Source organism: Kosakonia sp. AG348 (assembly GCF_003337365.1).
Lineage (GTDB): Bacteria > Pseudomonadota > Gammaproteobacteria > Enterobacterales > Enterobacteriaceae > Kosakonia.
The window spans coordinates 137484-195154 of sequence record NZ_QPJR01000009.1 but is presented as its reverse complement, the minus strand read 5'-3'; the positions used below and the strand labels follow the sequence as shown (position 1 = coordinate 195154).

Annotated in this window: 53 protein-coding genes (2 of these 53 cut by a window edge); 33 read left to right on the top strand and 20 right to left on the bottom strand. The window is 58.1% G+C overall.

Going from position 1 to position 57671, the window contains the following annotated elements; genetic code table 11:
• From DFO56_RS20070 to DFO56_RS20030, 9 genes are all read left to right on the top strand, one after another.
• Positions 1-1169: the 3' portion of a nitrate regulatory protein gene (locus tag DFO56_RS20070; protein WP_045511072.1), read on the top strand. Its footprint begins 88 nt before the window's first position; 1169 of the gene's 1257 nt are visible here — the last part of the coding sequence; its start codon lies beyond the left edge, outside the window; it ends in the stop codon at positions 1167-1169.
• 274 nt (positions 1170-1443) lie between these two features.
• On the top strand, positions 1444-2703 hold the full coding sequence (locus DFO56_RS20065; RefSeq protein WP_044489718.1) for a CmpA/NrtA family ABC transporter substrate-binding protein: 1260 nt from the start codon (positions 1444-1446) through the stop codon (positions 2701-2703).
• A 10-nt stretch (positions 2704-2713) separates the two neighbouring features.
• Complete coding sequence (ntrB, locus tag DFO56_RS20060; RefSeq protein WP_020454986.1) at positions 2714-3601, top strand: nitrate ABC transporter permease; 888 nt, start codon at positions 2714-2716, stop codon at positions 3599-3601.
• 9 nt (positions 3602-3610) lie between these two features.
• Positions 3611-4405: an ABC transporter ATP-binding protein gene (locus DFO56_RS20055; protein ID WP_045511069.1), complete on the top strand. Its 795-nt coding sequence runs from the start codon at positions 3611-3613 to the stop codon at positions 4403-4405.
• Positions 4406-4439: 34 nt separating this feature from the next.
• On the top strand, positions 4440-7352 hold the full coding sequence (gene nirB, locus DFO56_RS20050) for a nitrite reductase large subunit NirB (protein WP_045511066.1): 2913 nt from the start codon (positions 4440-4442) through the stop codon (positions 7350-7352).
• Between the two features lie 17 nt (positions 7353-7369).
• Positions 7370-11113 carry a bifunctional nitrate reductase/sulfite reductase flavoprotein subunit alpha gene (locus DFO56_RS20045; protein WP_045511064.1) on the top strand — a complete coding sequence of 1248 codons (3744 nt, stop codon included), beginning with the start codon at positions 7370-7372 and terminating at the stop codon, positions 11111-11113.
• A gap of 91 nt (positions 11114-11204) precedes the next feature.
• The gene (locus tag DFO56_RS20040) at positions 11205-11945 is read left to right on the top strand and encodes a response regulator (protein WP_020454982.1); all 741 of its coding nucleotides are present in this window, start codon (positions 11205-11207) and stop codon (positions 11943-11945) included.
• Positions 11942-13243, top strand: coding sequence for an ATP-binding protein (locus tag DFO56_RS20035; protein WP_045511061.1), 1302 nt, complete (start codon positions 11942-11944; stop codon positions 13241-13243). The genes DFO56_RS20040 and DFO56_RS20035 overlap by 4 nt, the downstream gene beginning before the upstream one ends.
• A gap of 129 nt (positions 13244-13372) precedes the next feature.
• Positions 13373-14560 (top strand): cytochrome c biogenesis protein DipZ, encoded by a 1188-nt coding sequence (locus tag DFO56_RS20030; protein ID WP_082071784.1) that lies wholly within the window; start codon positions 13373-13375, stop codon positions 14558-14560.
• Positions 14561-14602: 42 nt separating this feature from the next.
• Here DFO56_RS20030 and DFO56_RS20025 read toward each other — a convergent pair whose 3' ends face one another.
• The 4 genes from DFO56_RS20025 to DFO56_RS20010 form a co-directional block, all read right to left on the bottom strand.
• Positions 14603-15646, bottom strand: coding sequence for an alpha/beta fold hydrolase (locus DFO56_RS20025; protein WP_045511055.1), 1044 nt, complete (start codon positions 15644-15646; stop codon positions 14603-14605).
• A gap of 87 nt (positions 15647-15733) precedes the next feature.
• Positions 15734-16255, bottom strand: a complete 522-nt coding sequence (locus tag DFO56_RS20020; protein ID WP_020454978.1) for a surface-adhesin E family protein — start codon at positions 16253-16255, stop codon at positions 15734-15736.
• On the bottom strand, positions 16252-16860 hold the full coding sequence (locus DFO56_RS20015) for a hypothetical protein (RefSeq protein ID WP_045511052.1): 609 nt from the start codon (positions 16858-16860) through the stop codon (positions 16252-16254). The genes DFO56_RS20020 and DFO56_RS20015 overlap by 4 nt, the downstream gene beginning before the upstream one ends.
• A 30-nt stretch (positions 16861-16890) precedes the next feature.
• Positions 16891-17409: a hypothetical protein gene (locus tag DFO56_RS20010; protein WP_082071783.1), complete on the bottom strand. Its 519-nt coding sequence runs from the start codon at positions 17407-17409 to the stop codon at positions 16891-16893.
• Positions 17410-17533: 124 nt separating this feature from the next.
• Between DFO56_RS20010 and DFO56_RS20005 the strand changes: the two genes are divergently transcribed.
• A complete protein-coding gene (locus DFO56_RS20005) occupies positions 17534-17875 on the top strand; it encodes a nitrous oxide-stimulated promoter family protein (RefSeq protein ID WP_044489469.1) in 342 nt (113 codons plus the stop codon).
• Between the two features lie 143 nt (positions 17876-18018).
• Here the strand turns inward: DFO56_RS20005 and flhA are convergent, their stop codons facing one another.
• Genes flhA through hypA form a run of 6 tightly spaced genes read right to left on the bottom strand, consistent with a single transcriptional unit; the run spans position 18019 to position 23762 of the window.
• Positions 18019-20091, bottom strand: a complete 2073-nt coding sequence (gene flhA / locus DFO56_RS20000) for a formate hydrogenlyase transcriptional activator FlhA (protein WP_045511049.1) — start codon at positions 20089-20091, stop codon at positions 18019-18021.
• Positions 20092-20147: 56 nt separating this feature from the next.
• Positions 20148-21158, bottom strand: a complete 1011-nt coding sequence (hypE, locus tag DFO56_RS19995; protein ID WP_045511046.1) for a hydrogenase expression/formation protein HypE — start codon at positions 21156-21158, stop codon at positions 20148-20150.
• Positions 21155-22276, bottom strand: a complete 1122-nt coding sequence (gene hypD / locus DFO56_RS19990; RefSeq protein WP_045511039.1) for a hydrogenase formation protein HypD — start codon at positions 22274-22276, stop codon at positions 21155-21157. The genes hypE and hypD overlap by 4 nt, the downstream gene beginning before the upstream one ends.
• Positions 22276-22548, bottom strand: a complete 273-nt coding sequence (locus DFO56_RS19985; RefSeq protein WP_020454971.1) for a HypC/HybG/HupF family hydrogenase formation chaperone — start codon at positions 22546-22548, stop codon at positions 22276-22278. Before DFO56_RS19985 ends, hypD begins: the two co-directional genes overlap by 1 nt.
• Positions 22539-23411: a hydrogenase nickel incorporation protein HypB gene (hypB, locus tag DFO56_RS19980; RefSeq protein WP_045511036.1), complete on the bottom strand. Its 873-nt coding sequence runs from the start codon at positions 23409-23411 to the stop codon at positions 22539-22541. Before hypB ends, DFO56_RS19985 begins: the two co-directional genes overlap by 10 nt.
• 3 nt (positions 23412-23414) lie before the next feature.
• Positions 23415-23762: a hydrogenase maturation nickel metallochaperone HypA gene (hypA, locus tag DFO56_RS19975; protein ID WP_045511032.1), complete on the bottom strand. Its 348-nt coding sequence runs from the start codon at positions 23760-23762 to the stop codon at positions 23415-23417.
• A gap of 200 nt (positions 23763-23962) precedes the next feature.
• On the opposite strand from hypA, the gene hycA reads away from it, so the two are divergent.
• The 9 genes from hycA (at position 23963) to hycI (ending at position 31782) form a co-directional block, all read left to right on the top strand.
• A complete protein-coding gene (gene hycA / locus DFO56_RS19970) occupies positions 23963-24430 on the top strand; it encodes a formate hydrogenlyase regulator HycA (protein WP_020454968.1) in 468 nt (155 codons plus the stop codon).
• Between the two features lie 97 nt (positions 24431-24527).
• Positions 24528-25136, top strand: a complete 609-nt coding sequence (locus DFO56_RS19965; RefSeq protein ID WP_045511142.1) for a 4Fe-4S dicluster domain-containing protein — start codon at positions 24528-24530, stop codon at positions 25134-25136.
• Entirely contained in the window at positions 25133-26947 is a 1815-nt protein-coding gene (gene hycC / locus DFO56_RS19960; protein WP_045511029.1) for a formate hydrogenlyase subunit 3, read from the top strand. Before DFO56_RS19965 ends, hycC begins: the two co-directional genes overlap by 4 nt.
• A 2-nt stretch (positions 26948-26949) precedes the next feature.
• Positions 26950-27876 (top strand): respiratory chain complex I subunit 1 family protein, encoded by a 927-nt coding sequence (locus tag DFO56_RS19955; protein ID WP_045511026.1) that lies wholly within the window; start codon positions 26950-26952, stop codon positions 27874-27876.
• 12 nt (positions 27877-27888) lie between these two features.
• The gene (gene hycE / locus DFO56_RS19950) at positions 27889-29601 is read left to right on the top strand and encodes a formate hydrogenlyase subunit HycE (RefSeq protein ID WP_020454964.1); all 1713 of its coding nucleotides are present in this window, start codon (positions 27889-27891) and stop codon (positions 29599-29601) included.
• Between the two features lie 16 nt (positions 29602-29617).
• The gene (locus tag DFO56_RS19945) at positions 29618-30160 is read left to right on the top strand and encodes a formate hydrogenlyase complex iron-sulfur subunit (protein ID WP_045511023.1); all 543 of its coding nucleotides are present in this window, start codon (positions 29618-29620) and stop codon (positions 30158-30160) included.
• Positions 30160-30924 (top strand): NADH-quinone oxidoreductase subunit B family protein, encoded by a 765-nt coding sequence (locus tag DFO56_RS19940; RefSeq protein ID WP_045511020.1) that lies wholly within the window; start codon positions 30160-30162, stop codon positions 30922-30924. The genes DFO56_RS19945 and DFO56_RS19940 overlap by 1 nt, the downstream gene beginning before the upstream one ends.
• The gene (locus DFO56_RS19935) at positions 30924-31334 is read left to right on the top strand and encodes a formate hydrogenlyase maturation HycH family protein (RefSeq protein WP_020454961.1); all 411 of its coding nucleotides are present in this window, start codon (positions 30924-30926) and stop codon (positions 31332-31334) included. Before DFO56_RS19940 ends, DFO56_RS19935 begins: the two co-directional genes overlap by 1 nt.
• Positions 31327-31782 (top strand): hydrogenase maturation peptidase HycI, encoded by a 456-nt coding sequence (gene hycI, locus DFO56_RS19930; protein WP_045511017.1) that lies wholly within the window; start codon positions 31327-31329, stop codon positions 31780-31782. The genes DFO56_RS19935 and hycI overlap by 8 nt, the downstream gene beginning before the upstream one ends.
• Before the next feature lie 36 nt (positions 31783-31818).
• Here hycI and DFO56_RS19925 read toward each other — a convergent pair whose 3' ends face one another.
• Together DFO56_RS19925 and DFO56_RS19920 are read right to left on the bottom strand one after the other, a co-directional pair.
• Positions 31819-32775, bottom strand: a complete 957-nt coding sequence (locus DFO56_RS19925; RefSeq protein ID WP_020454959.1) for a sensor domain-containing diguanylate cyclase — start codon at positions 32773-32775, stop codon at positions 31819-31821.
• Between the two features lie 50 nt (positions 32776-32825).
• Positions 32826-33746 carry a LysR family transcriptional regulator gene (locus tag DFO56_RS19920; protein WP_045511014.1) on the bottom strand — a complete coding sequence of 307 codons (921 nt, stop codon included), beginning with the start codon at positions 33744-33746 and terminating at the stop codon, positions 32826-32828.
• A 97-nt stretch (positions 33747-33843) separates the two neighbouring features.
• Between DFO56_RS19920 and DFO56_RS19915 the strand changes: the two genes are divergently transcribed.
• Positions 33844-34707 (top strand): aldo/keto reductase family oxidoreductase, encoded by an 864-nt coding sequence (locus tag DFO56_RS19915; RefSeq protein WP_045511011.1) that lies wholly within the window; start codon positions 33844-33846, stop codon positions 34705-34707.
• A 16-nt stretch (positions 34708-34723) separates the two neighbouring features.
• On the opposite strand, the gene DFO56_RS19910 is transcribed toward DFO56_RS19915, so the two are convergent.
• On the bottom strand, positions 34724-35728 hold the full coding sequence (locus DFO56_RS19910; protein ID WP_045511009.1) for a LacI family DNA-binding transcriptional regulator: 1005 nt from the start codon (positions 35726-35728) through the stop codon (positions 34724-34726).
• Between the two features lie 39 nt (positions 35729-35767).
• Complete coding sequence (locus tag DFO56_RS19905; RefSeq protein ID WP_045511140.1) at positions 35768-37627, bottom strand: beta-glucoside-specific PTS transporter subunit IIABC; 1860 nt, start codon at positions 37625-37627, stop codon at positions 35768-35770.
• A 231-nt stretch (positions 37628-37858) separates the two neighbouring features.
• Between DFO56_RS19905 and DFO56_RS19900 the strand changes: the two genes are divergently transcribed.
• The 8 genes from DFO56_RS19900 to DFO56_RS19865 all read left to right on the top strand — a co-directional run bounded on the left by DFO56_RS19900 (position 37859) and on the right by DFO56_RS19865 (position 42424).
• Positions 37859-38173: an antibiotic biosynthesis monooxygenase gene (locus DFO56_RS19900; protein WP_045511006.1), complete on the top strand. Its 315-nt coding sequence runs from the start codon at positions 37859-37861 to the stop codon at positions 38171-38173.
• 1 nt (position 38174) lies between these two features.
• Positions 38175-38567 (top strand): amino acid-binding protein, encoded by a 393-nt coding sequence (locus DFO56_RS19895; RefSeq protein ID WP_045511003.1) that lies wholly within the window; start codon positions 38175-38177, stop codon positions 38565-38567.
• Positions 38564-39271 (top strand): helix-turn-helix transcriptional regulator, encoded by a 708-nt coding sequence (locus DFO56_RS19890; RefSeq protein WP_045511000.1) that lies wholly within the window; start codon positions 38564-38566, stop codon positions 39269-39271. The genes DFO56_RS19895 and DFO56_RS19890 overlap by 4 nt, the downstream gene beginning before the upstream one ends.
• A 106-nt stretch (positions 39272-39377) precedes the next feature.
• Positions 39378-39740 carry a type II toxin-antitoxin system RelE/ParE family toxin gene (locus DFO56_RS19885; RefSeq protein ID WP_045510997.1) on the top strand — a complete coding sequence of 121 codons (363 nt, stop codon included), beginning with the start codon at positions 39378-39380 and terminating at the stop codon, positions 39738-39740.
• Entirely contained in the window at positions 39728-40027 is a 300-nt protein-coding gene (locus DFO56_RS19880; protein ID WP_020454950.1) for a helix-turn-helix domain-containing protein, read from the top strand. The genes DFO56_RS19885 and DFO56_RS19880 overlap by 13 nt, the downstream gene beginning before the upstream one ends.
• Positions 40028-40160: 133 nt before the next feature.
• A complete protein-coding gene (locus DFO56_RS19875; RefSeq protein WP_052679813.1) occupies positions 40161-40403 on the top strand; it encodes a hypothetical protein in 243 nt (80 codons plus the stop codon).
• Between the two features lie 217 nt (positions 40404-40620).
• Positions 40621-41388, top strand: a complete 768-nt coding sequence (locus DFO56_RS19870; RefSeq protein ID WP_045510994.1) for an isocitrate lyase/phosphoenolpyruvate mutase family protein — start codon at positions 40621-40623, stop codon at positions 41386-41388.
• Positions 41372-42424 (top strand): bifunctional transcriptional activator/DNA repair enzyme AdaA, encoded by a 1053-nt coding sequence (locus DFO56_RS19865; RefSeq protein ID WP_045510991.1) that lies wholly within the window; start codon positions 41372-41374, stop codon positions 42422-42424. The genes DFO56_RS19870 and DFO56_RS19865 overlap by 17 nt, the downstream gene beginning before the upstream one ends.
• A 73-nt stretch (positions 42425-42497) precedes the next feature.
• On the opposite strand, the gene DFO56_RS19860 is transcribed toward DFO56_RS19865, so the two are convergent.
• From DFO56_RS19860 to ascF, 4 genes are all read right to left on the bottom strand, one after another.
• Complete coding sequence (locus DFO56_RS19860; RefSeq protein ID WP_045510988.1) at positions 42498-44324, bottom strand: glycoside hydrolase family 15 protein; 1827 nt, start codon at positions 44322-44324, stop codon at positions 42498-42500.
• Positions 44325-44389: 65 nt separating this feature from the next.
• Positions 44390-45283: an SDR family oxidoreductase gene (locus tag DFO56_RS19855; RefSeq protein WP_020454945.1), complete on the bottom strand. Its 894-nt coding sequence runs from the start codon at positions 45281-45283 to the stop codon at positions 44390-44392.
• A gap of 167 nt (positions 45284-45450) precedes the next feature.
• Positions 45451-46875 (bottom strand): 6-phospho-beta-glucosidase, encoded by a 1425-nt coding sequence (locus tag DFO56_RS19850; RefSeq protein WP_045510986.1) that lies wholly within the window; start codon positions 46873-46875, stop codon positions 45451-45453.
• A gap of 21 nt (positions 46876-46896) precedes the next feature.
• Positions 46897-48339 carry a PTS cellobiose/arbutin/salicin transporter subunit IIBC gene (ascF, locus tag DFO56_RS19845; protein WP_045510983.1) on the bottom strand — a complete coding sequence of 481 codons (1443 nt, stop codon included), beginning with the start codon at positions 48337-48339 and terminating at the stop codon, positions 46897-46899.
• Positions 48340-48604: 265 nt separating this feature from the next.
• On the opposite strand from ascF, the gene DFO56_RS19840 reads away from it, so the two are divergent.
• From DFO56_RS19840 to hypF, 4 genes are all read left to right on the top strand, one after another.
• Positions 48605-49618, top strand: a complete 1014-nt coding sequence (locus DFO56_RS19840) for a LacI family DNA-binding transcriptional regulator (protein ID WP_020454942.1) — start codon at positions 48605-48607, stop codon at positions 49616-49618.
• A 136-nt stretch (positions 49619-49754) separates the two neighbouring features.
• Entirely contained in the window at positions 49755-50300 is a 546-nt protein-coding gene (gene hydN / locus DFO56_RS19835; protein WP_020454941.1) for an electron transport protein HydN, read from the top strand.
• A gap of 36 nt (positions 50301-50336) precedes the next feature.
• On the top strand, positions 50337-52487 hold the full coding sequence (fdhF, locus tag DFO56_RS19830; protein ID WP_045510980.1) for a formate dehydrogenase subunit alpha: 2151 nt from the start codon (positions 50337-50339) through the stop codon (positions 52485-52487).
• Complete coding sequence (hypF, locus tag DFO56_RS19825; RefSeq protein WP_045510977.1) at positions 52471-54729, top strand: carbamoyltransferase HypF; 2259 nt, start codon at positions 52471-52473, stop codon at positions 54727-54729. The genes fdhF and hypF overlap by 17 nt, the downstream gene beginning before the upstream one ends.
• On the opposite strand, the gene norW is transcribed toward hypF, so the two are convergent.
• Positions 54710-55843, bottom strand: a complete 1134-nt coding sequence (gene norW, locus DFO56_RS19820; RefSeq protein ID WP_045510974.1) for an NADH:flavorubredoxin reductase NorW — start codon at positions 55841-55843, stop codon at positions 54710-54712. The genes hypF and norW overlap by 20 nt on opposite strands.
• Entirely contained in the window at positions 55840-57291 is a 1452-nt protein-coding gene (gene norV, locus DFO56_RS19815; protein WP_045510971.1) for an anaerobic nitric oxide reductase flavorubredoxin, read from the bottom strand. The genes norW and norV overlap by 4 nt, the downstream gene beginning before the upstream one ends.
• Positions 57292-57473: 182 nt before the next feature.
• Here norV and norR point away from each other — a divergent pair, with 182 nt between their 5' ends.
• Positions 57474-57671, top strand: the start of a protein-coding gene (norR, locus tag DFO56_RS19810; protein ID WP_045510968.1) for a nitric oxide reductase transcriptional regulator NorR. Its footprint extends 1317 nt past the window's final position; 198 of the gene's 1515 nt are visible here — the first part of the coding sequence; it begins with the start codon at positions 57474-57476; its stop codon lies beyond the right edge, outside the window.

The following is a 57671-nucleotide window of genomic DNA, read 5'->3' as shown; positions in this document are numbered from 1 at the left end:
GCGAGCTGGTGGGCAAGATCAGCCAGCTTGTACACATGCTGCAACGCGAGCGCGGAACCTCCAATATGTTCCTCTGCGCAAGCAAGGGGCAATTTGCTGATGAGTTGATCCTGCGCGAACAAGAGGTGGCGCAGGCACAAGCACCGCTGATGGCGCAACTCGACACGCTGGAGCAGCAGATTGCCGCGCTGCCGCTGGCCAGCCGTCTGTTCAGCCACGTCGCCAGCGTCGTGTACGCCCTGAGTTTGCTACCTGCGTTACGCCAGCAAATCCGCCAGCGCACGCTGCGTTTACCGCAGGCGATGAGCTTCTTTAACGACATCATTCGCCATCTGTTGTCGCTGGTGTTTGAGCTGTCTGACACCGCCGCCGAACCGGCCATCTCCAGGCATTTGATCGCCATGTTCAGCTTTATGCAGGGCAAAGAGTACGCAGGCCAGGAGCGGGCGACCGGTGCGGCGGCCTTTGCCGCTGGTACATTCAGCGAAGAGACGCAGCAGAAATTGCTCAGCCTGATTGAACGCCAGGAGCGCTGTTTCGCCACCTTCACCGATTTCGCCGACGATGAACACCGCCTGCGCTGGCAGCAGATGGCGACCGACAGCCAGTTTGAACGGCTGCGGCGCATTGCCTGCACCGGGCGTGAGCTTTACGACGCCGACAGTTGCCTGCGCTGGTTTTCCCTTGCCACCCAGCGCATTGATGAGATGAAAACCCTGGAAGATGCGCTGGCGCAAACGCTGATGGCGCACTGCCGCGCACGCATTGCCGCCACCGAGCAGGCCAATAATGAGCAACTCGCCGATATCGAAAGCCTGATGCCCGCATACGAGAACGAAGAGAGCAGTTACTCAGTCTTTAGCGACGCCCACGGCTGGCTGGAGAGCGGCGGCGTTCGCCCGCAGCTTGGCCGTTCACTGCTGGTGCTGGTGCAGCAGCAGTCTCGGCGCTTGCAGGCGCTGGACACAGAACTGGCGGCGCTGCGCGAAACGCTCAACGAGCGCAAGCAGATTGAGCGCGCGAAAAGCATGTTGATGCAGCACCGGCAAATCAGCGAAGAAGAGGCTTACAAAACCCTGCGGCGTATGGCGATGAACCAGAACAAAAAGCTGATAGAAATCGCCAGCGCCATGCTGGCGGTGGCCGATGTTTTTCAGGCTAACCCTTAAGGAGTAGCTGCACATTGCCAGTGCGAAAAGTGCCCTTCCGCAGTGCGCCGCGCTGGGTTGTTAGCGGCAATGTGCCGCGAAACCCGCCGCTTTCAATTCTGGCACAGCCTTTGCTTTAACCTTCCCGGACAGAAAAAATCACAACGCGCACCCGGCCAACGGCGGTCGGTTTAGCGTTAAGCGGACAACGGCGTCCATAAGCGTGCAGCTTTGCACAGGCTTATGGACGCCGTTTTTTTTTGCATCCCACAACGGTGAGCAGCGCGAGGGTGGCATGAGTGATAACAACACGAAAGGTATGACGGTTTCCCGCCGTCAGTTTTTACTGGGCAGTGCGGCGCTCGGCGGCAGTCTGCTGGTGCCGGGCGTCATCAACCGCGCCTGGGCCGCCGGTTCTGACGCACCGGAGCTTAAAGAGATCCGCGTGGGCTTTATTCCGCTCACCGACTGCGCCTCGGTGGTAATGGCGGCGGTGAAAGGCTTCGACAAAAAATATGGCATCACCATTTTGCCGAGCAAAGAAGCCAACTGGGCGTCGGTGCGCGACAAACTTCTTTCTGGTGAATTGAACGCCTCGCACATTCTCTACGGCCAGCTTTACGGTCTGCAAATGGGGCTTTCCGCGCCGCAAACCAATATGGCGGCGCTGATGACCCTCAACCAGAACGGGCAGGGGATCACGCTCGCTAACGCGCTGCACGAGGCGGGTGTCACCGATTTGCCCGCGCTGGCGAAGCATCTCGCCGCCAGTCCCGCAGGCACGTACACCTTTGCGCAAACCTTTCCGACCGGCACCCACGCCATGTGGCTCAACTACTGGCTGGCGAGCGCGGGTATTAACCCGCTCAACGACATCCGCAGCGTGGTGGTGCCACCGCCGCAAATGGTGATGAACATGAAAATTGGCAACATGGTCGGCTACTGCGTTGGCGAACCCTGGAACCAGCGCGCGATCAGCGATGGTATCGGTTTTACCGCCGCGACCAGCCAGGATATCTGGCCGGAACACCCGGAAAAAGTGCTCGGTACGCGCGCCGATTGGGTCGAAAAGAACCCCAACAGCGCCCGCGCGCTGACCGCCGCGATCCTGGAAGCCTCACGCTGGATTGACGCCTCGGACGATAACCGCCGCGAAACGGCGAAGGTGATTGCCGGGCGCGCTTATCTCAACACGAAAGAAGAGACCATCGTTGGCCGCATGCTCGGCCAGTACGACAACGGCATTGGCAAAAGCTGGAAAGATCAGCACGCGATGCGCTTCTTCCACGATGGCTCGGTCAACTACCCGTGGCTCTCTGATGGCATGTGGTTCCTTACCCAGCACAAGCGCTGGGGACTGCTCGACAGCGACCCGGACTATCTCGCCATCGCCCGCCAGGTGAACCGCATTGATATCTACAAACAGGCCGCCGCCAGCGTGGGCAATGTTTCGCTGCCGGACAGCGATATGCGCAGCAGCGTGTTGATGGATGGCGTTCGCTGGGACGGCAGTAACCCTGCCGCCTACGCCAACGGCTTTAGCGTAAAAAAATGAGAGGTCGCTGATGAAAAACCAGGCGCAAGTTATCCCGATCCCGCTGGACGAAGCGGCGAAAATTCCCCAGCAGGCAGAGATCGTTACGCTGCCCGCCAAAGTGCGTGTACGTCGCCGCCCGTCATTGTTTCGCCCGCTGATGCAGCGCGTGGTGCCTGCGCTGCTCGGCATCGGCCTGCTGCTCTGCCTGTGGCAGGTGGCGGCGCTGAACAGCAAAAACTTCCCCACGCCGTGGCAAACGTGGCTGGCGGCGCTGGAGATTTTCGCCGATCCGTTTTATGTCGCCGGGCCGAACGATCAGGGCATTGGCTGGAACGTGCTGGCCTCATTAGAGCGCGTGGCGACCGGTTTTGGCCTTGCCGCACTGGTCGGTATTCCCACCGGTTTTTTGATTGGCCGCTTTCGTTTTGTCGCCAGCATGCTCAACCCGCTCATCTCCCTGCTGCGCCCGGTCAGTCCACTGGCCTGGCTGCCAATAGGTTTGCTGCTGTTCCAGCGTGCGGAACCGGCCTCAAGCTGGACGATTTTCATCTGCTCCATCTGGCCGATGATCCTCAACACCGCCGAAGGCGTGCGGCAGATCCCGCAGGATTACCTGAATGTCGCGCGGGTTCTGAAACTTTCCGAGTTCGCCATCATGCGCAAAATCCTGCTGCCCGCCGCGCTGCCGGGCATCCTCACCGGCATGCGGTTATCGATTGGCATCGCCTGGCTGGTGATTGTGGCGGCAGAAATGCTGACCGGCGGTATCGGCATCGGTTTCTGGATCTGGAACGAGTGGAACAACCTGAATGTGGAACACATCATCATCGCCATTGTGGTGATTGGCGTGGTCGGCCTGCTGCTCGAACAGGCGCTGATGTGGATTGCTAACCGTTTTAACTACACCAACCGCTAGGGGGCTCTGATGCGTACCAATCCGATTATCCAGGTTCAGCAGGTGAGCCAGCGTTTTAACACCAGCAGCGGCGAGTTTCTGGCGCTTGATAACGTTAGCTTTGACATTCACCCCGGCGAAACCCTCAGCCTGATTGGTCACTCCGGCTGCGGCAAATCCACACTGCTGAATTTGATTGCCGGGCTGGCGCTGCCCACCAGCGGCGGTCTGCTGTGCAACAACCGCGAAATCGACGGCCCTGGGCCGGAGCGCGGCGTGGTGTTTCAGAACCATTCGCTGCTGCCGTGGCTGACGGCGTACGACAACGTCGGGCTGGCGGTGCGCCAGGTGTTTCGCGGCGAAATGAGCAAAGTGGAGATGCATGAATGGATCATGCACAACCTGGATCTGGTGCATATGTCCCACGCGTGGAATAAGCGCCCGCACGAGATCTCCGGCGGCATGAAGCAGCGTGTCGGCATTGCCCGCGCGCTGGCGATGAAACCGAGCGTACTGCTGATGGATGAACCCTTTGGCGCGCTCGACGCCTTAACCCGCGCTCATTTACAGGATGCGGTGATGGAGATCCAACAGCGCCTGCACACCACCATTGTGCTGATCACCCACGACGTGGATGAAGCGGTGCTGCTCTCTGACCGCGTGTTGATGATGACCAACGGCCCGGCGGCGAGCATTGGCGAAATCATGGCGGTAGAGCTGGAGCGCCCGCGCTCGCGCGTTTCGCTGGCCGACGACGCGCAGTATCAGCGCTATCGCCAGCAAGTGCTGCATTTCCTGTATGAGAAACAGCCCAAAGCGGCCTGACCTCTCTTTCTCTTGCGCATTAAGGATCCAGGTTATGAAAAAGCCCGTTTTAGCGGTGATCGGCCACGGCATGGTGAGCCACTACTTTCTGCAACAGCTCGTGGAGCGCGAACTGCACCTGCATTACGACATCGTGGTGTTTGGCGAAGAGCGGCTGCCTGCTTATGACCGCGTACATCTTTCGGAATATTTTGCCGGGCGCAGCGCGCAGTCGTTGTCGCTGGTAAGCGAGGGGTTCTTTGCCGATAACGGCATCACGCTGCACTGCGCGAGCAAAATTGTCGCTATCGACAGCCAGCAACGCTGTGTGCGCGATGCGCAGGGTGTGGAAACCCATTACGACACGCTGGTGCTCGCCACCGGTTCGTATGCTTTTGTACCGCCGATCAGCGGCAATACGCGCCCTGGCTGCCTGGTATACCGCACGCTCGACGATCTGGACGCCATCGCCGCGCAGGCGAAGAACGCGAAACGCGGCGTGGTGATTGGCGGCGGTTTGCTGGGGCTTGAGGCCGCCAACGCCCTGCGTCAGTTAGGGCTGGAAACCCACGTTGTTGAATTTGCGCCACGCCTGATGGCGGTACAGCTCGACGAGGGCGGCGCCATGATGCTGCAACGCAAAATCGAAGCGCTTGGCGTGCAGGTTCACACCCGCAAAGAGACGCGGGAAATCATCGACGGCGAGCAGGCGCGCCACCGCCTCTGCTTTGCCGACGGCAGTTTTCTGGAAACCGATCTGCTGCTGTTCTCGGCGGGCATCCGCCCGCGCGATGAGCTGGCGGAAAGCGCTGGGCTGCAAAAAGGGCCGCGCGGCGGCATTGTTATCAACGATCACTGTCAGACTTCCGATGAAGCCATTTACGCTATTGGCGAGTGCGCGTTGTGGAACGGGCAGATTTTTGGTCTTGTCGCACCGGGCTACCAGATGGCGCGCAGCGTGGCGGACAAGCTCGCGGCACGCGACACACCGTTTACCGGCGCGGATATGAGCACCAAACTGAAATTGCTGGGCGTCGAGGTGGCCTCTATTGGCGACGCGCACGGCAAAACCGCCGGCAGCCAGAGTTACCAGTGGACCGATGGCCCGCGCGAAATCTACAAGAAAATTGTTGTCTCCGCCGATGGCAAACGGCTACTCGGCGCGGTGCTGATTGGCGATAGCGCCGATTACAGCTTGCTGCTGCAAATGATGCTTAACGACATGCCGCTGCCCGCGCAGCCGCAAACGCTGATCCTGCCTGCGCTTTCCGGCGACGCGCCAAAAGGGCTGGGCGTGGCGGCGCTCGCCGCCAGCGCGCAAATCTGCTCCTGCCATAACGTCAGCAAAGGCGATATCGCCGCCGCCGTGGCGGGCGGTTGCAGCGAACTGGGAGCACTGAAAAGCTGCACCAAAGCGGGCACTGGCTGCGGCGGCTGCGTGCCGCTGCTGAAACAGGTGATGGAGCACGAGCTGCAACAGCTTGGCGTGGAGGTGAAAAAAGATATCTGCGAGCACTTTGCCTGGTCGCGTCAGGAGCTGTATCACCTGATCCGCCTGCACGATATCCGCACTTTCGACGCGCTGATTGCGCAGTTCGGCCAGGGGCACGGCTGCGAAGTGTGCAAACCGCTGGTCGGCTCCATGCTCGCTTCGTGCTGGAACGACTACCTGCTTAAACCGCAGCACCTGCCATTGCAGGATACCAACGACCGTTTTTTTGCCAACATTCAAAAAGATGGCACCTACTCGGTGGTGCCGCGCATCCCGGCGGGCGAAATCACTCCACAGGGGCTTATCGCCATCGGCGAAGTGGCGCAGCGCTACAATCTCTACACCAAAATCACCGGCGGGCAGCGGGTGGATCTCTTTGGCGCACGGCTTGAGCAGTTGCCCGCGATTTGGGAGGAACTTATCGCCGCCGGGTTTGAAACCGGCCACGCTTACGGCAAATCCCTGCGCACGGTGAAATCCTGCGTCGGTTCCACCTGGTGCCGCTACGGCGTGCAGGATTCCACCGGCATGGCGATCGCGCTGGAGAACCGTTACAAGGGGCTGCGCTCGCCGCACAAAATCAAAATGGCGGTCTCCGGCTGTACCCGTGAATGCGCGGAAGCGCAGGGCAAAGACATTGGCGTGATTGCCACCGACAAAGGCTGGAACCTGTATGTTTGCGGCAACGGCGGTATGAAGCCGCGCCACGCCGATCTGTTTGCCAGCGATCTCGACAGCGAAGCGCTGATCCGCACCATCGACCGGGTGTTGATGTTCTACATCCGCACCGCCGACCGGCTACAGCGCACCAGCACCTGGCTGGACAACATGGAAGGCGGTCTGGACTACCTCAAACAGGTGGTACTGGAAGACAGTCTCAATATTGGCGCTGAACTGGAGCGAGAAATGCAGCAGGTGGTCGACAGCTACCAGTGCGAGTGGAAAACCACCCTCGATAACCCGCAAAACCGTCTGCTGTTCCGGGGCTTCCTCAATAGCGATCAACCGGATGAAGCGGTGGTGATGGTGCCGGAGCGCGGGCAGATCCGCCCGGCAACGGCACAGGAAAAACTGCCAATGCAGAACCAGCCGCACACGGGGGATGGCGAGTGGCAGCAGATTGCCGCGCTGGCTGATATTCCGGCGAACGCCGGCATGGCCGCGCGTCTTGGCCAGCAGCAGATTGCCCTGTTTCACCTGCCTGATTGCGAGGAGCAAGTATTCGCGCTCGAAAACCATGAACCTGGCAGCCAGGCGAATGTGCTGGCGCGCGGGCTGGTGGGCGACGCAAGCGGTGAGCCGATGGTTATCTCCCCGCTGTATAAAAAGCGTTTTCGCCTGCGCGACGGGCAGAGCCTGGACGATGCCGGGCTGCGTCTGCGCGTCTGGCCGGTGAAAATCCTGCACGGGCAAATCTGGGTGCAGCACGCGCCCGCCGCGCAGAACACCTTGGCGGCAGTTGCCGAAGCGTCTTAAACAGATCCGGGGGCGAAATGGAGCAGATCAAAAGCGTATGCCCCTACTGCGGGGTGGGCTGCGGGCTGGTGATGCAGATGGAAAACCAGCGCATCATCAGTGTGGTGGGCGATAAATCCCACCCGACCAACCAGGGGCGGTTGTGCACCAAAGGTAAAAGCTGTGCCGGGGCGATAACGGCGACTGGCCGGCTGGATAGCGCGTATCTCCGCACATCGCGTCAGCATGAGCCGGTGCGTACGGCAATCGATGACGCCATCCGTGAAACCGCCCGGCGGCTGCGTGGCATTATCGATAAGCACGGCCCGGATGCGCTGGCGCTGTATGTTTCCGGCCAGATGTCTTTAGAAGCGCAATACCTGGCGAACAAGCTGGCGAAAGGGTTTATTGGCACCAACAACATCGAGTCCAACTCACGTTTGTGCATGGCCAGCGCCGCCAGCGGTTATAAGCTCTCGCTCGGCGCGGATGGGCCACCTGGCTCTTATGACGATTTCGAGCGCGCCGATCTGTTCCTGGTGATTGGCGCTAACATGGCCGACTGCCACCCAATCCTGTTTCTGCGCATGATGGAGCGCGTCAATACCGGGGCGAAACTGATTGTCGTTGATCCTCGCCGCACTGCCACGGCAGAGAAAGCCTCGCTCTTTTTGCAGATCAAACCCGGCACCGATCTCGCGTTGCTGAACGGTTTGCTGGCACTGTTGGTGCAAAACGGCCAACTGGATAACGATTTTATCGCCCGGCACACCGAAGGCTGGCAGGCGATGCCGGATTTTCTGCTGGACTATACGCCGCAGCAGGTGGCCGAGCGCACCGGGTTGCGTGAAGCCGACATTCGCCAGGCGGCGCAGTGGATTGGCGAGGCGGGGGAATGGATGAGCTGCTGGACGATGGGGCTAAACCAGAGCACGCACGGCACCTGGAGCACCAACGCGCTGTGTAATTTACACCTGGCGACCGGCGCGATTTGCCGCCCCGGCAGCGGGCCGTTTTCGCTTACCGGCCAGCCGAACGCGATGGGCGGGCGGGAAATGGGTTATATGGGCGGCGGGTTGCCGGGTCAGCGATCGGTGCTGGTGGATGAAGATCGCGCGTTCGTCGAACAGCTATGGCAACGTCCTGCCGGCACGCTGCGTGGCGAGGTGGGCGGCGGTACGGTCGCGCTGTTTGACGCGATGAGCGCAGGCGAGATCAAAGCCTGCTGGATAATTTGCACCAACCCGGTCGCCACTGTGCCAAACCGCGAAAAAGTGATCGCCGGGCTGGAACGCGCCGAGCTGGTGATTGCGCAGGATGCGTTTCTGGATACCGAAACCAACCGCTACGCCGATATCCTGTTGCCGGGTGCATTGTGGGCGGAGGCCGAAGGAGTGATGGTCAACTCCGAACGCACCATGACGCTGATGCAGCAGGCGGTATCTCCGCCGGGCGATGCGCTTGCCGACTGGCAAATTATCGCCAGTGTGGCGTGTGAAATGGGTTACGCGGAGGGCTTTCGCTACGCCAGCGCCGCCGCGGTGTTTGATGAAATCCGCGCCGCTCACAACCCGGCAACCGGCTACGACATTCGCGGCGCGAGCTATGCGCGGCTGCGCCAGACGCCGTTGCAATGGCCGTGCGCGCCGGAGGATGATGAACCCCGTCATCCCATTCGCTATTTGCAGGCTAACGGGCGCGTGCGTTTTGCTACCGCCAGCGGCAAGGGGCAATTTTTTGCCCGCCCGGATCTCGCGCCTGCCGAAATGCCGGATGACGACTACCCGCTGGTGCTCAACACCGGGCGCGTGCAGCACCAGTGGCACACGCTGACCAAGACCGGCAAAATCCCGCTGCTTAATACGCTCAACCCCGGACCGTTTATCGAAATCTCCCCCACAGACGCACAACGGCTGGCGATAAACGAGGGGGACTGGGTGGATATCCGCTCGCGGCGCGGTATGGCACGGCTGCCTGCGGTGGTGACTGACCGTGTGCGACCCGGCAACAGCTTTGCGCCCTTTCACTGGAACGATCTGTTTGGCGACAAGCTGGCGATCAACGCCCTGACCAGCGATGCGCTGGATCCCGTTTCGCTGCAACCCGAGCTGAAACACTGCGCCATCGCGCTGGTGCGCAGCCAACAGCAACCCGCGCCCGCCGCTGCACCCGCAACGGATGAAGACAGCGGGTTAGTGCTGGTGCTGTGGGCCTCCACGACCGGCAATGCGCAGACGTTTGCCCGACGCTGTGCCGAACAGCTGCTGCATGCCGGGCTGGCGGTAAAACTGCGCGCCATGGATAGCGTCAGTGTGAACGATATGGCCGCCGTGCCGCGCGTGTTACTGCTCGCCAGCACCTTTGGCGATGGCGATCCGCCCGCTAATGGCGCGGCGTTATGGGCGGCGTTGAGCGCCGAAAACGCGCCTGTGCTGAGCGGGACGGCGTTTTCGGTGCTGGCGTTTGGCGATGCCAGTTACGCGCAGTTTTGCGGTTTTGGCCGCAAGCTCGATGCCCGGCTGGCCGCCCTTGGCGCACAGCGGCTGCTGGCGTGCCAGGCGTGCGATGCGGGCGATATTGACGCGGCGCAGCAGTGGCTGGCGGCGATCCACACTGACATTCTGCGGCTCGGCGCGCCGCCGCAAAGCACGGCGCAAACCACGGCAAAACCTGGGTTCAGCCGCCACGATCCCGTCAGCGTGCCACTGGTCACGAATCAACTGCTGAGCGCGCCGGGGGCTGAAAAAGAGATCCGCCAGTTCGCGTTTGATCTGCAGGGTAGCGGCTTGCACTACGAAGCGGGCGACGCGCTCGGTGTCTGGCCGCGCAACTGCCCGCAGCGGGTCACCGATATCCTCGATCTGCTGGCGCTGGATGGGCAAAGCAGGGTGCAGGTTAGCGGCGTGGGCGAGATGACGCTGCAGGCGGCGCTCTGTGACTGTTTTGACATCACGCGCATCACCCCGGAGGTGCTGCGCCTGGTGGCTGACCATGCGCAAAACGAAACGCTGCATAGCCTGCTCTCCAGTGAAAACAGTACCGAACTTACGCAGTGGCTGTGGGGGCGGCAGATTATCGACCTGTTGCAGTGTTTCCCGGTACATCTGGCGGCTGAACAGTGGCTTTCGGCGCTGCGTCGCTTGCAGCCACGACTCTATTCCATCTCCTCCAGCCCGAAAGTTTCCCCGCAGCGCGTTGAACTGACGGTCTCCACCGTGCGTTATGGCGACAGCAAGCAACGCGGCGGCGTCTGTTCGACCTTTCTGGCGGATCGCGCAGAACGCGTGGCGATCTTTATTCAGCGTTCGCCGCATTTTCGCCTGCCAGCCGATCCAAACACGGCGGTGATCATGGTCGGCGCAGGCACCGGCATTGCGCCGTTTCGCGGTTTTCTGCAGGAGCGCCAGGCCACAGGGGCGAGAGGCGATAACTGGCTGTTTTTTGGCGAGCAGCATGCGGCCACGGATTTTTATTACCGTGAGGAGCTGGAGGCCTGGCAGCGCGACGGCGTGTTGTCGCGCTTCACCACCGCGTTTTCCCGCGATCAGGCGCAGAAAATCTACGTTCAGCACCGCATGCTGGAGCAGGGCGAAGCGCTGTGGCGCTGGTTAGCCGCCGGGGCGCACTTTTATGTTTGCGGCGATGCAAGCCAGATGGCGAAAGATGTCGAAAACACTTTAAAGCAGGTGGCACAAACCTTTGGCGGCATGAGCGCTGACGCGGCGGACGCCTGGCTGGCGACCCTGACGCGGGAAAATCGCTATCAGCGCGATGTCTATTAAGCGTTGTACAGTGTGATACAAAGCCAACGCCCGGGGCGCGCGTAACCAGGATACACTCATTTTACCGTTACCCGCCGCCAGGGCTTTTTGGATGGAACATATTGACCATATTTTGGTTGTTGATGATGACCGGGAAATTCGCACGCTGCTTGCTGATTACCTGACCCGCTCCGGCCTGCGCGCAAGCGTTGCCGCGAATGGCAAACAGATGCGGCAGTTACTCGAAACCACGCCGGTGGATTTGATTGTGCTGGATATCATGATGCCAGGCACGGACGGGCTGACGCTGTGCCGCGAGTTGCGCAGCAGCGCGCATAAAAACGTGCCGGTGCTGATGCTGACCGCGCGCAGCGAAGAGACCGATCGCATTGTCGGTCTGGAGATGGGCGCGGATGACTACCTGGTAAAACCCTTTGTTGCCCGCGAACTGCTGGCGCGTATTAAAGCCATTTTGCGCCGCACGCGCATGTTGCCGCCGAACCTGCAAATCACCGAAGCGGGACGTTGCCTGGCGTTTGGCGACTGGCAGCTTGACACCTCGGCGCGTCATCTGGTGGATGCGCAGGGGACCGTGGTGGCGCTGAGCGGCGCGGAGTATCGCCTGATGCGCGTGTTTCTCGATCACCCGCAGCGCGTACTCAACCGTGACCAGCTTCTGAACCTTACGCAGGGGCGCGACGCGGAGCTTTTCGAACGTTCCATTGATCTGCTGGTAAGCCGCCTGCGCCAGCGCCTGAACGACGACGCGCGTGAACCGGCTTACATCAAAACCGTGCGCAGCGAGGGCTACGTTTTCTCAATGCCGGTGGTTATCACAGAGGCGCGGGAATGAGGCTGTGGCCGCGTTCGCTGCTGTCACGTTTAGTGGTGATTGTGCTGGTGGGATTGCTGCTGGCGAACGCGTTAACCCTTAGCCTGCTGCTGTATGAACGCATCACCACCGCGCGTTCGGTAATGCTGGGCAATCTTGAATACGATGTGGCGACCAGCGTGGCGATCCTCAACCGTTTACCCGCCAGCGAGCGCCCTGCATGGCTGGCGCGTATCGATCGCGGTAACTATCGCTACTTGCTGAGCGCAGGTGAAGGCGGGCGCTACCCCACCAACTGGCGTTCGAAAGATACCGCACGCTCGCTTGAACAGGCGCTGGGCAGCCAATATGCCCTGAAAATCAATGCCGTCCCAGGCCCGCAGGAACATTTGCAGGCGCATTTGCGCCTGCATGATGGCGCGCCGCTGACCATTGATATCACCCCGCGTCCAACGCCTATCGCCCGTTGGCTGCCTGCGGTGCTGGTCGCACAACTGCTGCTATTGCTTATCTGCTGCTGGCTGGCGGTACGCCTGGCTGTGAAGCCGCTGACCCGCTTTACCCGTGCGCTTGATGCGCTCACCCCATCGCCCGAACCCCCGCCGGTGATGATCGAAAACGGCCCAACGGAGGTGCAGCACGCGGTGCGCGCTTTTAACGCCATGCAGGCGCGTATTGCTCATCATCTGAGTTCGCGCGCGCAGATCCTCGCCGCGATTTCGCACGACCTGCAAACGCCGATCACCCGGATGCGGTTGCGCAGCGAAATGGCGGCCGACGAAGCGCTGCGCGACAAACTGCTGGCGGATCTGGATGAGATGTCCCGGCTGGTTCGTGAAGGGATCGCTTATGCCCGCACACAGGATGCGCCGCCGCTCGCACCGCAGCGTCTGGCGCTGCACCCGTTTATCGACAGCCTGGTGTGTGACTATGTCGACGTTGGCAAGCGGGTAACGCTGCTGCGCTGCCCGCCGGATCTCACGCTGCACATTGATGTGCAGGCGCTGCGGCGCATATTAACCAATCTGCTGGATAACGCGCTGAAATTCGCCGGCCAAGCAGACATCGATATTGTACTTACGCCAGATGCGCCGCTCGCGATCCATGTGCTTGATAACGGCCCCGGCATTCCTGAAGAGGCGCTGGCAGCGGTGCTGGAGCCTTTCTACCGGCTGGAAACCTCGCGTAATCGCGGCACCGGTGGCACCGGTCTGGGGCTGGCGATTGCCCGGCAACTGGTGTCGCAACTCGGTGGGCAATTGCACCTGAGCAACCGCCCGCAGGGCGGGCTGGATGCCTGCGTGCTATTGCCGCACTAAGTTTGTATCTCTGCGTATCTGCTCTCCGGCCTGCAACACCGGCTGACAAAACCCGCCATCACCGACACCGCCGCGATACACCGCGGCGGTGTAATGCGCCTGTTTCCTCAACGAATCAAGGAGCTTGTTATGGTGATCATTGCTTTTTTAGGCGGCTGCTTGGCGCTGCTCAGCCCCTGTACGCTGCCGGTTATTCCGCTACTGTTCGCAAGTTTTGGCCGCGATAAACGTCATCTTGCCGCACTGCTGGCGGGAATGGTGGCGATGTTTACGCTGGTGGCACTGCTGGCGGGCGCCACGCAGCAGTGGATAATCCAGGCCAATGCCTGGGGGCGCTGGCTGGCACTCGGTCTGCTGGCGGTGATGGCGCTGGCGCTGATTTCGCCGCGCATTGCCAGCACGGTGATGTACTTTGTTGTGCGCGCCGGTGAACGGCTCGATAACCGCAGCCGCCGTTCGGGCGGTGTTCTTTCGGCGCTGCTGGCGGGGTTATCCGTCGGGCTACTGTGGGCGCCGTGCGCCGGGCCGATCCTGGGCGCGGTTCTGAGCACCGCCATACTTAACGGCGCAAGCGGGCAGACGGCGCTGGTGCTGGCGGCTTACGGCAGCGGCGCGGCGGCGATGCTGGCGCTGCTCTGGCTGTGTGGCGATCGGCTTTTTTCCCGCCTGCGCGCCAGTCTGCCCTTCAGCGAGCGGCTGCGTCAGGGGGCGGGCGTCGCCATGCTGGGCGCGGTAGTGCTGATTGGCAGCGGGGCGACGTCTGCGTTGCAGGGGGCGGGTGCGTGGACAACGCGGCTGGAACAACAACTCCTGAGCTGGCGGACATCACCGCAACCTACCGTCACGCTGCAGCCGGTCAGCGAGCCGCTGGTGCGCAATAGCATGCCGTCACTGGAAGGGGCGGTGAGCTGGCTTAACTCCGCGCCGCTCACTGCGCAGGCGCTGAAGGGCAAAGTGGTGCTGGTGGATTTCTGGACGTTCGACTGTATTAACTGCCAGCACACGCTACCGTATGTCAACGCGTGGGCGGAAAAATACCGTGACCAGGGGCTGGTGGTGATTGGTGTTCACACCCCGGAATATCCGTTCGAGAAGAACATACAGTCGCTGCAAAACGTGGTACGCAAAGAGAATATCCGCTTCCCGGTGGCGGTAGACAATAACTACGCCATCTGGAATGCGTTTGGGAACCAGTACTGGCCTGCGCATTACTACTTTGATGCCAAAGGGCAACTGCGGCAGATGTACTTTGGGGAAGGGGAGTATCAACAGCAGGAGCAACTTATTCAGAAACTGCTGGCCGAAGCCCATTCATGAGGGAAAAGCGCCTTCGCTGATTCAGCCGAAGGCGCGTGCTGTTTAATGCCGTGCAATGTCGATAAGCGCCTGCGCAAAAAACGCGGGCGCTTCTTGCGGCAGGTTATGACCAATGCCGCCGGTGGCGGTACGGTGCTGGTAGCGGCCGCTGAATTTGGCGGCGTAGCTGGCAGGATCCGGATGCGGCGCGCCGTTTGCGTCACCCTCGAGCGTAATGGTCGGCACCGTAATTACCGGTGCCTTTGCCAGTTGCTGCTCCAGCGCGTCGAAACGGCGCTCGCCGCTGACAATTCCCAACCGCCAGCGATAGTTATGCAGCGTAATGGCGACATGATCGGCGTTGTGCAATGCCTGCGCCGAGCGGGCAAACTCCGCTTCGCTAAAGCGCCATTGCGGCGAGGCGGTTCGCCAGATAAGTTTCGCAAACTCATCGGTGTGCTCGCGATAGCCTGCTTCGCCGCGCTCGGTCGCAAAGTAAAATTGATACCACCAGGCGAGTTCCGCCGCGGGTGGCAGCGGTTTTTTATTCGCCTGCTGGCTGCCAATCAGATATCCGCTTACCGAGACCAGCCCTTTGCAGCGCTGCGGCCACAGCGCGGCAAGGATATTGGCGGTACGCGCGCCCCAGTCAAAACCGCCGATCACCGCCTGTTTAATGTCGAGCGCGTCAAGAAAGGCAATCGCATCGACGGCGAGCGCCGCCTGCTGGCCGTTGCGCGGTGTGTCGGCTGATAAAAATGTGGTGCTGCCATAGCCGCGCAGCCACGGCACCAGCACGCGAAACCCGGCACGGGTAAGGCGCGGGATCACATCGGCAAAGCTGTAGATGTCATACGGCCAGCCGTGCAGTAGCAGCATCGGTTCGCCGTTTTCCGGCCCGGTGTCGATATACCCGATATTCAGCACGCCTGCGTCAATCTGCTTAATGGGCGGTAGCGGCGTCAGGTTGCGCGGTGTGGTGGTGAGGGCGGCGGGCGGTGCGCTGGCCTGGGCGGGAAGGGCGCTGAGCCCCAGTTCCAGTGCGGCCAGGCTTGCGGCGGTGGCCTGCAACAGCAGGCGGCGTTGCGGATTTTCAATCGATGACATAAGTCACTCCTGCAAAAAAGTGGGCGATGGCGTCCTGCGCCATCCACCCGCTATTGCAAGGGATCACTGTATCCCGATTGTGTGCGGCTACGCGCCGTTCTGTATCAGCGTGTATAACAGCGGTGTTTGCGTATCGCGTGCAGGCTCTGCGGCCAGGCGATCTTCCGGGAGCTTACACAGCAAGCCTGCCGTCAGGCCGATCAAGGATGTTGGCGGGTAATCCTGCCACTGTCCTGGCGTGTTCATGCGGGCGATTTTGTCGCCAGTGGCAAAATGTTCTGAAAAGTAGATCTTATGCACATGGGTGAACTGGTGCGTATCACAGTTCACGACCAGGCTTTGGCGTTCGCTGCGGATCATCATCAGCGGATTCTTTTTCACCGGCATGCCTTTGGTGTAGTTATGAATCACGTCAATACGACGCAAATAGGGATTGCCGTCGTAAAGGGAAATGGTACGAAAATCCAGATAGCTGACGCCGCTACTGAGTGTCACGAACTTAACGACCCGCTTGGGCGGGGTTTCCTCTTGCGTAACGCTGGCACCCGGATGGCTGGTGCAGCCGGACATCAGCAGTAGTGCTGAGCCAAGAAACAGGGATTTTTTCATTTTTGCTCTCCTTGCAGATCCGGGCGCACCGCCAGTAACTCGTCCTTGCTGACCTTGCCCTGAATCGAGCAGCGCAAAAAGGTTTTGCCTTCACTCACTTCCAGCATTGCGAGTTTTTCCACGCTATCCGCGGCCGGAGCAATACCGCTGACGGCGGTTTTGTTGACCCGCCATGTGGTCTCACCGGCGCGTTTGATCAGCGGATTGGCGTAATACCCGTCCGTGACTTTCTGCCAGTGAATGTCAGGCAACGCAGCTATCACCGCAGACATGGGCTCTTCGATCACCCATCCCCAGAAGTAATAATCACCCAATTTGCCCAGTGACTCCTGCGACCTGTCAAAGCCAGAAATAGTGAGCTGATTGATGCGCAGAGGCTTGCTAAACCAGACGGTATCGGAGCCGTCTTTCGGCGCGGCAAACCAGGCGTGATGCTGCTTATCTGTCACCACTGGCGCGGTGTGCGCCAGTGTGGCTCGCTGTTTGTAGAGTTCACTGAAAAAGCTGCTGTCGCAACGCAGTAAACTTTCGGTCAGCGTTTGCGCCTTTGCGCTGCCGGTTATTGCCAGCGTGAGTAGCGCCAGCGGCATAATTAACTGTTTCATCGGTGTCCTTACGTTTTAATTTCGTGTTTTTTACGGCTTTATTTCTTCGTATTCCGCAGAGGCCGGGTTGTATTTCAGCCGGGCGACATAAATGACGCAGGTATCAGTGCCATAGTCATAATGCACTTCATACAACGCCCCTTTTTTCGGCGTGAAGTGAATATCTACGCTGCACCCTTTGTAAGCCTCATGGTGAATGGTTGTCGGCAAATCGGGCAGCAGCGTGGTTTCAAAAAAAGCGTCACTGTATTTTTTGTTCTTCAACTTTGGAAAACCCATATCCTGGGTTGGACCATAAGCCTTATTAATAAAGCGATCATGTTTTTGTACCCAGCCGCCAAATTTCTGCCCGCTGGTATCCGTTTGATAAATGGCGTAGGTCATCGTTGCGCCGATTAAGCGAATTTTCGCGACATCATCCGTCATTAATGGCGGGTAATAAAAAGGCTGTTCCGGGAAAAACGGGTTATTTTTACTGATACATCCCGCCAATAAAAATAACGAAACAATAACAATTAATTTACGCACCATTCCCCCGGCGATGATCATTTCCACGTTGATAAACGGGTATCGGCACCTGAGGTCTGACCTTTACATAAAAACGCGGCGGGCGTGGTTTTTTGCGATTCTATTAAGTTGTATTATTTATGCATCTTAATTATTGGTGACGTGTATGGCTGGCCCCCGGATCCTGCGAGAAAAACTGACTATCCGCAAAATGATTGCCCTTTATCAACGCGCCTGCCCGGATGCGGTAAGCAGCGCGGCGCACTACGCGGATTTGTACGCTTATGCGGAAAAGCGGCTGGATAAATGCGTGTTCGGCGAAGAGAAACCGGCCTGTAAGCAGTGCCCGGTGCACTGTTACCAGCCTGCGAAACGCGAAGAGATGAAACAGATTATGCGCTGGGCGGGGCCGCGTATGCTGTGGCGTCACCCGGTGCTGACGGTGCGCCATTTGCTTGATGATAAACGCCCGGTGCCGGAGCTGCCGGAGAAGTACCGGCGCAAATAGCGTGTAAAGGTAAAAAGCAGGATGCGTATTCGGTAAAGGTGGGGAACGAAGGTGGGTTACGCGTTTGCCGGATTAGCGGTTTTACGGCGCTGTTGACGCGCAAAGAAACGCCCGACGCGCGAAAACGCCCGTCGGGTCTGCGGCTATAACGCCTCTTTATCAATACCTAATCGTTTCATTCGGGAGAGCAGCGTCGTGCGTTTGAGTCCCAGACGCTGCGCCGCGCCTTTTGGCCCGGCCACCACGCCGTTGGTTTCCCGCAGTACGCGCACAATCAGCTGATACTCATCTTCCCCTTCGCGCGCCACTTCGGCGGGCGTTTCAGGCGCGACGGAGGGCACGGCGATTTCCGCCATCGACAGTTGCAGCACGTTGCCGCGCGTGAGCAGCACTGCACGCTCGATCACGTTCTCCAGTTCACGCACATTCCCCGGCCACTCCATCGCACTCAGCACGCGCAAGGTTTCCGCCGGGATGCTGTCGATGTTGCGCCCCATTTTGCGCGCGATTTTAAAGGTGAAGGCTTTTACCAGCAGCGGAATGTCTTCCGGGCGCTCGCGCAGCGGCGGCAGGTGGATCGGGAAAACATTCAGGCGGTAATAGAGATCGCTGCGAAATTCCCGGTCGGCGACCATCTGTTTAAGATCGCGGTTGGTGGCGGCGATCAGCCGCACATCGGTCTGGATCAGCTTGTTGCTGCCGAGGCGCTCAAACTCCTGCTCCTGCAACACGCGTAGCAGCTTGGGTTGTAGCTCAAGCGGCATATCGCCCACTTCGTCAAGAAACAGCGAGCTTTTATCCGCCAGCTCAAAACGCCCGATGCGTTGGGCGCTGGCGCCGGTAAACGCGCCGCGCTCGTGGCCAAACAGATCGCTTTCCAGCAGCCCGGCCGGCATGGCCGCGCAGTTCATCTTCACCATCCGGCGGCTGTTGCGATCGCTCAGGTTATGGATGGCGCGCGCGATAAGCTCTTTCCCGGTGCCGGTTTCGCCAAGGATCAGCACCGTGCTGTTGCTCTGCGCTACCATCTCAACCTGCTTGAGCACGCGGAACATGGCATCGCTACGCCCGATGATCTCGCCAAAATCGCTGTCGACATTATTGAGTTGTTCGGTCAAGGCGAGGTTTTCATCCACCAGCCGCTCTTTCAGACGGTGGATCTCCTGGTAGGCCAGCGCGTTATCCACGGCAATGGCGATACGCTCGGCAATCTGGCGCAGCAGCTTCAGGTTCGCCGGGGTAAACACCTCTTTCTGGCACTGCGCCAGTTTCAGCACGCCCAGCAGATTTTTGCCGGACATCAGCGGCAGCAGGCACAGGGTCTGAATTTTATTACCCCAGGTTTCAAACAGCATCCGCTCGTAAGGGGCGAGTTTGTCACGCTCATGCAGATTAATCAGCAGCATCTCTTTGCTGCTAAATACCCGCTCGGTCAGTGTTCCCTGTTCGTCGACTTCCTGCGTTTCATGGGCGGGGTCGGCTTCATCCAGATAATGCGTCGAGTAGATGGTCAGTTTGCCCTTGCGGCTGCCGCGCAGCACCAGGCTAATGGCGTCAATGCCGAAGTAGTAGTGGATCTCTTTTGCCACTTCACTGACCAGCTCATCCATATGCAGCCGGGAGAGCACCGCGTTGGTGATGGCCACCAGGATGCGGAAATCGTCGCGCTCCTGGCACAGAAGCTCGTAGTCCGGCGTGGGGTGCTCGCGGCTTTGCAACTGCTCGGCAACGACAGCAACGATCTGCGTCAGCGTATGCAGGCGCTCGGTCTCTTTGTCGCTCCATGGCCTGTCGCTGGTACGAAAAAATTCGCAGCCGCCAAAAATCTGCCCTTCGGCGGCGAGCGGCAGCAAGCTGTAATGCGCGAATGCCGGATAGATCCGGCTTTCGGCAACGGCGGGCCAGGTCTCGCTAAAGAGTTGCGCGGTGCAGCGCAGCGCCTGCGGGTGAGAGAGAATATGCCGCACCGGGCCGCCCGCCAGCAGCGCCTGGTCGTTATATCTGGCGCAGTTGTCGGGTGTTTGCACGGCGTAACGGCTGGCGAGATGGCTGTCGGCATGCCACAGCACAATCGCGGCGTTGTCGGCGAGACCCGCCTGGCGGGTTAACCGGGTTAACGTTTCACAAAGCGCGGCCATATCGGGCTGCTGTAATAACATCCGCGTTATATCAAACAATCCTTGTTGCCCGAGATCACTCATCGGTGTATACGACATTTTGCTTTTCCAGGAACACACGCAGAAGGTGTGAAAAAATTAATAAAAATAAAAGGTTAACAAATCCGTGGCAAGGGTTCGGCATGGGGCAAATCCAGCAGGCGCTTCACTCCATAAAGGCCTGTCAGACGTACACCTTTGCGTTCGACCACTTCACCAATTATTGCGGCGTCGCGCCCTAAAGGGTGAGCGCGTAATTGTGCCAGCGCCTGCTCTGCGGCTTCGCGCTGTACGGCAATCACCAGTTTGCCTTCGTTGGCAAAATTTAATGCATCCAGCCCCAGCAGTTCGCAAACCCCGCGCACCGCCGGTTTTACCGGTAAGTCTCGTTCCTTTAACTCAATGCCGTAACCGCAGGCGGCAGCAAACTCATGTACCACGGCGTTAACGCCGCCGCGCGTGGCGTCGCGCAGCGCTTTTACGCCGGGAAGCTCGCGCAGTTGGCTAATCAACGGCGTCAGCACCGCGCAATCGCTGGTCAGCTCGCCATCCAGCCCTAAGCCTTCGCGCAGATTAAGGATGGTTGCGCCGTGATCGCCCAGTGTGCCGCTTGCCAGCAGCACATCGCCGGGTTGCAGGGAGTTTGCCGCCCAGTGAACCGACGCCGGGATAGCGCCAATGCCGGCGGTATTGATAAATACCTTATCGGCTGCGCCGCGCTGCACCACTTTGGTATCGCCGGTAACAATGGCGATACCGGCGCTGCCGGCGGTGTCGGCCATGCTCTCTACAAGGGTTTTCAGCGTTGCTATTGGCAACCCCTCTTCAAGGATAAAACCGCAGGAGAGGAAGCGCGGTGTTGCGCCGCTAACGGCAATATCATTTGCCGTGCCGCATACCGCCAGCTTGCCGATATTGCCGCCGGGAAAGAACAGCGGATCGATAACGTAGCTGTCGGTGGAAAACGCCAGCCGATCGCCGCCTGCTGTAAGCTCTGCCAGATTGATACGCGCCTGATCTTCCTGCTCTGCAAGCCAGGGGTTATCGAACGCCTCCATAAAAAGCTGGCTGATAAGCTGTTGCATCGCCTGGCCGCCGCTGCCGTGCGCCATCTGCACTTCATTCATGCTTCACACTCCTGAGCACGATATTGATACCAGGCCGCGCAGGCACCTTCTGATGAAACCATTAGCGCGCCGAACGCGCTTTGCGGGTTACAGGTGTTACCGAACAGCGGGCACTGGTGCGGTTTACAGCGGCCGGTCAGCACGTCACCGCAGCGGGCGCGCGGATCGTCATACACTTGCTGTACCGCCGGGCGAAAATGCGCTTCGGCGTCAAAGCGCTGATATGCAGGCGTCAGATGCACGCCGGATTCGCCAATCATGCCCAGGCCGCGCCATTCACTGTTGCCGCGTACGGTAAACACCTCGGCGATGGCGGCCTGCGCCAGCCGGTTGCCTTCGTCCGGCACCACGCGGCGATACTGGTTTTCCACCTTACTGTGGGCGGCAATTTTTTGCTCAACCAGCATCACCACGCCCTGCAACAGATCGAGCGGTTCAAAACCGGCGACCACCAGCGGGCGCTGATAAGTATCGGCGATGAAAGTATAGGCGTCGGTGCCAATCACCATACTGACATGACCCGGCGCGAGAAACGCGTCGATGCCGTTGTCCGGCTGCTCCAGCAGGCTGCGCAACGTTGGAATCAGCGTGATGTGCTGGCAGAAAAACCAGAAGTTATCGAGGTTACGGGCTTTTGCCTGCTGCAACGTGATGGCGGTGGCAGGCATGGTGGTTTCAAACCCGAGGCCGAAAAACACCACCTTGCGCTGCGGATTTTTTTCCGCCAGCGCCAGCGCATCCATTGGTGAATAGACAATCCGCACATCCGCGCCGCGCGCTTTTGCCTGCAGCAGCGAGCCGTTTTTTCCCGGCACGCGAATGGCGTCGCCAAAGGTGCAGAAAATCACCTCCGGGTGTTGAGCGATCTCCACGCAGGTATCAATTCGCCCCATCGGCAACACGCAGACCGGGCAGCCGGGACCGTGAATAAACTCAATGTTTTCCGGCAGTAGCTGGTCGAGACCAAACTTGAAAATAGCGTGTGTGTGCCCGCCGCACACTTCCATAATGCGCAGCGGACGCGCGGCGGTGTAAGAGAGGTGCGCTGCCCGTTCACGCAGGTGATCAATCAGTTGCATCACCTGTTCCGGGGCGCGATATTCATCGACAAAACGCATTATTTCTCCTCGCCGTAAAGCAGCGCGCCGACATCGGGTTCGACATCGAACATGTTTTGCAGCGCCGCCAGCGTATCCAGCGCCTCTTCTTCGTTAATCACGCTCATCGCGAAGCCGACATGCACCAGTACCCACTGGCCGAGGCGTGACTGACCGTTTTCGTCGATGCTGCCGACCAGCGTTAAATCGACATCGCGCTGAATGCCGCTGACATCCACTTTGGCTTGCAGGCCATCAATGGCGCAAATTTGCCCCGGTACGCCTATACACATCGTTGCGTCTCCAGCCAGTCAAGCCAGGCGTCCATCCCGTCGCCTTTGGTGGCAGAAATCAGCATGATTTCAATGGTCGGGTTCACTTCACGGGCATAAGCGATGCACTGCTCGACGTTAAAATCGAGGTAGGGCAGCAAATCCACTTTATTGAGCAGCATCAGTGAGGCAGCGGCGAACATATGCGGGTATTTCAGCGGCTTGTCTTCGCCTTCTGTCACCGACAGCACCGCCACTTTATGACGCTCGCCAAGATCGAAACCCGCCGGGCACACCAGGTTGCCGACGTTTTCGATAAACAGAATGCCGCGATTTTCCAGCGCCAGTCGCGGTGCGGCGTCGGCAATCATCTGCGCATCAAGATGGCAGCCCTTGCCGGTGTTAACCTGAATCGCCGGCGTGCCGGTCGCGCGAATGCGTGCGGCATCGTTAACGGTTTGCTGATCGCCCTCAATCACCGCGCAAGGGACGCGCGCTTTCAGGCGTTTAAGGGTTTCGGTAAGGAGGGTGGTTTTGCCGGAGCCGGGGCTGGAGACCAGGTTGAGCACCAGGTGTTGCGAAGCGGCGAAACGGGCGCGGTTGCGGGCGGCGATTTGGTTGTTTTTCTCCAGCACGTCGATTTCCACCTCCACCATCCGGCGCTGGCTCATGCCTGGCGCGTGGGTACCGGCTTCACCGTGACCATAATGCAGGTCGCCGTTTTCCAGTTGCGTGGGACGAAAATCGTCGGTTTTGATACCGGTGATTTTCAGCGCCGGGCGAGCGGCTGGGGAGAACGGTGCACCGCGAAACGCCGAGTGCGGGTTATGTTCGTCACCCTCGATATAAAGGTTACCGTCCTGACAACCACATGTTGTACACATTGTTTACTCCTCAATTTCCAGTCGCTGAATTTGCATGCCGTCATCGGCGACAATTTGCAACTGGTCGCTGTGGCACTGCGGGCAGCGGCGCACTCGCTGGGTAAGTAACGTCACATACTGTTGGCAGGACTCGCACCAGCATTCCGCCTGTTGTTGTTCGATGTGCAGTGTACAGCCTTCCGCCAGGCTGCCGCGGCAAACCAGATCAAAACAAAACGTTAAAGCTTCCGTTTCTACACAAGAAAATGCGCCGACTTTCAGCCACACGCCGGTGACCCGACGCGCGCCGTTTGCTGACGCCTGTTGTTCGATAATTTCCAGCGCACGCTGGCAGAGGGTGATTTCGTGCATAACGCCTCCTGATGACTTTGCGCCCTTAATGCAATAAGAGTGCCATTCCGCCTTTTGACACGGTGACGATGTCGACAATGTCGAGATGACACGTCGAAAGGGTGAGCGTTTTGTTTTTATTTCTTTTTAAATCAATATATTAAATTTTGGCATGGATGATGCTTTACCGCCGTTGTTTTTCATTAACCGGATAAGCAGACATGACGATTTGGGAAATTAGCGAAAAGGCAGATTACATTGCCGGGCGGCATCACCGCCTGCAGGAAGAGTGGCGTAGCTACTGTAACGCGTTAGTTCAGGGCGTTACGCTCTCCAGAGCGCGGTTGCATCACGCTATCGGCTGTGCGCCGGAACAGCAACTCTGCTTTGTGCTGTTCGAACACTTCACGGTTTATATCACCCTGACCGGCGGCTTTAACGGTCACACCATTGAATATGCGATTGCCAATAAAGAGAGCGACGAGCGACGCGTGATTGCCAAAGCGCAGCTCTCCAGCGATGGCAAGGTCGATGGCGCGTTCAGCGTGCGCGATCGTGAAAAAGTGCTGGAGCATTATCTCGGCAAAATCGCCGCCGTTTACGACAACCTGTATGCCGCAATGGAAGCGGATACGCCGGTCAATCTCACCACGCTTGTCAGCCACGCGCACGCGCCTGCGCTGGCCTGAGTTTGGGTGTCGACATGTGTCGAAGTGACACATCGCGCGACACGTTTCGTCATAAATGACCGCCCGTAACCAGGGTGAATCACCTGAGGATTTGCTGGTGAACCGTTTTGTAATTGCCGATTCGGCGTTATGTATTGGATGCCATACCTGCGAGGCTGCCTGCGCCGAAACGCACCGTGCGCATGGCCTGCAGGCGATGCCGCGGCTGCGTGTGATGCGCAGCGAAAAAGAGTCCGCGCCGCAGCAGTGCCACCACTGTGAAGACGCGCCCTGTGCGAGCGTTTGTCCGGTGAACGCGATCAACCGCGTTGATGGCGCGGTGCAGTTAAATGAAAGCCTGTGCGTCAGCTGCAAGCTGTGCGCGATTGCGTGTCCTTTCGGCGCGATTGAGTTTTCCGGTAGCCGCCCGCTGGATATTCCCGCCAATGTTAACTCGCCTAAAGCGCCCGCTGCGCCGCCTGCGCCGGCGCGTGTCAGCACGTTGCTGGATTGGGTGCCCGGCGTGCGGGCAATTGCGGTGAAGTGCGATCTCTGCCATTTCGATGCCGAAGGCCCGGCCTGTGTGCGGATGTGCCCGACCAAAGCGCTGCATCTTGTCAATAACCGGGATATCGCCAGAGCCAGCCGTCGCAAACGCGAGCAAACCCTCAACACGGATTACGGCGATTTATCGCTGTATACGCAGCTAAACCGGAGCGCGAAATGACTATCCTCTCTTTGTTAAGCGCTGCTGTCGCAGTACTTACCTGCGCAGCCATGCTGGCCTATCTGTTTATGCCGTTCAAAGTGTTAAGCGGACTCTTTTCCGGGCTTGGCGGCGCTATCGGTTGTGCAATGGCGGCGGCCTGCGGCGTGATGGCATTAACAGACGCTGTCACCGTGAGCGGCACGCTGCCGTTGATTGAATATCACGTCCTGGTCACGCCGCTCAGCGCCGTATGGCTGATCACGCTCGGCGTTTGCGGCGGTTTTGTTAGCCTGTTTTCCATTGACTGGCATCGCCATGAAGCGGTGAAAGCCAACGGTCTGCTGATGAACTTACTGCTGGTCGCCGCGCTGTGCGCGGTGAGCGCGGCAAACTTCGGCGCGCTGGTGATCATGGCGGAAATTATGGCGCTGAGCGCGGTATTTCTGACCGGCTGCAGCAAATCCGGCAAGCTGTGGTTTGTCATGGGCCGCTGCGGTACGGTCCTGCTGGCGGTGGCCTGCTGGCTGCTGTGGCAGCGTTACCAGACGCTGGATTTTGCACTGCTCGGTACGCATGCGCTCGGCAGCGACATCTGGCTGCTCGGCGTGATCGGTTTTGGCCTGCTGGCCGGGATTATTCCGCTGCATGCCTGGGTGCCGCAGGCGCACGCCACTGCACCCGCACCGGCGGCGGCGCTGTTTTCCACGGTGGTGATGAAAATCGGCTTGTTCGGCATTTTGAGCCTTTCGCTGCTCGGCGGCCAACCGCCGCTGTGGTGGGGCGTTGCGCTGCTGGTATTTGGCATTATTACCGCCTTTATTGGCGGGCTGTATGCACTGATGGAACACAACATCCAGCGCCTGCTGGCGTACCACACGCTGGAGAACATCGGCATTATTCTGCTCGGCCTGGGCGCTGGCATCACCGGCCTTGCGCTGCAACAACCTGTGCTGCTGGCGCTGGGGCTGACTGGCGGCCTGTATCACCTTTTCAACCATAGCCTGTTTAAAAGCACACTGTTCCTCGGCGCGGGCACGCTGTGGTTTGGCACCGGTTATCGCGATATCGAAAAACTCGGCGGTATCGGTAAAAAGATGCCGGTTATCTCGCTGGCAATGCTGGTCGGGCTGATGGCGATGGCGGCGTTGCCGCCGCTCAACGGTTTTGCCGGTGAGTGGGTGATTTATCAATCCTTCTTTGGTTTAAGCGCCAGTGGTCATTTCCTGCTGCAACTGCTGGGGCCGCTGCTGGCGGTTGGTCTGGCGATTACCGGCGCGCTGGCGGTGATGTGCATGGCGAAAGTTTATGGCGTCACTTTTCTTGGCGCGCCGCGTAGCGCTCAGGCGGAAAACCCGCGCTCCATTCCCTGGTTAATGACTGGTGTGGTCGCCGCGCTGGCCATTTGCTGCGTTATCGGCGGTGTTGCCGCGCCGTGGCTGATGCCGCGCCTGTTTGCCGCTGTACCGTTGCCGCTGCAAACGGCAAACACCGTGGTGTCGCAGCCGATGATCGCGCTGTTGCTGATTGCCACGCCGCTACTGCCGTTACTGCTGATGATGCTGTTTAAAGGCGATCGCCCGCCCGCCCGCCGCCGCGGTAGCGCCTGGGTGTGCGGTTACGATCACGAAGGATCAATGGTGATTACCGCGCATGGTTTCGCCATGCCGGTGAAAGCGGCTTTTGCCCCGGTGCTGAAACTGCGGAAATGGCTGGAGCCCCGGCTTCCTGTTCCCGGCTGGCACGGTGATAGCGCGCCGGTGCTGTTTCGTCGGCTGGCGCTGATTGAGCTGGCGGTGCTGGTGGTAGTGGTGATTTCACGAGGAGCCTGATGATGAGTTTTCTGTTTGCTTTACTACAGGCGCTGGTGTTGTTTGCCGCAGCGCCGCTGCTTTCCGGCATCAGCCGCGTGGCGCGTGCGCGTTTGCACAACCGGCGCGGGCCGGGCGTGCTGCAGGAATACCGCGATCTGCTGAAACTGCTGGGGCGGCAAAGTATTGCTCCGGCGGCGTCTGGCTGGGTATTTCGCCTGACGCCGTTTGTGATGGTGGGCGTTATGCTGACCGTCGCGACCGCGTTACCGGTGGTGACGGTTGCCTCGCCGCTACCGGAACTTGGCGATCTGATCACCCTGATTTACCTGTTCGCTATTGCCCGCTTTTTCTTTGCCATCGCCGGGCTTGATACCGGCAGCCCGTTTACCGGCCTTGGTGCGAGCCGCGAAGCGATGCTCGGCGTGCTGGTCGAGCCGATTTTGCTGCTTGGTCTGTGGGTGGCGGCGCTGGTCGCCGGTTCCACGCACATCAGCCACATCACCAATACTGTGTATCACTGGCCGCTCTCTCGCAGCATTCCTCTGTTCCTGGCGCTCTGCGCCTGCGCGTTCGCCACCTTTATCGAAATGGGCAAACTGCCGTTTGATCTCGCGGAAGCGGAGCAGGAGTTGCAGGAAGGGCCGCTGTCTGAGTACAGCGGCAGCGGTTTCGCGGTGCTGAAGTGGGGCATCAGCCTGAAACAACTGGTGGTGCTGCAACTGTTTGTTGGCGTGTTTCTGCCCTGGGGGCAAATGACCACTTTTAGCGCCGCCGGTTTGCTGCTGGCGCTGGCGATCGCCGTGGTGAAACTGGTCGCTGGCGTGCTGATTATCGCCCTGTTTGAGAACAGCATGGCGCGTCTGCGTTTTGTTGCCACATCGCGCGTAACCTGGGCCGGTTTCGGCGTCGCCTTTTTAGCCTTCGTCTCCTTGCTGGCGACCTATTAAGAGAGTTTGAGCATGTCTGAAGAAAAAATCGGTCAACACTATCTTGCTGCCCTGCACGAGAAATTTCCCGGGGTGGTACTGGATGAAGCGTGGCAGACCAAAGACCAGATAACGGTCACCGTCAAAGTGAACTACCTGCCGGAAGTCGTGGAGTACCTTTACTATCAGCAGGGCGGCTGGCTTTCGGTGTTGTTTGGCAATGACGAACGCAAGCTGAACGGCCATTTCGCCGTCTATTACGTGCTGTCGATGGAGCAGGGCGTGAAGTGCTGGATCACGGTGCGTGTGGAAGTGGACGCACTGAAAGCGGAATACCCGTCGGTAACGCCGCGCGTGCCGGCAGCGGTGTGGGGCGAGCGCGAAGTGCGCGATATGTACGGCCTGATCCCGGTGGGTCTGCCGGATGAGCGCCGCCTGGTGCTGCCGGATGACTGGCCGGATGAACTCTACCCGCTGCGTAAAGACAGCATGGACTATCGCCAGCGTCCCGCGCCGACCACTGATGCGGAAACCTACGAGTTCATTAACGAGCTGGGCGATAAGAAAAACAATGTGGTGCCGATTGGCCCGCTGCATGTGACCTCGGACGAACCGGGCCATTTCCGCCTGTTTGTTGACGGCGAGAATATTGTCGATGCCGACTACCGCATGTTTTACGTCCATCGTGGCATGGAGAAGCTGGCGGAAACCCGCATGGGTTACAACGAAGTCACTTTTCTTTCCGATCGCGTCTGCGGTATCTGCGGCTTTGCCCACAGCACGGCCTATACCACTTCGGTTGAAAACGCGATGGGCATTGTCGTGCCGGAACGCGCGCAGATGATCCGCGCCATTTTGCTCGAAGTGGAACGCCTGCACTCGCACTTGCTCAACCTCGGGCTGGCCTGTCACTTTGTCGGCTTTGATTCCGGGTTTATGCAGTTTTTCCGCGTGCGCGAAGCCTCCATGAAAATGGCGGAAATCCTCACCGGGGCGCGTAAAACCTACGGTCTGAACCTGATTGGCGGTATCCGTCGCGACATGTTGAAAGAGGACATGATCCAGACTCGCCAGTTAGCGCAGCAGATGCGTCGTGATGTGACTGAACTGGTCGATGTGCTGATGAGTACGCCGAACATTGAGCAGCGCACCGTCGGCATTGGCCGCCTTGACCCGCAAATCGCCCGCGATTTCAGTAACGTCGGCCCGATGGTACGCGCCAGCGGACACGCCCGCGATACCCGCGCCGATCACCCGTTTGTCGGTTACGGCCTGCTGCCGATGACTGTGCACACCGAACAGGGCTGCGATGTAATTTCACGCCTGAAAGTACGCATCAATGAAGTGCTGACCGCGCTCAATATGATCGATTACGGTCTCGACAACCTGCCTGGCGGTCCGCTGATGGTGGAAGGCTTTACCTACATTCCGCACCGCTTCGCGCTCGGTTTCTCTGAAGCGCCGCGCGGGGATGACATCCACTGGAGCATGACCGGTGATAACCAGAAACTTTACCGCTGGCGCTGCCGTGCGGCGACATACGCTAACTGGCCGACGCTGCGCTATATGCTGCGCGGCAACACGGTTTCCGACGCCCCGCTGATCATTGGCAGCCTCGACCCCTGCTATTCATGCACCGACCGCATGACGGTGGTGGATGTGCGTAAGAAGAAAAGCAAGGTCGTGGCTTACAAAGAGCTGGAGCGTTACGGGGTTGAGCGTAAGAACTCGCCGTTGAAATCGTGAGGGGAGAACGGTAGCGATGTTTACCTTTATCAAAAAAGTGATCAAAACCGGCACGGCAACCAGCGATTACCCGCTGTCGCCAATGCCGGTCGACAAAAACTTTCGCGGCAAACCGCAGCACAACCCGCAGCAGTGCATTGGTTGTGCGGCGTGCGTCAATGCCTGCCCGTCGAATGCGCTGTCGGTGGAGACCGATCTGGCCACCGGTGAGCTGGCGTGGCAGTTCAACCTGGGGCGCTGCATTTTCTGCGCCCGTTGCGAAGAAGTGTGCCCGACGGCGGCTATCACGCTTTCGCAGGAGTATGAGCTGGCGGTGTGGAACAAAGCGGATTTCCTGCAACAGTCGCGCTTTGAACTGTGCCAGTGCCGCGAATGCGCCCGACCATTCGCGGTGCAGAAAGAGATCGACTACGCCATCGCGCTGCTGGCGCATAACGGCGATAGCCGGGCAGAGCTGCACCGTGAAAGTTTTGAAACCTGCCCGGAGTGTAAGCGCCAGAAGTGTCTGGTGCCGTCCGACCGGATTGAATTGACCCGCCATATGAGAGAGGCCAGCTAATGAGCCAGCTGTTAGGTCCGCGCGATGCGGACGGTATTCCGGTACCGATGACGGTGGAGGAGTCCATCGCCAGCATGAAAGCCTCGCTGCTGAATAAGATCAAACGATCCGCCTATGTCTACCGCGTGGATTGCGGCGGTTGCAACGGCTGCGAAATCGAGATTTTTGCCACGCTTTCACCGCTGTTTGACGCAGAACGCTTCGGCATCAAAGTGGTTCCGTCACCGCGCCATGCCGACATTCTGCTGTTCACCGGCGCGGTAACCCGCGCCATGCGCTCGCCTGCGCTACGGGCCTGGCAATCTGCGCCGGATCCCAAAATCTGTATCTCCTACGGCGCGTGCGGCAACAGCGGTGGTATCTTCCACGACCTGTACTGCGTGTGGGGCGGCACCGACAAGATTGTGCCGGTGGATGTTTATATTCCCGGCTGCCCGCCAACGCCCGCGGCCACATTGTATGGTTTCGCCATGGCGCTGGGCTTGCTGGAGCAGAAAATCCATGCTCGTCTGCCTGGTGAGAAGGACGACCAGCCGGCCGAGATTTTGCACCCGGCGATGGTGCAGCCCCTGCGCGTGAAAGTGGATCGCACCGCCCGTCGGCTGGCGGGTTACCGCTACGGCCGCCAGATTGCAGATGACTTTATGCGTTTGCGAAGCGTCGGCGAACATGAAGTGGTGAACTGGCTGGCGCAGGAAAACGATCCGCGCCTGACTGAGATAGTCAGCCATCTGAACCAGGTGGTGCAGGAGGCGAAAATCTGATGGGCGAATCGGTGGTCTTTAGCCAGTTGCGGCGTAAATTTATCGACGAGAACGACGCTACACCCGCACAGGCGCAGCAAGTGGTTTATTACAGCCTGGCTATCGGCCACCATTTGGGGGTGATCGACTGCCTGGAAACGGCGCTCTCCTGCCCGTGGGAGGATTACCTTGCGTGGATCGCCACGCTGGAGGCAGGCAGCGAAGCGCGGCGCAAAATGGAAGGCGTGCCGCGCTACGGCGAAATTGTTATCGACAGCACGCACGTGATGCTGCTGGCAAACGCCTTTGATCGGGCACAGACCCGGCAAAATGCGCAGCAGCTCGCCTGGAGTAAAGCGCTGCTGTCGATGCTGCATGATATCCATCAGGAAAGCGCCATCTATTTAATGGTGAGGAGATTACGTGACTGACGTATTGCTGTGTGTCGGCAACAGTATGATGGGCGACGATGGCGCAGGCCCGTTGCTGGCGCAAATGTGCGCCGAAAACCCGCAAGGTAACTGGCAGGTGATTGATGGTGGTAGCGCGCCGGAAAACGATGTGGTGGCGATTCGCGAACTGAAGCCCTCGCGGCTGCTAATTGTCGATGCGACCGATATGGGGCTCAACCCCGGCGATATCCGCGTGGTGGACCCGGATGACATTGCCGAAATGTTCCTGATGACCACCCACAATATGCCGCTCAACTATCTGATTGATCAGTTGAAAGAGGATATCGGCGAGGTGATTTTTCTTGGCATTCAGCCGGATATTGTCGGGTTTTACTACCCGATGACGCCGCCGGTAAAAGCGGCGGTGGAATTTATCTACCAGCGGCTGGCGGGCTGGGAGGGTAACGGCGGGTTCGACAATTTGTAAACGGTGCGCCGGTTGTCCGGCGCAGTTATTTAACGACTAACGGCGACGCTTTTCCGCGTACATCACTTTGTCGCAGTCTTCCAGCATATCGCGCAGCGTGGCGTATCGACTGCCGCCGTTTTCGATAATGCCGTGCGAATAGTTGATGTGGTAATTCTTACCGGACAGATGATCGATGGCGTCCATCCGCGATTGCAGATCGAACAAAAACGCATCCACGTCATTCACGGCGAGATTTCCCAGCAGTACCGCAAACTCCCCGCCGCCCAGACGCGCGGCGATATCCTGCTCTTTAATACATTTTGTCAGGTTGCTGGCGAAGATTTTTACCACCTCATCGCCCTCTTTGCTGCCCAGCAACTCATTGATGGCTTTCAGATTATCAATGCTGAAATAGAGCAGGCTGAAGGGTTTTTTATGCTCTTTTAGCCAGGCAAAGCGCTTCTCGCCGGTGCGGTAAAAACCACGACTGTTTGGCATCCCGGTCAGGCTGTCCGTCATCGCCATACTGAGGATCAAAAACTCATCTTCCACGATGGCGGCGAAGTCGAGCAGGGTGTTGATTTCCGCACTGGAGAACGGGCGCGGGTAAGTGTCGATAATACAAATCGTCCCGGCAATTGCCCCGTCCGGCAGGCGCACCGGGCAGCCAGCGTAAAAGCGCACCCAGGGCTCACCAATGACAAACGGGTTATCGGCAAAACGCGGATCGGCGAGGGTATCTTTCACAATGAAAGTCCCCTCTTCGAGGATGGCGTGTGCGCAAAAGGAGAGATTGCGCGGCGTTTCGTGAGTATCGACACCGCTGCGCGACAGCAACCACTGACGATCGCGATCGAGCAGGCTGATGACCGCGATCGGTACGTCAAAGGTGGTCTTCGCCGTACGGGTTAACCGGTCAAAGCGCTCATCATCCTTTTTATCAAGCAAATCCATCATATATAGCGACTTCAGCCGCTCGATTTCATTGACTGGCATGGCCGGAAAGATCATAGCTCATCCTCGCTCTGTTCTGTTTCCTAAAGTGTAGACAGTTCTTCTGATCATCGCGTTATATATCCGTAACTTGCCTGTGTGCGCACAAAATCGATAAACGCCTGTAAAGGCGCAGGAATTAGCCGCCGGGAGTTGTAATAGAGGTACGGGCCGTTAAACGACAACCACCAGGGTTCCAGCACCGGCGTCAGTTCGCCGCGTTCAATCGGTGAGTGCAACCACTCTTCAAACAGATAAATAATGCCGCTTCCGGCAATCGCGGCTTGCACGGCCAGATCCATTGCCGCGCCGACGCTAACCACTAAGGTGCCATTGACCTGTACGCGCAATGTTTCGCCATCGCGCTCGAACTCCCACTCCGGCATCACGCCGCTGGCATAGCGGCCGCGAATGCAGTTATGCGCAATCAGATCGCGTGGATGTTGCGGTATGCCATGTTGTTGCAGGTAATGGGGCGAGGCAGCGGCGACAAAACGCTGGCGGCGCGGGCCGATGGGCAGCGCGACCATATCCTGCTCCAGACATTCGTCATAGCGGATGCCCGCGTCACAGCTATCGCGAAAGACATCCTGCACGTTACTTTCGGCCACGATTTCCAGCTGAATGTCCGGATAGTGCGCCAGAAAGGCGGGTACGATGGCGGGCAACACCAGCCGGGCAGCGCTGACCGGCACGTTCAGGCGCAGCGTACCGCTGGGTGTTGATCGGTAACGGTTAATGGCATCGAGCGCCGCGTCCACTTCGCTCATCGCCGGTTGCAGTCGCTCCATCAGCGCTTTACCCGCATCGGTTAGCGCCACGGTGCGGGTGGTGCGGTTAAACAGGCGCACGCCGAGCTGCTGTTCAGCGCGGCGCACCGCATCACTCAGGCGGGAAGGGTTGGTGCCGGTCACGCGTGCGGCTTCGCGAAAGCCTCCGGCGTTAGCGACCGCCACAATGGCGTTCAGCAGGGCGAAGTCCAGCTTCATTGTTCGGTTAACCGTACAGTGTGTATTAATTTCAGCGGATTGTTGCACAGCAACGATACTCCTACAATCTGTTTACTTAATGCACAGGAGGTACTCCATGTCTCAACCTTCACTTACCTTTCGTCTGGGCGATCGCCAGGTTGGTCGCCTGGGTTATGGTGCCATGCAACTGGCGGGGCCCGGCGTGTTTGGGCCGCCCGCTGATGAAGCGAAAGCGTTGCAGGTGCTACGCGATGTGATTGCCGCAGGCGTGAACCATATCGACACCAGCGATTTTTACGGCCCGCATGTCACCAATAAATTGATTAAGCAGGCACTGCATCCGTACCCGGATGATCTGTGCATTGTCACCAAAGTCGGCGCGCGCCGTGATGATAAAGCCAACTGGCTGCCCGCATTCAGCGCTGAAGAGTTAACGCAAGCCGTTGAAGATAATCTGCGAAATCTCGGCCTTGAAGTGATGGAAGTGGTGAACCTGCGCGCCATGTTCGGCGTGCATGGGCCGGAAGAGGGGCCGCTTGAAGCGCCGCTGGAGGCATTGATTAAGCTGAAAGAGCGCGGGCTGATTCGCCATATTGGTCTGAGCAACGTGACGGCGAAACAGGTGGCAGATGCGCAGAAAATGACGCCGATTGTCTGCGTGCAGAACCTCTATAACGTGGCGAACCGCCATGACGACGCGCTGATTGATTCGTTGAATGCGCAGGGGATCGCCTATGTGCCGTTCTTCCCACTTGGCGGCTTTACGCCGTTGCAGTCAGGCGAGTTGAATGAAGTCGCGACTGCGCTGGGTGCCACGCCGATGCAGGTAGCGCTGGCCTGGCTGTTGCAGCGCTCGCCGAATATCCTGCTGATCCCTGGTACGTCGTCACCGCAGCATTTGCAGGAAAACCTCGCCAGCGCGCAACTCACTTTGCCGCCGGATGCGCTGGCGAAACTCGACGCTATTGCGCAGGCGTAATCAGAAACTGCCCGGTCTACCGGGCAGTTTTAGGCGCAATCACCGACTCACGGCACACCAGCTCGCCCCGATGAGCGCTAATGGCAGTCGCCTCTGGCATCAGAACCATTTCGATGGCGTTACGGATCATCTCCTCCATCGGAACATGGATGGTAGTCAGTGACGGGTTGTAATATTTGCCGATAACCGAATCATCAAACCCGGCCAGAGACACATCCTGTGGCAGCCGCAAACCCGCTTCATAACAGGCTTTCGCCACGCCAATCGCCATATCGTCGTTCCCGGCCAGCACGCAGGTAAACGGCACATTGCGCGCCAGCAGTTCACGCCCCGCCTCATAACCGCTGTCGGTACTCCAGCTACCGCGCACCAGCAGTTGCGGGTCGGGTTCGATCCCGGCGTTGCGCAGTGCTTTACGATAACCGGCTAAACGGCTCTCGCCGGTAGGGGAAGCGTCAGAACCGGCAACAAACGCAATGCGCGTATGCCCCTGTGCTAACAGGTATTCCATCATTGTTTCACAGCTTTGCTGGTGATCGACAAACACGCACTGGTTGCGGTGGCGGGTAAGCTCCCGGTTGATCACCACGATTGGCGTCGGGTTGCGTTCGATGATCTCATCGAGTTCGGCGACCGACAGGTATTTGGGGTAGATCATGATCGCTTCACAGCGCAGCGACAGCAGCAGGTCGATGGCGTCGCGCTCTTCCTGCGCGCTGTGTTTTCCGTCCGCCAGCACCAGTTGGCGGCCGTGCTGCTCGCTGTTGGTCGCCGCGTGGTAAATCATGCTGGAGAAAAACGGGCCGTTATACAGCCCGTTGGTGATGACCAGCCCGACAGAGTTGGTTTTATTGTTGGCAAGATTGCGCGCCAGCTGATTGGGACGATAACCCGTTTCGGCAATCGCCTGCATAATGCGGGCTTTCACTTCCTCACGGACAAAAACTTTGCCGTTTAGCGCGCGCGATACTGTCGCTTTGGAGACGCCGGCCAGCCTGGCGACATCCAGTATCGTTACCATCGTTAAACCTCACTGTTGTTATTATTGCGGCGGCCAGTTTCAGGCCAGCGACATCAGCGGAACTCCCGCACTGACAGCGCCCTGCGACTGATGGCGAGTGAGCGTAAACTCCTCGCTGTTGACCACCAGCACCGGCGTGGTCAGGTCGTAACCTGCCCGCTCAATGTGTTCTTTATCAAAGGCCAGCAGCGGTGTTCCGGCGCTAACCCGGTCGCCCTCTTTGACCAGCGGCGTAAAATATTGCCCCTGAAGATTGACGGTGTTAAGCCCAACATGAATCAGTAATTCCGCGCCATTATCACATATCAGGCCAATGGCGTGATGAGAGTCGATCAATGTTGCGACCTGTGCATCACAAGGGGCGACAACTTTACCTTCGTGCGGGATGATGGCGACGCCATCGCCCAGCACTTTTCCGGCAAAGGCTTCATCCGCGACGCTTTCCAGCGCAATAACTTCGCCTTTGATGGGGCTCAGCATTTGCAGGGAGCCGACAGTCAGCGCCGCGTTTTTCTCATCAGAAACCACAGCTTCGACCGGATCGTCAAACCCGACAAACTGCACCATCACAATGGTTAGCACAATCGCGGTGCCCGCGCCCACCAGTTCGCCAATAAACGACATTGGCGCATCCGGGCTGATCGCGTTGACCAGCGTGAACAGGCCCGGCAGTGCGGCATAAGCATAGTAGAGGCTGCCAAACAGGCTGGCGACGACTGCGCCAATCGCGCCACCAATACAGCCGCAGATAAACGGTTTTTTAAAGCGCAGCGTCACGCCATAAATCGCCGGTTCGGTAATACCAAAAATCGCCGTCACGCCTGCCGACAGCGAGGTTGCCTTCAGCTGCTTGTTGCGGCTTTTGATAAACACGCCGAATACCGCCGCCATCTGACCAATCACCGCAATGGTTTGATAAGCCTGGAAAGAGTCATAGCCCTGAGTATCGAAGTTGGCCATGATCACCGGCGTAATGCCCCAGTGGACGCCAAAAATCACAATCACCTGCCAGACACCGCCGATAATCGCTGCCGCCAGTGCCGGTGCGGCGTGGAACAGCGTGTTATACCCGTGCGCGACGCCAAGCGCAGCCCAACTGGTGATCGGGCCAATCACAATTAACGTCAGCGGCACAATGACTACGAAGCAAAGCAGCGGTGTAAACAACGGGCTCACCACTTCAGGCAGCCATTTTTCAACGCGGCGTTCAAACCACGACAGCGCCCAGACGAGGAACAATGGCGGCAGCACTGACGAGGTATAAACCGTTTCCGCCAGCGGGAAAAAGAGGAATTTCACTTCACTGCCGCTGGCGATTTTCCCGGCCATCGCTGTCCACTCAGGGTTGATTAACGCGCAGCAACAGAGCACGGCAATAAAAGGGTTACATTTAAAATGACGCGCGGCGGTAATGGCGATAAACACCGGCAGGAATGCGAAGGGTGTCCAGGACATAAAGTTCAGCACCGCAAACGTGCCGGAGGATTTGATCTGCGCATCGGCAAGCCCGAGCAGAATCAGTAAACCCTGCAAAATCCCGGCGGCGGCAAGAATATAGACAATCGGCGCGAACACCGCCGACATGGTGGCGATCACCGCATCCAGCCAGCGAGTTTTCGGCTGCGCTCCGTTGCCGTCTTTCTCTTTCACCATACCGCTCAACGCATTAAACACATCGGCGACGTGGGTGCCAATCACCACCTGAAATTGCCCGCCGCTTTCCACTACCGCAATCACGCCTGGCAGGCTCTGAATGTTGGCTTTCGCCGTGTCAGGCGTTTGATTCAATACCAGGCGCAGACGCGTAGCGCAGCGGGAGAAATTACTGATGTTCTCTTCACCGCCGACCTCGCGGAGGATATCACTTGCTAACTTGTTGTAATCCCTGATAACGGCCATTTTTATTTCCCTTTTATTATCGGAAACTGAGTTGGTGTAACTGGGTGAAACCGGTTTCATGCTAACCTGGTAAACCACGCCTGCAACCGGTTTCATGGAGATCTGCGAGCTAAATCACTTCTCGGTTTGTATTAGGGAAAGGAAATCGACAGCCATATTTCGTCAGGGGACGAAGCGTGGGCCCGGCATCTGCGCAACACTGGCGGCTCATTATTGATGAGGAGCCACGTTATGATCGCCGTACTTTTTGAAGCTGATATCGCCGCAGGTAAGCAGGCGCGTTACCTGCAATTAGCCGCTGAACTCAAGCCGATACTGGCAGACATCGACGGGTTTATCGCGATCGAACGTTTTCAGAGCCTGAGCCACGAGGGGAAGATGTTGTCACTGTCATGGTGGCGCGATGAAGCATCAGTGCACGCCTGGAAGAGCAATGTGCTACACCAGGCGGCTCAGCGCGAAGGGCGGGAAGCCATTTTTTCGTCCTACCGCATCCGTGTTGCCACGGTTTTTCGCGATTACGCATCAACCCCGGAGAAGCCATAATATGTACGATATTCACGTTATCCTGAATAATACGCCGGGCGAACTGGCACGGCTTGGCGAAACGCTCGGTAAACATGGTGTCGGGCTGGAAGGGGGCGGTGTGTTTACCGCAGGCGATCAATGCCATGCGCACTTCCTGGTGGTCGACGGCGAGCGCGCCCGGGAAGTGTTAACCGCTGTGGGTTTAACGGTACATGCCGTAACCCTGCCGGTTATCCGCAAACTGAAGCAGGAGCGTCCCGGCGAGTTAGGCGAAATTGCCCGCACGATCGCGCAATATAATATCAATATCCTTGTGCAATACAGCGATCATGACAACCGGTTGATCCTGCTCACCGATAACGATCCGCTGGCGCGCGAGGTAACACAACGATGGGACGTACAACCGCAATGACCGGCAATGAACTACGTAAAGCGCAGGAACAACCGCATCTGCTGGAGGAGATGCTCTCTGGCCTTGCCAGCGCGATGGCGGAGCCTTCCCGGGCGAAAATGCTCTGTGCGTTAATGGACGGGCGGGCGTGGACCGCGACCGAGTTGAGCGCGGTGGTGGATATTGCCGCGTCAACGGCCAGCGCGCATCTGGCAAAACTGCTCGCCAGCGGGCTGCTGGTCTGCGTGTCGCAGGGACGGCACCGCTACTACCGGCTGGCAGGCAGCGATGTCGCCGCGCTGCTGGAAACGATGATGAGCGTATCCATGCGCGGTGTGCAGGCACCTGTCACCCGCACGCCGCTGGCGCTGCGTCAGGCGCGTACTTGTTATGATCATCTTGCCGGTGAGATTGCCGTTGGCGTGTATGCGTTTATGCAGCGCGAAGGCTGGATCACTGACGATGGCAGCGCGGTGACGGATTCAGGCAAACGCAGCCTTGAGAAGATTGGCGTCACCCTCGATCCGCGCACCCGGCGCAAGCCCTGTTGCGCCTGTCTGGACTGGAGCGAGCGGCGTTTTCACCTCGGCGGCGATGCAGGCGCGGCGCTACTGATTGCTTTTGAACAGCAGGGCTGGCTGCGCAGAAGCCCCGGTTATCGTGAAGTCACGGTAACCGAAGAGGGAAAAACTGCGTTTTATCGGGTGTTTGGTGTGAAAGAGTGAAAAGAAAATTGTCGACACGCATTCAGGAATGGCTAAACTTTCCTTGATTGCATAGCTTTCAGGCTATAATTTCCGTTCATAGCAAGAAAGCTATGAGGGAACGGCAATGTGGCAAGTGATTACGACGGAGCGTTTTGATGTGTGGTTTAGCATCCAGCCAGAACTGTTGCAGGATGAGGTTTTAGCGGTTTTCAGGATCCTGAGTGAGTTTGGCCCGCAGCTTGGGCGCCCCTATGTTGATACTGTAAAAGGATCAACCTATAGCAATATGAAAGAGTTGAGGATCCAGTATGCAGGTTCTCCCGTTCGCGCCTTTTTTGCGTTCGATTCTACGCGGCGGGGTATTGTGTTGTGCGCCGGAGATAAAACGGGCGTTAACGAGAAACGATTTTATAAAGAGATGATAAAAATAGCCGACGCAGAGTTCAAAAATTATATGCGAAATAAGGAGTTAGCGTGGCAACCTTAGACGACCTTTTAGCGAAACGCAGCCCTGAAAGCCAGGCGCGAATTGAAGAGCGTGTTAATGAGCTGCGCCGCAACATTGTATTGAGCCAGCTACGTGAAGAATTGAATATTTCCCAGACCGAGCTTGCCGGAGTCATGGGCGTCAAACAGCCGACACTGGCGAAGATAGAGCAGCCTGGCAACGATCCCCGTCTCTCTACTCTCAAGCGCTATGTCTCTGCGTTAGGCGGTGAGTTAAGCATTGATATCACATTGCCGACGGGTAAACGCGTTGCATTTCATATCTGATATTGATGCCAAAATCCGTGAATACATTGCCGGATGGCGATTTGCGCCTTATCCGGCTCCTACAAGCAAACTGGATGATGTGAGGAAAATGCGCGTTCTTTCATGAGATTGGGTATGGATACCTTTTACAGCAATGATGGGCGCTGCCGTTTATTGTTTTGGTAAATATTATTTCCTCAGCCGAAAAATCAACAACGATCCGCTGTGGGTTGAAGCGCAGATCGTCATTGCCTTTCCCGGAACGCCGAACGATTTGGCCAAGGTCGATATTGTGATGGCCAATGCGTTCGCGACAAACGGCCAGAGCTACAGCAAAAAGAATCAAACGTGCCCACCCATACCCTGGATCTCGGTCGCGATCACTCCGGAAAATTGATTCCGGTGATCTATTACCGCAACAACCCGATCCACAGCAACATCGATGATTACCAACACTGCCTGAGGCAATGATCGTCGCGCCGTGCCCGGTAACGTGATTGCCAGCACTAAAACGGCCTCTGCCCGACATATAAAAAATGGTCGTCCGATTTTCGGTTGTGAGGAGTAGACGGCAAACGCCACACTGACTCCACTTAGCGCCCCAGGAGACGACCATGGATTTCACCGCTTTTCACCATCAAACCACACCATTACTGCTCGCCAATGTCTGGGATGCAGCCAGCGCGCAGGCGGCAGAGCAGGCCGGATATCAGGCGATGGGCACGTCCAGCGCCGCCATTGCCGCAATGCTCGGTTATGACGATGGCGAACAAATGCCGTTTGCCGAACTGCTGTTTATGGTGAAACGCATTCGCGCCGTCTGCGATCTGCCACTCAGCGTGGATATGGAAGCCGGTTATGGCCAAACCGCGCAAGCCATTGCCGATAACCTGCAACACTTAATAAAGCTCGGTGTGGTGGGCATTAATCTGGAAGATAGCCGCGTGGTCAATGGTGAACGGCAACTGGTTGACGCCACGCAATTCGCCCGGCAGTTACGGGAAATCCGCGCGCAATTGCCGTGTCCGTTGTTTTTGAATATCCGTACCGATACGTTCTTGCTGAACGTGGAAAATGCGCTGGCAGAGACGCTGTATCGCGGGCAATTATATGCTCAACACGGCGCGGACGGTCTGTTTGTGCCTGGCGTGATGCAAAACGCGGATATAGCCGCTATCGCCCAGCAGATCCCTTTGCCGCTCAATGTGATGTGCGTACCGGGGCTGGCAGGATTCACCGAACTGGCCACGCTTGGCGTGCGCCGTATTTCGATGGGCAATGCTGTTCATGCCGCGTTACAAACGCAGTTGAAAAACATCCTGTTGAGCGTGCAGACACAGCAATCGTTTGAGGGCGTTTTCCACTATGCAAATCACGGATAAAGTGCAGTGCGATACCTGGTATCAGGCGCTACTCGATCGCGCTTCTGAATACACCGGCCTCTTTTTTGTCGGCGTCAAAACCACCGGAGTTTTTTGTATTTCCGTCTGTCGCGCGCGTAAGCCGAAGCGGGAAAATGTGGTGTTTTTCCGCGAGATGAAATCAGCGCTCGATGCCGGTTTCCGCCCGTGCAAAGTGTGTCGACCAACGGAAAATGCCTGTTCGGCACCGGGCTTTATCGAGCAGGCGTTAGCGCTGGTTCGCGCCAATCCTAAAATGCGTATCAGCGACACGCTGCTGCGCGAACAAGGCATCAGCCCGGAGCGTGTGCGCCGCTGGTTTTTGCAGCAACATGGCATCACATTTCAGGCTTTTCAGCGCATGTCGCGGGTAAATGTCGCGCTTCAGGAGTTGAAAGGCGGGCGCAGCGCCACCGATGTTGCCTTTGACAGCGGTTATGAATCGCTCAGCGGCTTTGGTTATACCTGTAAAAAACTCACTGGTGCGGCACCGAGCCTCGGGCAGCAGGTGATCATGATCCACCGTTTCACCACACCGATTGGCCCGATGTTTGTCTGCGCCACGGAACAGGGCGTTTGCCTGCTGGAGTTTGTGGATAGACGCATGCTGGAGACCGAATTCAGCGACTTACAGCGCTTGTTGAAAGCGCGCATTATCGCCGGGGAAAACCGGCATACCCGGCAGGCGGAAAAAGAGATCGGCGAGTATTTCGCGGGCGACAGACAGCAGTTTTCGCTGACGCTGGATCTGCCCGGCAGCGCGTTTCAGCGCCGCGTCTGGCAAGGTTTGCAAACGGTGCCGTACGGCCAGACCACGCATTATCAGGCGCTGGCGGAATGCCTTGCACAACCCACCGCGGTACGTGCCGTCGCGGCGGCCAATGGTGCGAACCGGGTGGCGATTGTCATTCCTTGCCATCGCATCATTGGTAAAGACGGCACCATGACCGGCTACGGTGGCGGTATCGCGCGCAAAGCGTGGTTGATCGCGCATGAGAAAAACCATCTTATGCGGTAGCGCTGTTAACCCCTTTGGCAGAAATTCCTCCGGTTGCGGGCTGTGACTGCGAGCGCGTTGGCAACATACCGGTTTATGGAGGGGATGTGCCGTGATCGGTAATCGCCTGCGCGGCGCAAATCAGCGCCAGGTGGCTTAAACCCTGCGGCAGGTTGCCGCTCCACTTGCCGGTGCGAACATCGAACATCTCATTAAAGGTTTCGACATTGCCTTTATCGCAAAGGGCGCTGAGGATCGCATCCATTGCCGCTTCGGCTTTGGTTGTCTCGCCCATTGCCGCCCAGGCTGCCGCCAGCCAGAACGAACAGGCGACAAAGGTGTTCTCTTCCTGTTCGACGCCGCTGTAGCGGTAGACCAGTGCGCCGCCGTGGCCCAGCTCCTCTTCAATGGTCCGGTAAGTGGCAAGCATGCGCTGAGGATTAACATGTTGACCATAGCGATAAACCAGCGCCAGCGAAGCATCAAGCCGATCTTCGCTATCGGGGTAAAAGAGGTAAGCCTGTTTGCTCTGTGACCAGCAATGGGTTTCGATCCAGTCGCGGATGCGATCCCGCTCGCGTTGCCAGCGCCCGACCCACGTTGGCTCAATGTATTTCTCTTTCGCCATCAACACGGCCATATCCAGCGCCAGCCAGCACGCCATCTTGGAGTGGGTATAATGTTGCAGCTCGGGCAGTTCCCAAATCCCGCAATCTTTTTGCCGCCAGTGATCGGCACAGCAGTTTGCCAGCTCGCCCAGCAGCCGCGAGGTGGTGAGATCCAGCACGTGGCCCGCCTTTACGAACAGCTCCGCCGTTGCCAGCATATCGCCGTACATGCTGAGTTGTAGCTGGTCGCGCGCGTTGTTACCCACTCGCACCGGCTGTGAGTTTTTGTAGCCCCGCAGCGCCGGGTACGTTTCACAGGGCACTTCATCCCCTTCGAGGGTGTAACAGGCCTGCAGCCTGACACCGTGGCGGATAATGGTTTTTGAAAGCCAGGAGAAGGCGGCTTTGCACTCTTCCAGCGCCCCCAAAAAGGCAAAGGCTTTAATGATCAGGCAGGCATCGCGGATCCACGCGTAGCGATAGTCGTAGTTTTTCTCACCGCCAATACCTTCAGGAATGGAGGTGGTCGCTGCCGCGGCAAGCGCACCGGTGGGGGAATACCAGAGGAATTTCAATGCCAGCGCGGAACGCCCGACATGTTCTGCGTAACGCCCTGCATAGCTCAGGCTTTTACTCCAGTCGCACCAGGCGGCATGGCTGGTTTCAATGCGCGCGTCAATTGCTTCAAGGCTCGGGACTGCCAGCGGCTCTTTTTCAGTCACCAGTAGTGCAACCAGCCGCCGCTGGCCCGCCGAAACCGTCATGTGACCATTAACCTGCTCATCGTCGGCGTCGGTGATATTGACCTCTTCGCTGGTGCGCAGCATCGCCATTAAATCGGCGATATGGTAGACGTTGCCGTGCGCTGTTTTGTTCATCCACGGCGAACAGGTTTCTGCCCGCGTCCCGAAACGCACTTTCAGCGTTAAAGCCACTTCGCCTTCCAGACCTTCAATCCGGCGCGCCAGCTCGCTCCATGGCAAACGTCCGGCGAGCGTACTGTTAATAGATTCGGTAAGTAATACTTTGCCGCTGGCGGTGGTGAAGGTGGTTTCCAGCACATTGCTGTCCTGCCTGTAGCAGCGCGTCACGGTGTAAGGTTGTTGTGGCGCTAACTGAAAAAAACCGCCAATCTCCGGGTCGAGCAGGCGATCAAACAGCGGCTGGGAATCCAGGTTCGGCGCGCACCACCAGTCAATTGACCCGTCGGGGGCAATAAGTGCGACCGAGCGTCCTTCGCCAATCGCGGCGTAATCGCCGGGTTCGGCAAAGCCATCCTCCCGGACAGGAGAGTGCGAGACTGTGTTCTTCACGGTGTTGCGATCCTTACCAGCGATGGCCGCCAGACGGCGGCCATACAGAGTGGAAGCGGGGGGAGTTACAGCGTGCCGGTACCGCCGTCAGAGCACCAGACCTGCCCGGAGGTGTAGCTGCTTTCCGCCGAGGCCATGGTGACATACAGCGGGGCAATTTCTACGGGCTGACCCGGGCGGCCCAGCGGTGCGCTGGCCCCGAACTGCTGCACTTTTTCCTGTGGCTGACCGCCGCTCGACTGCAGCGGTGTCCAGTATGGGCCTGGAGCCACTGCATTGACGCGGATGCCTTTTTCACCAAGTTGCTGCGCCAGCGATTTGGTGAACGCCACAATCGCCGCTTTGGTCTGCGCGTAATCCAGCAGAATGGGGCTTGGCTGATACGCCTGCACCGAAGAGGTGTTGATAATGCTGGCACCGCGCGGCAGATGTTCCACGGCGGCTTTGGTTATCCAGAACATCGCATAGACGTTGGTTTTAAAGGTGGCGTCAAAATCTTCGGTCGACAGGGTCAGAATCGACTCATTGAACTGCTGACGACCGGCGTTATTGACCAGAATATCCAGCCCGCCAAGTTTGGCGACTGCCTCTTTAACCAGCGTCTGGCAAAACTGCTCTGAACGGATATCCCCCGGAATGGCGATGGCCTTTCGCCCTTCGGCTTCGATCAATTTGATCACTTCGGCGGCGTCGGATTCCTCTTCCGGCAGGTAGTTGATCGCCACATCCGCGCCTTCGCGGGCATAGGCAATGGCAACCGCCCGGCCAATGCCGGAGTCGCCGCCGGTAATCAGCGCCTTACGGCCCGCTAAGCGCCCGGAACCCCGGTAGCTGGTTTCACCGTGATCCGGCACAGGTTTCATTTTGCTGGCAAGACCCGGTGCGGGCTGCGGTTGTTCGACAAACGGAGGAGTAGGATAGTGCGGTGCTAGCGTGGTTTTTGGGCTTTGCTCTGCCATGCTTTCTCCTTCAGACGTTGTTGTACACGTCATTAAGCCTGGCATAGATGTGAGCGTTGTCACGCTATCATGCGGCAAACCGGCATTGAGAAAAGTCTGTAAACAGCGGGGAAAAGAGGGGCAACGATGACATGCGTCGGTATTGCCCCTCTTGTGTGGCGCGGTGTTTAGTCGAGATCGGCCCCGTTACTGGCGATCACTTTCTTGTACCACCAGAATGATTTTTTACGGCTGCGTGCCAGCGTGCCGTTACCGGCATCATCACGGTCAACATAGATAAAACCGTAGCGTTTGCTCATTTCACCGGTTGATGCCGCCACCAGATCGATACAGCCCCAACTGGTGTAACCGATAACCGGAATGCCATCTTCGATAGCGTCGCCCATCGCGCGGATATGCTCGCGCAGGTAGCTGATGCGGTAATCATCTTCCACTTCGCCATTGGCGTTGAGTTCATCTTTCGCGCCCAGGCCGTTTTCCACCAGGAACAGTGGTTTCTGGTAGCGGTCGTACATCATGTTCATGGTGATGCGCAGACCCAGCGGATCGATGCCCCAGCCCCATTCGCTGACTTCAATGTACGGGTTGCGCAGTGATTTCACGATGTTGGCGGCGCTGGTGTTGTTGGCGTTCATATCCGCCGACGCACAGCGCGAAGCGTAATAACTGAAGGAGACAAAATCGACGGTGTTCTTCAGGATTTCGTCGTCACCGGCTTCTTTGACAATGGTGACGCCTTTTTCGCGGAACACGCGCGCGGAGTACGCCGGGTAGCTGCCGCGCGCCTGCACATCGATAAAGAACAGGTTTTCGCGATCTTTTTCCAGTGCGGTCCACACATCGGCCGGTTTGCAGGAGTAGGGGTAGAAATTCCCACCTGCCAGCATGCAGCCTACCTGGTTTTGCGGGTTCACTTCATGGGCGATTTTCGTTGCCAGCGCGCTGGCTATCAGCTCATGGTGCGCCGCCTGGTATTTCACCTGATCCTGATTTTCCCCCTCTTCGAACACCAGCCCCGCGCCGGAGAACGGGCTATGCAACATGATGTTGATCTCGTTGAAGGTCAGCCAGTATTTCACCAGCCCGTTAAATTCTTCAAAACAGGTGCGCGCATAACGGGTGAAAAACTCCACCATTTTGCGGTTACGCCATGAGCCATATTCGATGACCAGATGCATCGGCACATCGAAATGGCACAGCGTGACCAGCGGTTCGATATTGTACTTTTTGCACTCCTCAAACACCGCCCGGTAAAACGCAATCCCTTCCGGGTTCGGCGTCAGTTCATCGCCTTTCGGATACAGGCGGCTCCAGGCAATCGAGGTACGAAACACCGAAAAACCCATCTCCGCCATCAGCGCGATATCTTCTTTGTAGCGATGATAAAAATCGATCGCCTCGTGGCTTGGGTAGAATTCGTCATCGCGCAGCGTAAAGCGTTTTTCCTGTCCCAGTTTCACCGGCAGACGGTTTGCGCCGTGCGGGATCATATCCACGGTGGTCAGCCCTTTGCCGCCCTCCAGATAACCCCCTTCCGACTGGTTGGCGGCAAGCGCGCCGCCCCATAAAAATCCTTGCGGAAATACTGACATGCGTTACCTCGCTTTCTTAAATCAGGCTCGTGCTTCTTTTACAGTGGCCGGCTCGGCCGCTTGCGGTTTGTCACTGGTTTCTACGGGAATATCTTCAAACCCGAGCAGCAGCGTCAACACAAATGACAACACTACCGCCAGCGCCATTACGCCGAATACCCACACAATGGACATCGGGTTAGCCGGATCGAAGAACTGCACGCTGGTAAATAACCCCGGTGCCGCCATCGAGTGGCTGGCAAGCCCGGCGATACCGGCGACCGCACCGCAGACAAAACCACTAATTAAACTCGCAATCAGCGGGCGTTTCAGGCGCACCGCCACACCGTAGAGCGCCGGTTCTGAGATACCGGCCAGGATCGCGGAAGCCGCTGCCGCCATGGCGGTCTGACGCAGTTCCGGGTTTTTGGTTTTCCATGCCACCGCCAGCGAAGAGCCGCCGAGCGACAGGTTCGCGCCGATTTCCGACGGCATTACCATGCCCTCTTTGCCGGTTTCCGCGATGGTTTGAATAATGGTTGGGGTGAACACACGGTGCATACCGGTCATTACCAGCAGCGGCCACAGAGCGCCCATAATGGCGACGGAAAGCCAGCCGAGATAGCCGTGAATGGTGTAGACCAGCGCGGAAATCGCGCTACCGATCCAGATACCGAGCGGGCCAATCAGCACAATCGCCAGCGGCGCGGCAATCAGCACGATCAACATTGGTTTTAAGAAGTTTTTCGTCACCGCCGGTGTAATGCGATCCACCCAGCGTTCGATATACGACAGGCACCAGGTCATCACCAGCGCCGGGATCACCGTATAGGTGTATTTCACCGCCGTCACCGGGATCAGCGCGAACTCAACGTGCTCGCCCTGTGCGGCTTTCGCCATCAGATCGACAAAGCTCGGATGCACCAGCACCCCGGCGATGGCAATTGCCAGCGACATATTGGTTTTGAATTTCACCGCCGCAGAGGCCGCCACCATCAATGGCAGGAAGAAGAAAGCGCCATCGCCAATCACCGTCAAAATCGTCAGTGTGGAGGAGCCTTTTGGCAGCGCGCCGGACATCTCCAGCACCATCGCCAGCAGTTTAACCATCGATCCGCCGATGATCGCCGGGATTAGCGGCGACATGGTGCCGATTAAGGCATCCAGAATGCCCGCGCCGATGCGGCGCAGCGTCAGTTTTTGCTTCGTCTGTACTTCAACCGGCTGCATATCTTGCGGCAGCAGGCTGACCACTTCGCGAAACGCCTGGGAAACCGTGTTGCCGATGATCACCTGGCACTGGTTATCGTTGCGTACCACACCCATAACGCCGCTGACGCTTTTGAGCGTAGGCGCGTCGATACGGGTTTCGTCTTTCACTACAAAACGCAGACGCGTCATGCAGTGCGTTACGGCGGCGATATTATCGGCTCCGCCCAGCGCGTTCACCACCGAATGGGCCAGCGCGGCATAATTCTTTGCCATGGAGATTTGTCCTGTTCTATCAATAAGGTACGGCTTCATCACTGCAATTTTGCGGCCATGAAACATGAAATAGGTAACCGGTTCCACAAAATCATGATGAGTTTCATTGTGTGAAACAATACGTAAAAAGGGGTTATTTTTATAATCGTGATGATGATCACTTAATGAGGTGGGTGCGAAATGTTCATCTGTCGGGGTTAGGTGTTCCCATCATCGCAACGCCTGAAGTACACTTCGGGTCACGATTTTTGCAGGGGTAGGATCGATGGCGACAATGCAGGAAGTAGCAAAGCGGGCCGGAGTGTCGAAAGCCACCGTTTCCCGCGTGCTGACGGGCAAAGGGTATGTCGGCGAAGAGACGAAAGCGCGCGTCTTTCAGGCCATTACCGAAAGCGGTTATCGTCCGAATTTGCTGGCGCGCAGCCTGGCTTCCAGCAAAACCCAGACCTTAGGGCTGGTGGTCACCAACACCCTCTATCACGGGGTTTACTTTAGCGAGCTGCTTTCCCACGCCGCGCGCATGACCGAAGATAAAGGCCGCCGATTACTGCTGGCAGATGGTAAACACAGCGCCGAAGAGGAGCGCCAGGCGATCCAGTACCTGCTCGATTTGCGCTGCGACGCGATCATTATTTATCCGCGCTTTCTTAGCGTGGATGAACTCGATGAGATTATTGACAACCATTCGCAGCCCATCGTGGTACTCAACCGCCGGTTGCGTAAACACGCCAGCCACTGCGTTTACTCTGATCAGAAAGCCTCCAGCCTGAGCGTGGTGTCGCGGCTTATCTCCCGCGGTCACCGCGATATTGCGTTTATTACCGGTTCGCTGGATTCGCCCACCGGTATTGAGCGTTTATCGGGCTATAAAGACGCGCTGGCGCAGCACGGAATCGATGTGCGTAATGAGTTGATAGCCGAAGGGAAATGGACGCCAGCCAGCGGTGCGCAGGGCGTGGCGGAGCTGCTTTCCCGCAAGGCGACGTTCACCGCGCTGGTGGCGAGCAATGACGATATGGCTATCGGCGCGATAAAGCAGCTGCATCAAAGCCAGCTCGCGGTACCCCAGCAGGTGTCGGTGGTGGGGTTTGATGATATTGCCATTGCGCCATTTACCGTGCCGGCGCTCTCCAGCGTGAAAATTCCGGTCACGGAGATGATCAAAGAGACGATTAACCGCTTGATCTTTATGCTCGATGGCGGCGATTTTCACTACCAGCAAACCTTTCCCGGCGAGCTCATCACTCGCGATTCCATTATTAATGGCCCGCACGCCTGATCTCGTCAGCTGTCATCGTCACTTCTGTCGATGACAGCCCACTGATTTTATAAATCTCCTTTAATAACAGTTAATTATAATTCTGGCACGCTTTGTGAATACTCCGGCGGGATATCGCCTTTTACCGGAGGAATTCATGAACCGATTTATTATGGCTGACGCAGCAAAATGCATCGGCTGTCGCACCTGTGAGGTCGCCTGCGTGGTATCTCATCAGGAAAACCAGGATTGCGCGGCGCTCACCCCGGAGACGTTTTTGCCGCGTATTCATGTCATCAAGGGTGTCAATGTGTCGACGGCGACATTATGCCGTCAGTGCGAAGATGCGCCCTGCGCGAATGTTTGCCCGAACGGTGCTATCAGCCGCGACGAAGGGTTTGTGCATGTGATGCAGGAGCGCTGCATTGGCTGCAAAACCTGCGTAGTGGCGTGCCCGTACGGTGCGATGGAAGTGGTAGTGCGCCCGGTTATTCGTCACAGCGGCGCAGGCCTGAATGTGCGTGCCGAGAAAGCCGAAGCCAACAAATGTGATTTGTGCCACCACCGCGAAAGCGGCCCCGCTTGTATGCAGGCCTGCCCGACCAACGCGCTGGTGTGTGTCGATCGCAACTTACTGGAACAGATGAGCGCGGAAAAACGTCGTCGCGCCGCGCTGGATGGCGCCGTTTCCCTGGTGTTCTAAACAATCTGAATTTCACTTTTAACAGGTCTGTTACTGATGAAAAAAATTACGAGCGTATGCCCTTATTGCGGCGCTGGCTGCAAACTGAAACTGGTCGTGGATAACGGAAAAATCATCCGTGCGGAAGCGGCCAACGGCCACACGAACCAGAACGAACTGTGCCTGAAAGGTTACTACGGCTGGGATTTCCTCAACGACACCAAACTGCTGACGCCGCGTCTGACCCAGCCGATGATCCGCTACGAAAAAGGCGGCAAACTGACGCCGGTTAGCTGGGATGAAGCGATCCGCTACACCGCCAAACGCCTTAGCGACATCAAAGCGAAATACGGCCCACGCGCCATTATGACCACCGGCTCGTCACGCGGCACCGGCAATGAAACCAACTATGTTATGCAAAAATTTGCCCGCGGCGTGCTCAACACCAACAACGTTGACTGCTGCGCGCGTGTCTGCCACGGCCCGTCTGTGGCGGGTTTACAGGAAACGCTCGGCAACGGTGCGATGAGTAACTCCATCAGCGATATCGAAAACTCCAGTTGTTTGCTGGTATTTGGCTATAACTGCGCCGACTCACACCCGATCGTCGCGCGCCGGGTGATCAAAGCTAAACAGAAAGGGGCGAAAATCATTGTTTGCGATCCGCGCCGCATCGAAACCGCGCGTATTGCCGACCAGCATCTGCAACTGAATAACGGCTGCAATATGGCGCTGGTCAACGCCTTTGGTTATGTGCTGCTCGAAGAAGAACTTTACGACAAAGATTACGTTGCCAGCTTTACCACCGGGCTTGAGGCGTACCGCGAAACGGTAAAAGATTACGCGCCGGAAGCGGTGGAACACATTACCGGCGTGCCGGCAAAACAGGTACGTCAGGCGATGCGCACCTATGCTGCCGCGCCGTCTGCCACCATTATGTGGGGCATGGGCGTAACGCAGTTCGGCCAGGCGGTGGACGTGGTGAAAGGGCTCTCCAGCCTGGCGCTGCTCACCGGTAATCTTGGTCGTGAACATGTTGGCGTTGGCCCGGTGCGCGGGCAAAACAACGTGCAGGGCGCGTGCGATATGGGCGTGATCCCCAACCAGTTCCCTGGTTATCAGGATGTGGTCAACCCGGAAGTACGCGCTAAATTCGCCAAAGCCTGGGGTATCGACCCGGCGGTGATGGACGATAAAGTAGGCGTGCGCATTACCGAAGTGCCGCACCTGGCGCTGGAAGGCAAAGTGAAAGCCTACTACATCATGGGCGAAGATCCGTTGCAGACCGAAGCGGATTTAGGCCTGGTGCGTAAAGGCTTTGAAGCGCTCGATTTCGTGGTGGTGCAGGACATCTTTATGACCAAAACCGCCGAGCAGGCCGATGTGCTGCTGCCCGCCACCTCCTGGGGCGAGCATGGCGGCGTGTTTACCTGCGCCGATCGCGGTTTCCAGCGTTTTGAAAAAGCCATCGAACCGAAGTACAACGTCAAGCGCGACTGGGAAATCATCAGCCTGATTGCCACGGAAATGGGCTACCCGATGCACTACGACAACAACCAGCAAATCTGGGATGAGCTGCGCGAGTTGTGCCCGCTGTTCTACGGTGTAACCTACGAAAAAATGGGCGATATGGGACACGTTCAGTGGCCTTGCCCGACGCTGGATCACCCCGGCACGCCATATCTGTATCAGAACAACAAATTCGATACGCCGGACGGCAAAGGCCATCTTTTTGCTGCCCAGTGGCGTGCGCCAGCGGAACGCCCGGATGATGAGTTCCCACTGGTGCTCTGTACGGTGCGCGAAGTGGGTCACTACTCTTGTCGTTCAATGACCGGCAACTGTGCGGCGCTGCAAACCCTCGCCGATGAACCCGGATTTGTGCAGATTAGCCCGGACGATGCGGCGGCGCTGGGCGTACAGGATCGTCAACTGGTGTGGGTTGAGTCGCGTCGTGGCAAGGTGATCACCCGCGCGGATGTCAGCGAGCGCGTCAATCACGGCAGCGTGTATATGACTTATCAGTGGTGGATTGGTGCGTGTAATGAACTGACGCAGGATAATCTGGATCCGATTTCAAAAACGCCGGAGACCAAATATTGCGCAGTTCGGGTGAGTGCGATCAACGATCAGCGCTGGGCCGAAGAGTACACTCAGAGCACTTATCAACAGATGAAGAGTCGATTGCTCAATGCAGCAATGCAATGATGACACGGCCAACAGCAACGGTGTCTGTTTGCGCGTGTACGGTAAAGTACAGGGGGTGGGCTTCCGCCCCTTTGTCTGGCAACTGGCGCAACAGCTCGGGCTGAAAGGTGATGTCTGTAATGATGCGCAGGGCGTGGAGATTCGCCTGCTCGGTAATGAGCGCGACTTTCTCGTCCTGTTGCAGCAGCAGTGCCCGCCGCTGGCGCGCATTGATATGGTAACCAGCGCGCCGTTTTGCTGGTCCGTTTTACCGCTTGATTTCGCCATTCGCCACAGCGCGGGTGGCGCAATGAATACCCAAATAGTCCCCGACGCGGCAACCTGTCCGGCTTGCCTTGCGGAGATGAACGACCCTTCTGAACGCCGCTACCGCTACCCATTTATTAACTGCACCCACTGCGGGCCGCGCTTTACCATTATTCACGCCATGCCCTATGACCGGCCTAATACCGCGATGGCCGGTTTTCCGTTGTGCCCGGTTTGCGAAGCTGAATACCGCGATCCGCTGGACCGGCGTTTTCACGCTCAGCCCGTCGCATGCCATGAATGCGGCCCGGCGCTTGAATGGCGCAGCGGCGAACAGCATGCACATGGGGAAGCGGCGCTACAGGCGGCCGTCGCGCTGCTAAAAAGCGGCGGCGTTGTGGCGGTAAAAGGCATTGGTGGTTTTCATCTCGCCTGCGATGCAACGAACCAGGCGGCGGTGATGCATCTGCGTGCGCGAAAACATCGTCCGGCAAAACCGCTGGCGGTGATGGTACCCGGCGCGGAAGGCGTGACGACGCAGGCGCAGCGTTTACTTGCGACACCCGCCGCACCGATTGTGCTGGTGGACAAAAACAGCGTTTGCGGGCTGTGCGAGGCCATTGCGCCTGGCCTTGATGAAGTGGGCGTCATGCTGCCTGCCAGTCCGTTGCAACACCTGCTGGCGCAGGAATTACAGCGCCAGCTGGTGATGACGTCCGGCAACCTCAGCGGCAAACCGCCCGCAATCAGCAATGACGAGGCGTTAAGCGATCTGGCGGAGATCGCCGACGGCTTTTTGCTGCACAACCGCGATATTGTTCAGCGCATGGATGACTCCGTGGTACGCGCGAGCGGGGAGATGCTGCGCCGTTCGCGCGGCTATGTGCCGGATGCGATATCGCTGCCGCCGGGGTTTAACGATCTTCCGCCGCTGCTGTGCCTGGGCGCGGATCTGAAAAACACCTTTTGTCTGCTGCGCGGTAACAGCGCGGTGCCGGGTCAGCATTTTGGCGATCTCACCGATGAAGGCGTCGAAGCGCAGTGGCGCAGTGCGCTGCGTTTGATGCTGGATATTTACGATTTTTCCCCGGAACAGGTGGTGGTTGACGCCCATCCGGGTTATCGCACGCATCAGTGGGCCAGCAGCTATGGCCTGCCGGTGCAGACGGTGTTGCATCACCACGCTCACGCCGCTGCCTGCCTTGGTGAACACGGCTGGCCGCTGGAGGGCGGCGATGTCATTGCAATAACGCTTGATGGCATCGGTATGGGCGAAGGCGGCGAGCTGTGGGGCGGCGAATGTCTGCGGGTCAATTACCGCGAGTGTGAGCACTTAGGCGGGTTACCGGCGGTGGCGCTCCCCGGCGGGGATTTAGCCGCGCAGCAGCCGTGGCGCAACTTGCTGGCGCAGATGCTGGATTTTGTTCCTGACTGGCAGCGCTACCCGGAAACCGCCGATATCCAGCGGCAGAACTGGCCGATGCTGGCGCGCGCAATTGAACGCGGGGTTAATGCGCCGAAAGCCTCATCCTGCGGTCGCTTATTTGATGCCATTGCCTGTGCACTCGGTTGTGCGCCGCTGCACCTGAGCTATGAAGGTGAAGCGGCCTGCCAGCTGGAAGCGCTGGCGGCGAGCGTTGCGTCCGTTGAACATCCGGTTCAGATGCCGCTGCGTGGCACCATGCTGGATTTGGCGGCGTTCTGGCAAAGCTGGCTGAACTGGCAGGCCACAGCTGCCGAACGCGCATGGGCATTCCATGACGCGCTGGCGCAGGGCCTGTCAGCACTGGCGCGGCAGGAAGCGGCACGGCGTGGCATCCGTGTGCTGGCGTTCAGCGGCGGCGTAATGCATAACCGCCTGCTGAAAAAACGCTTACAGCACTATCTTGCGGAGTTTACTTTGCTGTTTGCGCACCAGCTCCCGGCCGGTGATGGCGGCATTGCTTTCGGCCAGGGGCTGGTAGCGGCAGCGCGGGCTATATCGCCAGTGCTTTAAGCAGGGCAAACGCCTCTTTCATTCTGTCTTCGCTGACCACAAACGCGCGCAGTTTATCCTCGGCGTCCAGCCCTTTTGCCACCATGCCGTCGGCCCCGGTGGCAATGTGCCAGCGCAGATCGGTGCGGTGCGTTTCCCCGGCCAGATGCAGCGGCATCAGCGGCGTTTTCACCTTCACCAGCATCGCGGGCAGCACCAGTTGCGTGCTGTTGCCGGTGAGGTTTTTCGCCAGGGTCATCGCGCTCAGTTGGATCGGTTGCAGGAACGGCAGCACCTGGCCGTTGATCTGCGCGCAATCACCGAGTGCGAAGATGTGCGGATTGCTGGTTTGCAACGTACCGTCCACCACGATGCCGCGCCCAACCTCCAGTCCGGCGTTCTGCGCCAGCGACACCTGCGGCGCAAGACCAGTAGCGGCGACGACCACATCCGTATCGATGTAGCGATCGTCATCCAGCTGCGCACGCACCCCCTGTTCGTGTTCGTCGAGTTGCGCTAAACGCGATTGCAGCAACAGGCGTACGCCCAGCGCCGTCAGGCAGTGTTGCAGGCGGCCACTCACTTCCGGCGGCATTAACGACGGCAGAATACTGGCGGCGTTATCGAGAACGGTCACGGTTTTGCCTGCGCGGCGAAAGTCCATCGCCAGCTCGCAGCCAATCAGCCCGGCACCCACAATCAGCACGCGGCTGGCATCGCGCAGGGTGGTTTCACAGGCGTGATACTCCTGCAAGCTATTGAGCGTGAGCATTTTTTCGCGCCCAGGAAGCGGCGGAACGAAGGCCTTTGCCCCGGTCGCCAGCACCAGTTTGTCGTATTGCCACTGTTTGTCGGCGCTTTTCACCACCCGCGCTTGCGTGTCGATGGCGCTGACAAACGTGTACGGGAACAGCCGCAGATTATATTGCTCGGCGAACTCACCCGCCGACTGGCGAATCAGATCCTCGGCGCGCTGCGCCTGGCTAATCACATGGCTGAGATCCGGCTTGTTGTACTCTTCCATGCCGTCGGCGGCAATCAGCGTCAACGGTATGGCGCTGTCCAGTTTGCGGATGTTTTTCACCAGCGTCCGGGCGGCGAAGCCCGAACCGATAATCACAATGCCTGCGCTCATTTTGCCTCCGTTGCCAGTTCGTCAAACACCTCTTTGCCAAGGGAACATTCCGGGCAGAGGAAATTGTCCGGCACTTCGCACCACGGCGTACCCGGTGCGACATCCTGCATCGGCTCACCTTTTGCCGGATCATAAATCCACTGGCACACACTGCACTGCATGGATGGGCCGAGATCGGCCGCTGCCGCCGCTGCGCAGGCGCAGGTTTCTTGTGCGCTGGCGGCAGGGCTGTTTACCGGCTCCGGCAACGGCGACAGCGCCCACTGGCGGGCAATATCGCGCCCGTGCTGGCGGCAGACTTCCAGCGCGTCGATATCCGGTCGCCACTTCGCTTTCAGGCTGACCGACATCTCAAAACCGGCGTCCTGTAAACGGGTTGACAGGCGGTCAACCGCGCCGCCGCTCCAGCCGTGGGAGCCAAAAGCGCTGGCGCGTTTATTGCGAAAACGCAGGCCGGTTATCTCTTCGACCAGCCCGGCGATTTTCGGCATCATCACGTTGTTCATGGTCGAGGTGCCGACCAGCACGCCTTTGGAGCGGAACACATTGGTCAGAATGTCGTTTTTATCGCTGCGGGCGACGTTGAAGATTTTTACCGCCACGCGCGGGTCGACTTCGTTAATGCCCTGCGCAATAGCGTCAGCCATCATGCGGGTGTTGTTGGACATGGTGTCGTAGAAAATCGTGATGCGATCTTCCTGGTAATCCGCCGCCCATTTCAGATACAACTCAACGATTTGCGTCGGGTTATCGCGCCATACCACCCCGTGTGAAGTGGCAATCATATCGACCGGCAGGTTAAAACCGAGGATCTCGGTGATTTTCGGCGTTACCAGGCGGCTGAACGGCGTGAGGATGTTGGCGTAGTAGCGCTGGCACTGCTCGAACAGTTCCGTTTGATCCACTTCATCATTGAACAGACGTTCATCGCAGTAGTGCTGACCAAAAGCGTCGTTGCTGAATAGCACGGCATCGCCAGTCAGGTAGGTCATCATGCTGTCCGGCCAGTGCAGCATCGGCGTTTCGACAAAAATAAGCTGTTTACCATTGCCGATATCCAGCGTGTCGCCGGTTTTCACCACGTTGAAATTCCACTCCGGGTGGTGGTGGTGGCCATTAATCGAATCAATGGCGTTAGCGGTGCAGTAAATCGGCGTGTTCGGGATATGCGACATCAGCTCGGTCAGCGCACCGGCGTGATCTTCTTCCGCATGATTGATAACGATGTAGTCGATCATCTGCAGATCGATTTCGCTGCGCAGGTTCTGCACGAACTCGCGGCTAAATTTATGATCGACGGTATCGATCAGCACGTTTTTGCCTTCGCGGATCAGATAGCTATTGTAGCTGCTGCCGCGCAGGGTTTTATATTCGGTGCCGTGAAAGTCGCGAACTTCCCAGTCACGCTGTCCAACCCAGTGAATATTGTTTTTTACATGAATAGCCATATCAGTTGTCCTGTGCAGTTTTCTCAATTCGATGTATGGCTAATATCAAGTTGCGTGCCAGGTTTTTATTTTATTGATATAAAAGCGTTTTAATGATTTTCGAAAAAATAAATTGTCATTATGACTATGACTTGTACAGTCAATATGACACTATGCATTGTCAAAATGACAGTGAGGTAGGTATGAGTTTTTCGCTAAATGTCCTGGCGGGGATCGCCATAGAACTGCAAAGCGGCATCGGCCATGCGGATCGTTTCCAGCGGCTAATCACCACCCTGCGCCAGGTGCTGGAGTGCGACGCCTCGGCGCTGCTGCGCTACGACGCGCGGCAGTTTATTCCACTGGCCATCGACGGGCTGGCGCAGGATGTGCTGGGCAGG

Excerpts from the sequence above, each read along its gene's own strand:
- DFO56_RS19895 (WP_045511003.1), top strand. The coding sequence starts at position 38,175 with ATGTACGATATTCACGTTATCCTGAATAATACGCCGGGCGAACTGGCA.
- flhA (WP_045511049.1), bottom strand. The coding sequence starts at position 20,091 with ATGTCGTATACACCGATGAGTGATCTCGGGCAACAAGGATTGTTTGAT.
- DFO56_RS19910 (WP_045511009.1), bottom strand. The coding sequence starts at position 35,728 with ATGGTAACGATACTGGATGTCGCCAGGCTGGCCGGCGTCTCCAAAGCG.
- hydN (WP_020454941.1), top strand. The coding sequence starts at position 49,755 with ATGAACCGATTTATTATGGCTGACGCAGCAAAATGCATCGGCTGTCGC.
- fdhF (WP_045510980.1), top strand. The coding sequence starts at position 50,337 with ATGAAAAAAATTACGAGCGTATGCCCTTATTGCGGCGCTGGCTGCAAA.
- DFO56_RS19985 (WP_020454971.1), bottom strand. The coding sequence starts at position 22,548 with ATGTGTATAGGCGTACCGGGGCAAATTTGCGCCATTGATGGCCTGCAA.
- DFO56_RS19855 (WP_020454945.1), bottom strand. The coding sequence starts at position 45,283 with ATGGCAGAGCAAAGCCCAAAAACCACGCTAGCACCGCACTATCCTACT.
- DFO56_RS20015 (WP_045511052.1), bottom strand. The coding sequence starts at position 16,860 with ATGAAACAGTTAATTATGCCGCTGGCGCTACTCACGCTGGCAATAACC.
- hypF (WP_045510977.1), top strand. The coding sequence starts at position 52,471 with ATGCAGCAATGCAATGATGACACGGCCAACAGCAACGGTGTCTGTTTG.
- DFO56_RS19920 (WP_045511014.1), bottom strand. The coding sequence starts at position 33,746 with ATGAAGCTGGACTTCGCCCTGCTGAACGCCATTGTGGCGGTCGCTAAC.
- hypA (WP_045511032.1), bottom strand. The coding sequence starts at position 23,762 with ATGCACGAAATCACCCTCTGCCAGCGTGCGCTGGAAATTATCGAACAA.
- DFO56_RS19905 (WP_045511140.1), bottom strand. The coding sequence starts at position 37,627 with ATGGCCGTTATCAGGGATTACAACAAGTTAGCAAGTGATATCCTCCGC.
- hypE (WP_045511046.1), bottom strand. The coding sequence starts at position 21,158 with ATGAATGAAGTGCAGATGGCGCACGGCAGCGGCGGCCAGGCGATGCAA.
- ascF (WP_045510983.1), bottom strand. The coding sequence starts at position 48,339 with ATGGCAAAGAATTATGCCGCGCTGGCCCATTCGGTGGTGAACGCGCTG.
- hycA (WP_020454968.1), top strand. The coding sequence starts at position 23,963 with ATGACGATTTGGGAAATTAGCGAAAAGGCAGATTACATTGCCGGGCGG.
- DFO56_RS20065 (WP_044489718.1), top strand. The coding sequence starts at position 1,444 with ATGAGTGATAACAACACGAAAGGTATGACGGTTTCCCGCCGTCAGTTT.
- DFO56_RS19915 (WP_045511011.1), top strand. The coding sequence starts at position 33,844 with ATGTCTCAACCTTCACTTACCTTTCGTCTGGGCGATCGCCAGGTTGGT.
- DFO56_RS19940 (WP_045511020.1), top strand. The coding sequence starts at position 30,160 with ATGAGCCAGCTGTTAGGTCCGCGCGATGCGGACGGTATTCCGGTACCG.
- DFO56_RS20005 (WP_044489469.1), top strand. The coding sequence starts at position 17,534 with ATGGCTGGCCCCCGGATCCTGCGAGAAAAACTGACTATCCGCAAAATG.
- DFO56_RS19945 (WP_045511023.1), top strand. The coding sequence starts at position 29,618 with ATGTTTACCTTTATCAAAAAAGTGATCAAAACCGGCACGGCAACCAGC.
- DFO56_RS19865 (WP_045510991.1), top strand. The coding sequence starts at position 41,372 with ATGCAAATCACGGATAAAGTGCAGTGCGATACCTGGTATCAGGCGCTA.
- DFO56_RS19935 (WP_020454961.1), top strand. The coding sequence starts at position 30,924 with ATGGGCGAATCGGTGGTCTTTAGCCAGTTGCGGCGTAAATTTATCGAC.
- DFO56_RS20045 (WP_045511064.1), top strand. The coding sequence starts at position 7,370 with ATGGAGCAGATCAAAAGCGTATGCCCCTACTGCGGGGTGGGCTGCGGG.
- DFO56_RS19870 (WP_045510994.1), top strand. The coding sequence starts at position 40,621 with ATGGATTTCACCGCTTTTCACCATCAAACCACACCATTACTGCTCGCC.
- DFO56_RS19890 (WP_045511000.1), top strand. The coding sequence starts at position 38,564 with ATGACCGGCAATGAACTACGTAAAGCGCAGGAACAACCGCATCTGCTG.
- DFO56_RS20025 (WP_045511055.1), bottom strand. The coding sequence starts at position 15,646 with ATGTCATCGATTGAAAATCCGCAACGCCGCCTGCTGTTGCAGGCCACC.
- DFO56_RS19955 (WP_045511026.1), top strand. The coding sequence starts at position 26,950 with ATGAGTTTTCTGTTTGCTTTACTACAGGCGCTGGTGTTGTTTGCCGCA.
- hycE (WP_020454964.1), top strand. The coding sequence starts at position 27,889 with ATGTCTGAAGAAAAAATCGGTCAACACTATCTTGCTGCCCTGCACGAG.
- DFO56_RS20040 (WP_020454982.1), top strand. The coding sequence starts at position 11,205 with ATGGAACATATTGACCATATTTTGGTTGTTGATGATGACCGGGAAATT.
- norW (WP_045510974.1), bottom strand. The coding sequence starts at position 55,843 with ATGAGCGCAGGCATTGTGATTATCGGTTCGGGCTTCGCCGCCCGGACG.
- hypD (WP_045511039.1), bottom strand. The coding sequence starts at position 22,276 with ATGCGTTTTGTCGATGAATATCGCGCCCCGGAACAGGTGATGCAACTG.
- nirB (WP_045511066.1), top strand. The coding sequence starts at position 4,440 with ATGAAAAAGCCCGTTTTAGCGGTGATCGGCCACGGCATGGTGAGCCAC.
- DFO56_RS20055 (WP_045511069.1), top strand. The coding sequence starts at position 3,611 with ATGCGTACCAATCCGATTATCCAGGTTCAGCAGGTGAGCCAGCGTTTT.
- hycC (WP_045511029.1), top strand. The coding sequence starts at position 25,133 with ATGACTATCCTCTCTTTGTTAAGCGCTGCTGTCGCAGTACTTACCTGC.
- DFO56_RS19850 (WP_045510986.1), bottom strand. The coding sequence starts at position 46,875 with ATGTCAGTATTTCCGCAAGGATTTTTATGGGGCGGCGCGCTTGCCGCC.
- DFO56_RS19925 (WP_020454959.1), bottom strand. The coding sequence starts at position 32,775 with ATGATCTTTCCGGCCATGCCAGTCAATGAAATCGAGCGGCTGAAGTCG.
- DFO56_RS19885 (WP_045510997.1), top strand. The coding sequence starts at position 39,378 with ATGTGGCAAGTGATTACGACGGAGCGTTTTGATGTGTGGTTTAGCATC.
- ntrB (WP_020454986.1), top strand. The coding sequence starts at position 2,714 with ATGAAAAACCAGGCGCAAGTTATCCCGATCCCGCTGGACGAAGCGGCG.
- DFO56_RS20010 (WP_082071783.1), bottom strand. The coding sequence starts at position 17,409 with ATGATCATCGCCGGGGGAATGGTGCGTAAATTAATTGTTATTGTTTCG.
- hypB (WP_045511036.1), bottom strand. The coding sequence starts at position 23,411 with ATGTGTACAACATGTGGTTGTCAGGACGGTAACCTTTATATCGAGGGT.
- DFO56_RS19840 (WP_020454942.1), top strand. The coding sequence starts at position 48,605 with ATGGCGACAATGCAGGAAGTAGCAAAGCGGGCCGGAGTGTCGAAAGCC.
- DFO56_RS20030 (WP_082071784.1), top strand. The coding sequence starts at position 13,373 with ATGGTGATCATTGCTTTTTTAGGCGGCTGCTTGGCGCTGCTCAGCCCC.
- DFO56_RS19900 (WP_045511006.1), top strand. The coding sequence starts at position 37,859 with ATGATCGCCGTACTTTTTGAAGCTGATATCGCCGCAGGTAAGCAGGCG.
- DFO56_RS20035 (WP_045511061.1), top strand. The coding sequence starts at position 11,942 with ATGAGGCTGTGGCCGCGTTCGCTGCTGTCACGTTTAGTGGTGATTGTG.
- norV (WP_045510971.1), bottom strand. The coding sequence starts at position 57,291 with ATGGCTATTCATGTAAAAAACAATATTCACTGGGTTGGACAGCGTGAC.
- DFO56_RS19875 (WP_052679813.1), top strand. The coding sequence starts at position 40,161 with ATGATGGGCGCTGCCGTTTATTGTTTTGGTAAATATTATTTCCTCAGC.
- DFO56_RS20020 (WP_020454978.1), bottom strand. The coding sequence starts at position 16,255 with ATGAAAAAATCCCTGTTTCTTGGCTCAGCACTACTGCTGATGTCCGGC.